Here is a 57,671-nt window from a genome sequence, read left to right as displayed (position 1 = left end):
CGATACCGTGTGGTAGACCCGTGCCTTCACCGTTCGCCCGGCCACGCGGGCGAGTTGCCAGAGCGGCTGGTGCATGTTGCGCACGGTCCAGAAGTAGTCCGTGAACGAGGGGTCCGTGCAGCGCTCGCGGTATTGCTGCTCGATGTACTGCCAGGCTTCGTGGCTGTACAGGAACTGCTCGGCGGAAAGGCGCCCGCCTTCGCCGAGCATCGAGAGCAATTCGACCATCATGGCGCCGATCTCCGGCTGGCGGTCACGATCGCGCAGCAGCTCGTGGAAGACGGCGGAGCGGGCGAAGGCCTCGCGGTCGCCGGGCACGGCGCGGTGATGCGGCTTCGCGTCGGCGAACGACGCCTCGTAGAGATAGTGGTCCTCGAAGTGCACGACATTGTCGGGCAGCGCATAGGAGACCTTCGTATAGTCCTCCCTGCGTCCGCCGATGAAGACGATGGCGAACCGCCGCTGCGGGTAGGCGCGGATCATCTCGTTGACCCAGCTCGATACGCCGCCGCGCACATAGGGGAAGGTGCCTTCCAGCAGCAGGCAGACGTCGGCTTCTTCGGCGCGGCGAGTAAGCGTTGTGTTCATCGTGTCCAGTAGTCGATCACGGGTTTGAGCGCCGGCGTGCCGGCATGCCGCGCCAGCTCGCCGACGATCGCGGCGGCTTCGGCATCGCGGCGTTGCCGGAACGCCGCCTCGGCGAGCCAGGGCAGGAGGCGCTCGCGCGGGAAGCTGAGCTCGCGCGCGCGTTCGAGCAGCGGCGTGGCTTCGTCGGCGCGGTCGCGGGCGAGCGCGAGGCGCGCGAGCAGCAGGCAGAGCGCGGCGTCGCGGTCGCCCTGCGCGAGCGCCTGCGCCTTGCGCGCATGCATTTCGGCCTCGGCGATTGCATGGTGATAGACGTCGCCCTGCGCGAGCCGCTGGTAGACGAGCTCGAAATGCAGTTCGGCGAGCTGGCGGTGCAGCGCCTGCTGTTCCGCTTCGGTGCCGGCGCGCGCGAGGGCGTCGCGGCACGTGAAAATCTGGTTCACGATTTCGTTTTCGGCCTGGTCGAGCATGCCGTAGGCGAGCAGGCGCAGGTCGTCGACGGGGTCGGCAAGCAGGTCGCGCAGCAGCGTGCCCGTGGTTCGCGTGGGCAACTGCTGGATCGAGACGAGCGCGGCGAGGCGGTCGCCCGTGGCCGCATGGCGGTTCGCGAGGCGCGCCTGCACGCGCGCGCCGGCGGCGTGCGAGACGCGCGAGACGAGATGGGAGACGAACTCGGGGCGCCCCACCACGTCGATCTCGCGCGAGATGCGCGCGATGGCGAGCTTCGTGCCGATGCGGCTCGCGAGCACTTCGAGCAGCCCGCCCACGCACGGCGCGAAGAAACACAGCGCCCAGAGATGGGCGAGGGCGGCGCGGCGCGGCTCCTGCTGCCCGGCGGGCATCATGCGGCGGAACAGGACCGCCTCGGCCGCCGCCGCCAGGGCCTGCAGCGCGAGAAAGCAGGCCAGCGGTTCGAAGCCCGCGAACGGGTGGAACGCGCTCCACAGCGCCGCGCCTTGCAGCAGCGCGGCAAACGGCAGTGCGAGGAGGATCGCGGCCGCGTCACTCATGGTTCGTTACCCGCTGCAGCAGTTCCGCGAGATTGGTCTTGCCCGAGGCGCCCGTGACGTGCAGCGTGTGCACGCCGATGCGCGCGCGATCGAAGTCGGTGTCGAACTGGTTGCGCAGGTTCGTCTCGATACGGGTGAGATAGCCCGCGACGCCGGTTGCATCGGCAAGCGGCATCAGGTTCACGAGCACCGAGCGCTTCGAGGTCTGCAGCGGCCAGGCGAGGTCCGCCGAGCGCCCGCGGCGCAGCACGTGCTCGAACAGCGAGTCGTGCTCTTCGTCGCGCGGGAACGACAGGGCCACCACGGACGATTCGATGCCGCTCCTCTGATGCAGTTGCACGAGGCGGCCGTATTCGAGGCCGAAATCGCTCGGGCAGCCGGGTACGGCGTCCATGAGGTCGTGCGTCGCGCGAGCGTATTCGAGGCCGTCGCCGTAATAGCCGAGCAGAACGAACAGCAGCTGCAGGTTGTCGTGGTTGAGCGAGAGGAACGGCATGCGCTCGACCACCAGCAGCGCGCGCGTTTCGCCGCTGGCCGAGATCAGCGGCGCGCACGCGATGTACTTGCTGCCGCTGCCGAGAATGTCGCCGGACTTCAGGTGCGCGAGCTGGCCGCTCGAGAGGGCGAGCGTGACGAGCGGATCGGCGGCGTCGAGTTCGAAGGGCTCGCCCACCGTCGCGAGCGGCCCGGCCACGAGCTTGCCGCCGCTCATCGCGTAGAGCGCCGCCACCTCGATCTGGCAGGCCCGCGCGACGAACTCGATGAGCCGCGCCGTGCCCGGCAGCCGGGTTGCCGCATCGGCGGCGTCGGCGGCATTGCCGCCCGAAAGCTGGCGCAGTTCGTTGATCGAGTCGCGCAGCGTGGTCGGGCGCGTGAGCAGGTCGCGCTCGAGCCGCTCGTGCGAGAGCCGCAGCAGGTAGTGGTTGTCGGTGAGCGCCGTGAGGCGTTCGTTGAGGTAGTCGTTGACCGAATTGGCACGGTCGGCCCGCACGTTCCAGGTGTCGGCGAAGTGGCCCGCGAGGATCACGAGCACCCCGCCGCCCACGAAGAACGGCGTGGGCCATGGCGTGCCGGCGGGATAGGCGAGTGTCCAGACCAGCGCCAGCAGCAGGCCCGAGGCGAGGCCGGCAATCACGCCGTAGCGCAGCGCGATGAGGGTCGGCACGAGCCACAGCCAGGGGAAGCCGCCTTTCAGCAGGAGCGGATCGGCGCGGTCGCAGAGCCAGGCGAGCGCGAGCGCCACGATCGTGATGATCGCGGTCTCGGCCCACGCGAAGCGCGAGCGCGTGACCGGCGCGAGCAGGTTGCGCAGCCAGCCGGGGTCGCTGTGGGGCCGCTCGTAGACGTGCCGCCGTCCACTGCCTTCGCGTGAGGCCGGATCGCGGCCGCTATTGGTCTGGATTTCCATCGCGATCTCGTTTGAGGCGGGTTCAGCCGTGCGCGGCCAGCGGCGCGAGCAGCTTGCCGACGAGGCTTTGCGCCGTGCTGCCGAGGCCCGAGCGGCTCCAGCCCGTGCGCGAGCCCGTCGCGCTCCAGACCACGCGGCCCGAGGGCAGCTCGCGCAGCTCGAACGAGAGCGTGACGACGGGTTCGCCGTCCACGCCCACCTTGTAGCGCCATTCCTCCACCGCGCCGGTCAGCACATATTTCGCGTGCTGGCCGCGGGCCCAGTCGAGGCCCTGTTCGAGGTTCGGCTGCGTGGAGGCGTCGAAGCTCGCGCCGTTGTCGGCGTTTGCCATCGTCGCCACGGTTGCGTAGCCGAGCGTGCGCAGCGTGTTCGCCGCCACGGCCTGGGCGGCGCGTCCCGCGTCGGGCGTTTCGGTGAAGTTCGCGAGCGGCAGCACGGCCACGCCGTTCGATGCCGCGAGGGCCGGCGCCGGCGTCGAATCGACGCTGGCGCATGCGCCCAGGGCCAGCATGCAGGCGGCGGCCAGCCCCAGCCCCCAGCTTCTGCGGATGCGCTCGATTGCATTCATGTCTGCTCTTCCTTTCCGGTTCGTTGAGTGTCGGGATCGGCACGCCCCGGGGGCGCACCGTCTTGCGTCGTGAAGTCAATACAGCCAGCGATAGCGCGCGCCGATCATCGTGAGCTGCGAGCCGGTCTGCGCGAGATGCTCGTGCTCGAAGTAAATCGCTGCATGGTCGCCGCCGAATACCGATCCCGCAATGCCGACATCGGCGTTCAGGCCCCAGCCCTGGACGGTGTCGTGCACGATGCCGAGGTCGAGATAGGGCCGCCAGGCGTGCGTGTAGCGCTCGGCGAGATCGTTGCCGAAGCCCACGTACGCGCCGAACTGCGTGTAGCTGTTCGGCATGAAGGTCGCGGCGGTGATCGGGCTCTCGTCGGCCGGCACGAGCCGCGCGAGCAGGGCGTCCGGCTGGCCGCTGTCGTTGTAGCCGCCGTGCGCGGCCACGAAGCGCAGCGTGTAGTCCGGGTACTCGGTGCGGATCTTGTAGTCCACTTCCGCCTGCTGAACGCCACCCGTGCCGATGAGATTGCGCGCCTGGCTGTAGAAGCGGTCGGCTTCGAGGCTCGCGTTGAACGACCAGCGCGGGTCGATCTGCCACAGAAGATTGCCCGTCACGAGATCCTTCATGCCGCCGACAAAGAGCGTCTGCGTTTCGTCCGCGTCCGCGTTGCGCGCGATCGAGCCCGACAGCGTGACGGGGGAGCCGTTGCCGGTCGACCCGTCGAGGCGGAACGTGTAGAACGAATCCATCCCGTCGCGCCGCCCGAAGCTGGCGTTCACGGTCGAATCGTTGGTCTGTCGGCGCAGGAAGAACGACGCCTGGCGGTCCACGGGATCGACGTTGACGAGCTGCGTCGTGTCGGCGGTGCGCTGCCAGCGCTGAATGCCGAGCAGGCCGATCAGGTAATGATCCGTGAGCTTGAGGCTGGCCGTGATGGTCTGCTGCACGTAATCGAGCGGGTGTTCGATATAGTTTTCGATCGAGGTGCCGATCGACTGGTCCCAGAACAGCGACGTCTCGACGAGGCGTTCGTGCAGCTGGTCGTCGTAAGGCGCGCCGTCGAGGCCTGCGAACGCATGCGCCTGCGCGGCGCCCTGGCGGTCGACGAAATTCTCGGCGTCGATGCGGCTGTAGAGCGTCGGCGCGGTGCTGCGCGAGTCGAGAATCTGCGTGACCTGCTGGGCGTCTTCCTCGGCCAGCGCGATCGTGAGCTGTTCGTTGCGCTGACTCGATAGATCGGTCGCATAGCGGCGCGAGAGCCAGCGTTTGGCCACGTCGTTGCGCTCGAGCGAGAGCGCCCACGCGACGGCGACGTCGCGCGCGACCGAGCGGCGGAGCTTGCGATACTGCGCGTCGCGCTCCTGCGGCGCGGGCAGCGCATCCACGCCGGCCGCGTTGCCGAGCAGGCTGTGCCCCGATGCATCGTCGGGCGCGCGGGTGTCGGAGGCGGTCAGCGCGGCGAGAAGATGGGCGGCGGTGTCGCCGTTCGCAAGCATCTGGGCCAGCATCGCGCGGCGCCCCTGCAGTTGCTCCTTCGCTTCCCATTCGTTGCGCGCGGGCATGGCGAGGGGCTTCGTGCCGGGCCTGGCGCCAGGCTTGCCCGCGCCCCCCGGGGTTTCGTGCAGCAGCGCGATCCAGACGCGCCGCCGCATCGACCACGCAAGCGCCGTATGCCCGGCCATTTCCTGCGCGTCGGCATAGGTGAGCAGCCACAGCGGATCGTTGCCGCTCGTGACGGCCTGCCGGCGCAGATAGGTGAGGGCGGCCTCCGGGCGGTTCAGCTGCATTTCGCCTGCGGCGTACGGTCCCCACAGCATTTCGTCGTCGAGCGAGCGGTCGCGCCAGCGGTTGAGCGCCGCGCGCAGTTCGTCCTCGGTGCCCGCGTCGACCACCATCCACAGATACGCGGCGATCGTATCCGCGTTCGTTCCCGGCATCGCGACGGCCCGGCGCAGGTCGGCGAGCGCGGCATCGAGGCGGCCGATCTGACGCTCGTACTCGGCGCGCGCGGCGAGGAAGCCCCCGTCACGTTCGGCGCTGGCAAGCTGACCGGGCGTAAGCGAGGCCAGCAGCGCGCCGGTCTCGTCGAGGGCGTGCGCGGCGAGGTAATAGTTGATCGCGTCGCGCAGCGGCTGGACCTCGCCCGTCTTGCGGAACTGACGCGTGGCGGTGCGCGCGGCGTCGATCGGGTAAGGCTCGTAGAAGAAGGTCATCGTGACGAGATCCTCCGGCTCGGTGCCGGGGTTCGTCAGCAGATGCCGGTAGGCGCGGTCGGTGTCCGCGTCGTCCTGCAGCAGGCGCGCAAGCTGGCCGTAGGTGCGCCAGTAGAGCGTGTCGGCATCGCTCGCATAGGGCTCGACGCGCTTGAGGGCGGCGAGCGCCTCCACGTAGCTGCCGCGCTGGTAGAGCAGGTTCGCGCTGCGCTCGGCGTATTCGGTGTTGCGCGGCGCCGTTTGCTGGAGCGTCTGGTAGGTCGCGAGCGCCTGGTCGTAGTTGCCGTTGCGCTGCGAGAGCCACGCGTAGCGGCGCAGCATTTCCTCGGTGCGTGCGCCGGTGGCGCGCGCCTTCAGGAACGCGAGGCCGTCGTTGGGGCGGCCGAGGCGCTCGTAGGCGGCCATCACGTCGTCGACGAGCTTGAGGTTGTCGGGCGCGGCATCCGACGCGTGCACGAGCGACTGCACGTAGGCGTCGTCGTCGTCCAGCATCGGCGCGATGCGCTGCACGTTGCGCCAGGCTTCCGGGTCGTCGGTCGCTTTCGCGTAGGCGAGCCACGACTGCAGCGCGGCCATCGGCTCGTTGTGCCATTCCTGCACTTGCGCGAGGCGCTTGCGCCACTCGGGCGCTGCGCCCGGGCGCTGCGCCTGCCTGGCCGCGATCGTTTCGGCATTCGCGAGATCGTTCGCTTCGAGAAAGGACTGATAGAGCGTGAGCGCGAGCTTGTCGTCCGCGGAGGGGGCGTTGGTTGCGCCCGCTGCACTCGCTGCGGCGGGCGCCGATGCCGCAATGCGCACGAGGCGCACCGGCTGCGCCGAAGCGCCGCCGGTTTCGACGAGGGGGCTGAACGGGCCGAGAGGGCCGAATGCGGCGCGCTTTGCACGCACGCGCTCGAAGCGCTCGATACCGGGCAGCCGCAGCCATTTCGCAGGCTGCGGCGCGCGGCCTGCGGGCGCCCGGGGGGCCGCATCCGCAGCCAGGTGCGCGGCGGCGAGGCGTATCGCGCCGGTTTCGGGCTCGCGCTGCGTGACGAACGGCATGAGCGCGCGCGCATAACGCTGGACGAGCTCGGGCCGATTCGCGGCCCGAGCCAGTTCGAGCATGACTTCGAGCGTCGCGCGGTCCCCGGAGAGGGCGCCCAGGTGCGCGCCGCCCTGCGCGAGCGCATCGTCGAGCAGGTTGCCGGCCTGCAGCGCGCGCACGGCGGCGATGAAGTTGCGCCGGGTGTCGTCGCGCGTCGTGGCCATGGCCTGCGCGGCGAAGTAGCCCGCTGCTGCCGCGCGATAGTCGCCCGTCGCCAGATAGAGGCTTGCGGCCTCGCGCTGCCAATGCTGGCGGTGCTCGGGGTCCACGGCGATGAGCCGCTCGTTGTAGCGCGCGGCGATGCCCGGCGCGTTCACGGCGAGGGCTTGCTTCGAGAGCCATTGCAGCTGGCTCGCATCCTGCGTTTCGGCGACCATCGCGCCGAGCAGCGCCCGGGTCCTGGCCGTGTGGGTGGCGCGCTCCGGCGAATCGGGCCTGGCCGCGAAGGTCTTGATCAGCTCGCAGCGCAGTTGCAGCGAGTCGGCCGCGCGGCGCAGTTGGGGCGTGCCGAGCGCGGCGAGCCGCGCGGCGATCACCTCGGCTTCGTCGAGGCGGCCGAGCCCGAGGTACTGCTCGCCCAGCGCTTTCAGATAGACCGGGTCCGTGGGCTCGCTGCGCAGCCACGCTTCGAGGTAGGCGGTGTTCAGCTCGTTCGGCGTCGTGTCTTCGACGACGCGCGAGCGCAAATGTGCCGCGCCGTAGACGCCGCTCAAGGCGGCCACGAGCGCGAGCGTCGTCGCGGCGAGTGCCAGCGGCGACGCAATGCGGGGCCGGTCATTGGCCACAGTTCACCTCGACCGGCTGGTAGGTCACCTCGACGCCCGGCACGGCTGGCGTGACGATGTGCAGCGTGTCGCCCTGGCGCTGCGTGGTGAGCGCGCGGCCGCCGCTGCTCGCCCGGCATTGCCCGGCGTGCGCCACGTCGATGAACGGCTGGTAGTAGCTGCCGAATTCGAAGCGCAGGCCGTGCGCGGTGCGCTCGAAATCGCGCACGAAGCCGTTGGCCTCGGCGAGGTAGGGCAGCGCGCCGTTCGGGTCGGGCTGCGCGAGCGTGAAGCGTGCGCTGCCGCCGTCGAAATGAATATAGGTGCCGTCGGGGCCCTGCGAGTAGCCGGTCACGCCGGAGGCGTCGGCAAGGCGCGGCACCTCGTTGCCGTTCCAGTGCAGCTCGCTCACGCTGCCGTTGCCGCGCACGAGCCAGCCGTCGCCATCGCGCGCAACCGCGAAGGTATGCCAGTCGAGCACGATGCGCTCGTAGTCGGTCACCTGCACGGGCAGCACCGGCTGCGCGAGCACGGTGCTCATGATCGTGTCGAGCGAGCGCAGCGAGGCGAGCTTGGTGCCGCTGTACATGTGGTAGTAGATGTCGATCGGCTTGAAGCGCAGCGGCTTGTCGGTCATCTCGAAGGTCTGCAGCACCTGGTCGAAACCGTAGAACGGGCCTTGCCAGTCGTTCGTATAGACGTTCTCGTCCTGGTTCGGCGCGAGCACCTGGTAGGCGCCGGGTCCCTTGTCGATGCCGATGGGCGCGATGTTCGTCCAGCTGTTGTTGCCGCGCGTGATGACGGTGTCGCCGCCGTTGAAGTTGTAGACGCCGGCATCGTAGGTGCGCTTCACCGCGACGGCGGGCGGCATGCAGTCGCCCGACCATTGCAGGACGAGCACCTTCTTGCCCGGCGGCGCGAGGCGCGTGTTGATGTACTTGATCGAGCCGAAGATCTCGCGGTCCAGATTGAAGTGGTAACCGGGAATGTTCAGCGAGAATGCGGAGTCCGAACCGCCGCGGTCGGTGCGCGAGCCGTCCTGGCCGTTCACCTCTTCCCAGATGAACGGGTGCGAGTAGGTGTGCGTGCCGATCTCGACGTAGGGCAGCGCGAACATCTTGCGCGCGATGGCTTCGAGGCGCGGCGAAATTGCCGGATACAGGCCGTCCGGGCCCACTTCGCCTTCGATGACCGAGAGCAGGGTCGGCACGGGGTAGCGTGTCCAGATGCGCTCGTAGAGCGCCTCGCCCGAGTAGTCGGGGCCGGGGAACTCGGCGCGCGAGGCGAAGCCGTCGCCGTCCACGTGGGTCATGAAGAGGCGTCGCCCGTTTTGCGTGGTGGTGCTCGGTCCCGGCAGCGCGGCAAGGCGCAGGGTCGCCTTCAGGAAGCTGATGGGCTGGATCACCCAGCGCTCCTGGTCGATGCCGCTCAGGGATACTTCGGTGTACTGATTCAATGCGAAGCCGCCCCACGGCATCACGCCGACAGCGTCTACGCGCGTGCCGTTCGCATCGATGCCGAGGAGCGAACGGCCCGAACCCTCGACGCGCACGGAGGGCAGGTCACGCGGGTCCGGCTTCGGCATCGTTTCGAAGCCGACCATGGGGTCCTGGGTGACGACGGACAGCGGCGCCGTTAACTGGCCGCTCACGGAGGCAAGGCCCGGGAGCTCGCTCGAATCGCCGGCGCTAAAGCCGAACTGGCCGAGAAAGGCGATCGGCACGTGCGCGCCGGTCACGCGCCGGATCCAGCGGCGCCAGGACATCTGATCGGCAACGTCGCCGTGCTCGATCCATACGACGACGCCGGCGTAGCGGTCGGGCGTCACGTTCGCCGGCAGCGAGCCCGAGATGTCCGCATACTGGACGTCGTAGCCCAGGTAATTGAGCGGCGTGGCGAGCACGCGCACGCCCGGTGTCAGGTCGAGCTGGTCTCCGGCCTCGCGGTCCTGCACGACCAGCACCTTGCGCGGCATCACCTCGATACGGCCGATTCCGACCACGTCCTGATCCGGATCCGTCACGTAGGCGTCGAGCCCGGCGGCCAGCGCCTGCTGGGCGGTGTGGCGCGCGCACGCCCGGTCGGTGGCGTCGCAGTATTCGAGCGTGACGACCGGCACGCCGGTCTCGCGCGTGAGCGCCTGGGCCGCTTCTAGCGCGCCTGCCGGGCCGGCGGCCGGCGTGGCGTCCGCCGTCGCACCGGCAGCAAGGGGCTCGGTGAAGAACGGGCCGGCGAGTACGGCGTAGACGTCTTTGGCGTGGGCGCGCGCCGCGTTCAGCGCGTCGGCGCCGCCGAGCACGATGGCGGCATCCGGGTGGGCCGCGCGAATCGCGTCGAGCGCGGCGATGGCTACGGGCGTATCGAGCACGAAGCCGCGGAAGCCGCGCTGCCAGAGCGGCGCGATTTCCTGTTCGACAAAGGTGTCGGCGCGCTCGCCGGGCTGCGCGGTCGTGCGCGCCACGTAGATCGTATGGGCGAGGGGGCGTGAAGAAGGATCGAAGCTGCGCGCCGGGTCGAGCACCACGGCGTCGAATGCCTGCAGCATGTCCATCGGCGGATCGTCGCCGTCGAACGTGGCGAGATTGACCTGGTGCGCAGAGACTGTCGCGGCGCCGACGGAGGGAGAGGGCGTCGAGATGGCTGAGCTGGCGGCCGTTGTGGTTGCCGCCGTTGCGGCGTCGGGAGGCAGCCCCCACGCCGCATGCGAGCACGCGCTGGCGGCGATGCACGCCGCCAGAACGCGTCTTATCCCAAAAATCCCCGGCAACCGGCCCGTGAGTCGCGCGCGCAGCGCGATCTTATGTACAAGACTTGCCAACTTTCCATACCCGGTAAGAATTTAGTCGGCGGAGAACACTTCAGCGCGCATAAATCGGTCAATGGAATTACTGAATTCCGACGAAGCGTGGCCCAGTGCGCGGTGCTGTTGACTCCCTCTTTAGGAGGCGCAAGGTAACATAAATCTCTAGAAAGTCAAAGGTTTGCCAAATGCATTTGCCGATTTTAACGTTTTACATGTTGTTCTAGATCGACATTGAGGTGGTTTTAAAAAACGAACGGTTGGACTTTCTTTGGGGCGAGGCCTTTGGAGGGCCGGTGCGCGGGGCGGTCAAGTCACGAAGATGACAGTTCGATGGGTTATGGAGCGGAAAATTTCCAGTAAATAAGTCTGGCCCTTTGCATGAGAAAAGCCTTGACAAAAATGGCGCCTCGGCCGGGTTATCAGTGCCGTGTTCGGGTTGCCCTCGTTTTCCATATAAAGGGTAAATCCTGATTTTGATCGCGTGGGTTGAATGCATTCACGTCCGGTGAAACCGTGAGACCTGTGACCGTTTTGCAGCCTGCGCTGAAGCGCAGGCGATGCACTGGAATTTTTTTGGAAAGCTTGCGGCACCGATTGGCGGAGGGACAGCGGAGATGAACGGCTACCAGCTAATGTTCTACACCGGGCAAAATCGCCGTCATGGCCATCAAATGGTCACGGAGCGGCTGCTGCACGGGGCGAAGCAGCTCGGCATACATGGCGCCACGGTCGTTGACTGCGCATCGGGTCGCCGCGGTGTGGCAATGCTTGCATCGATCGCCGCGACTGCGGTGATTCATGACCTGACGGTGGTAACGCGCAATGTCGATGACTTTGCTGGTACAGGTGCGCGCGTGCTAAACCCCTTCAAGGGGAGTGTCAGGGGCAGCTGGAAAGTGCATTACCTTCCTCCAGGCTTGACACCCGCTCCCCTACGCTGTCGCCTGGCGTTACCCGCCCCCACCACCCGCTCATCGGGCAAATCCTCGCAGACTCCAAAAAGCCGTTCCCGCACCCAGCGATGCCCCGCATCGTGATGCGTGCGTTCGTGCCACGCCGCGTATTTGCTGAAGCCCGGTATGTCGAGCGGCGGTTCGCACTGCACGAGGCCATCGGTATGCGCGGCCAGCCGGCTCGGCACCACCGCGATCAGGTCGCTCTGGCGCAGGATCTCGGGCAGCACGAGAAAGCTCGTCACCGAAAGGGCAACGCGCCGCTTGCGCCCGAGCCGGGCCAATGCTGCGTCGGTCACGCCCTCGAAGCTGCCGCCTGTATAGGAGACCAAAGCATGGTCCAGCGTGCAGAACCGGTCCAGCGTGAGCCGGCCTCTCACGGCGCCGGGATGATCCGCGCGCATGATGCAGACGTAGCGCTCGTCGAACAGGCGCCGCGCGTGCAGGTCCGCCGCCGCACTGTCCAGCGTAACCAGCGCCAGGTCGATTTCGCCGCGTTCCAGCTGCGTGTGCAGCCGCGTGTCCTGAACGGGCAGCACGGCAATGCGAATGCCGGGCGCCTCGCGCCGGAGCACCGAAAGAAAAGGCACGACGACCGCGCGCAGCGCGTAGTCGGTGGCGGCGAGGGGCAACACCATGTCGGCGGTGGCGGGATCGAACGCGGGCGGGCGCAGCAGGCCTTCGATTTCGTTCAGGATCTGCTTGACGGGGCCCGCCAGTTCCAGTGCGCGAGCGGTCGGCACGATGCCGCGCTGGGTGCGCACGAACAGGGGATCGGCAAAGCGCTCGCGCAGGCGCGTGAGCATGCCGCTCACGGCGGGCTGGGTCAGCGAAAGCCGCGCCGCTGCGCGTGTGACGCTGCGTTCGTCGAGCAGGGCATCCAGCGCCTTGAGGAGATTCAGGTCCATCGTCCTGATATCACTGTTCATGATGGCAAAAATAAATTATTGCGATTGGATTTATTCCAGCATAGCGCCGATCATGAGCGGTGTCATCAAGGAGCTGCCGAATGAAAATGAACGCAATCATCTGGCCCGAGGGCTACGTGCCGGGCTTTACCGACAATTACGCGTCGAACGAAGTGATCGTGGCGGGCCTGAGCGCGGCCGATGTCTGGCCGCTGCTGGGCACGCCGTCGCGCTGGCCCGCCTACTACGCAAATTCGGCCAATATCCGCTTTTACGACGGCAAGGGCCCCGAACTCGGAAACGGCGCACGTTTTTACTTCGAGACGTTCGGATTCCCGGTGGAGGCGCGGTGCAGCGAATACATTCCCCCGGCTGGCGGTCAGCCCGGCCGCGTGGCCTGGCACGGCTGGGTGGGCGAGGAAGGTACCGCGGCGCGTCTCGACGTGCACCATGCGTGGCTCGTGGAGGATCTCGACGGCGGTCGCGTGCGCATCCTCACGCAGGAGACGCAGAAGGGCAAGCCGGCGCAGGAATTGCGCGAGTCCAAACCGAACCCGATGATCAACGGTCACCAGGACTGGCTGGACGGCCTCGTCGCGGCGGCCCTTCAGGATAAGCAGTCGTGAAAGCCATCGTTGTCAAGGCACCGGGCGGTCTCGATCGCCTGGAGATTCGCGATCTGGCCGATCCGGGGCAGCCCGGCGCAGGCGAGATTCGCGTCGCGCTGCATGCCACGTCACTGAATTTCCACGACCTGCTGGTCGCCAACGGCAGCATTCCGACCGCCGACGGCCGCGTGCCGATGGCCGACGGTGCCGGCGTGGTGGAGGCCGTGGGCGCCGGCGTCACGGAGTTCCAGCCCGGCGATCATGTGGTGTCCTGCTTTTTTCCGCAGTGGCCGGCCGGTCCCGCGTTCGACGCCGTAGGCAGTTTTGCCGGCACGCCCGGCGACGGTATCGACGGCTACGCCGCGCAGTACGCGGTGCGGCCAGCCAGTGCCTTCACTCGCGCGCCGCGCGGTTGGAGCCACGCGGAAGCGGCGACGATCACCACCGCCGGGCTCACCGCCTGGCGCGCGCTGGTGGGCGACGCTCAGCTGAAGGCGGGCGATGTCGTGCTGACACTCGGTACAGGCGGCGTTTCGATCATGGCCTTGCAGATCGCGAAGGCGATGGGCGCGCAGGTCATCGTCACATCCTCGTCCGACGAGAAGCTCGATCGCGCTCGCGCACTGGGGGCCGACCACGGCATCAACTACCGCCAGCGCGCCGATTGGGGCAAGGCGGTGCGCGAACTGACCGGCGGGCATGGCGTGGATCACGTCATCGAGCCAGGCGGCCCGGGTACGCTGGCGCAGTCCATCCACGCGGTGCGCGTGGGCGGCCACATCTCGCTCATCGGCGTGCTGACCGGCCGGCAGGGCGAGGTTCCGACTTCGATGCTGATGGCGCGGCAAGCTCGCCTGCAGGGGCTTATCGTGGGTAGCCGCCGCCAGCAGCAGGAGTACGTTGCGGCACTGGAGCAGACCGGCGTGCGTCCGGTCATCGACCGCAGCTTCGCGCTGGAGCAACTGGCCGAGGCGTTCCGCTTCCAGGAAGGCGGCAATCATTTCGGCAAGATCGTGGCCGAATGGTGAGAGGGGTCCGGTTCGCCTTGCATCGAGGCGTCTCGGTCGAGTCTAATGCAACGTTGACAGCCCGAGGCAAGGAGAAACCGATGGACGAACGCGAGGTTATGCGCAACGCGGCGCCTGTTACCGACGTATTGCCGCAGCAGGTGTTGCAGGATCTCGACGGCGACCATCTCGAAGCGCGCCTCGGCGAGGCGATCCGCCTTTCGACGCTCGGTTCCGATGGCTGGCCGCATGCGGCGCAGTTGAGTGTCGGCGAGATGCTCGCCGTGGGGCCGGCCGAATTGCTCGTTGCGATCTGGCCGCAGTCGAACACGGCCCGGAATCTGCATCGCGATGGCCGGCTGACGCTGTCGCTCGTCCACGACGGCGCGCTGCTGGAAATACGCGGCCGCGCGAGCATCGTGGCGGAGCATCAGACGGCACTCGATCTCACGGTGTTCCGGGTGACGATCGAGGCAGTTCACGAGCATCGCGCGAAATACGCAGAGGTCCTAAGCGGCGTGATGTTCCGTCTGCACGAGCCGGAGAGGGTGCTCGCGCGGTGGCGCGAGCAGGTCGCGATGCTGCGCGGCTTCGCCTGAGCGCAACCTTGCCCATACCGCCGGCGCGGCGATTGCGAACTCTTTCATGCGGTATCGATTCTGTTTATGGGAGACCGTGCGCGCGAGCGGATCGTAAGCGCGTTCGTACTCCCTCGCCTCAAGATAAGACAAGCCTTGTCCCGCAAGGCGAAGCGCCCCGCGCGGTAGGCATCGGGCACGCCTCCAGGGCCCCCGGACGGCCCCCGCGGCTCCCCTGATTTCTGGTTAACCCCGCATAGCCGGACCACTGACCGGCTCCTTATCTTCATGTTCAATCTGTCGCGACGGCTCACCAGGGCGGCGCGAATGCCAAAGGATTGTTCATGATTATCGATATCCACGGTCACTACACGACGGCGCCCAAGGCGCTGGAGGCCTGGCGCAACCGCCAGATCGCAGGCATCGCCAACCCGGCCGACATGCCCCGGGCGTCCGAGCTGAAAATCAGCGACGACGAGTTGCGCGAATCGATCGAGCAGAACCAGCTGCGCCTCATGCGCGAACGCGGTCTCGATCTCACCGTGTTCAGCCCCCGCGCGAGTTTCATGGCGCATCACATCGGCGATTTCGAAGTGTCGAGCAGTTGGGCCGCGATCTGCAACGAACTGTGCTACCGCGTGAGCCAGCTGTTTCCGCAGCACTTCATTCCGGCCGCGATGCTGCCGCAGAGTCCCGGCGTGGACGTCGCCACCTGTATTCCCGAGCTCGTGAAATGCGTGGAGCAGTACGGCAACGTGGCGGTCAACCTGAATCCCGACCCGTCGGGCGGACACTGGACAAGCCCGCCGCTCTCCGACCGCTACTGGTACCCGCTCTACGAGAAGATGGTGGAGTACGACATTCCGGCGATGGTGCATGTGAGCACGAGCTGCAATGCATGCTTCCACACCACGGGCGCGCACTACCTGAACGCGGACACCACGGCGTTCATGCAATGCCTCACGTCGGACCTGTTCCGCGAGTTTCCCACGCTCAAGTTCGTGATCCCGCATGGCGGCGGTGCCGTGCCGTACCACTGGGGCCGCTTCCGCGGTCTTGCGCAGGAGCTGAAGAAGCCGCTGCTCGAAGAGCATCTGCTGAACAACCTCTTCTTCGATACCTGCGTCTATCACCAGCCGGGCATCGATCTGCTTACCAAAGTGATTCCCGTCGACAACATCCTGTTCGCGAGCGAGATGATCGGCGCCGTGCGCGGCATCGATCCGCAAACCGGCCACTATTTCGACGACACGAGGCGCTATATCGAGGCATCCGAAATGAATCCCGATCAGCGCTACAAGATTTACGAAGGCAACGCGCGGCGCGTGTATCCGCGCCTCGACGCCGCGCTCAAGGCACAAGGACGCTGACCATGTACGAACTCGGAGTCGTTTATCGCAACATCGCGCGCGCGGATAGCCGCGCGGCAGACGGGCTCGGCGCGCTCGGCAGCGCGACCGTGCATGAAGCCATGGGCCGCACGGGCCTCATGAAGCCGTACATGCGGCCCATCTATGCCGGCGCGCGCGCGTGGGGCACGGCGGTCACGGTGCTGCTGCATCCCGGCGACAACTGGATGCTGCACGTGGCGGCCGAACAGATCCGCCCTGGCGACGTCGTGGTGGCGGGCGTCACGGCGGATTGCACCGACGGCTACTTCGGCGATCTGCTCGCCACGAGCTTCAAGGCGCGCGGCGCGCGGGCGCTCGTCATCGACGGCGGCGTGCGCGACGTGAGCGTCTTGCAGCAAATGGATTTCCCGGTGTGGAGCAGGGCGATTTCGGCGAAAGGCACGATCAAGGCGACGCTCGGCTCGGTGAACATTCCGGTGGTCTGTGCGGGCGCGCTCGTGCACCCGGGCGACGTGATCGTGGCGGACAGCGACGGCGTGGCGGTCGTGCCCGCTGCGAAGGCGCCGGACACGCTGGACAAGGCCAGCGCGCGCGAGGCGCTGGAAGAGGAAAAGCGCGCGAAGCTGGCTTCGGGCGTGCTTGGCCTCGACATGTACAAGATGCGCGAGCCGCTCGAAAAGCTGGGCCTGCGCTACATCGACTGATGGCGGCAATCATGGCACGGCAGCCGGCGCTCATGGGTATTTCGTCGATGGCGACGCGCCTCGTTCTTGCGGACTTCGTCGAGGCCTGGCGCTCGCGATTGGCCGGCGATGAGGGAACGGTGCCGTACATCGAGTCGGTGGGCGGCGTGGAGGCGGCGCGCCGCGTAGCCGAAGGCGAGCCGTTCGATTTCGTGGTGCTCGCCGACGATGCGCTCGCGCGTCTTGGCGTGCAAGGGCACGTCGACCTCGGCACGCGGGTCGAGGTGGCGCGTTCGGGCGTGGCGATCGCGGTGCCGGCCGGCGCTGCGCTTCCCGGTCTGCACGATGAGGACGCCGTGCGTCGCGCGGTGCAGGAGGCGCGTCGCATCGGCTATTCGACGGGACCGAGCGGCGCGCATCTCGCGAAGCTGCTCGATCGCTGGGGCATGGCGCAGACCGTCACCGAACGCCTCGTGCAGGCGCCGCCGGGTGTGCCGGTGGCCGCGCTGCTCGCGCGCGGCGAAGTGGAACTGGGTTTTCAGCAGTTCAGCGAACTCGTCAACGTTCCGGGTGTGCAGATTGCCGGCGCATTGCCGGACGACATCCAGCTCGTGACGGTGTTCGCCGCCGCGTGTACCGCCGCGACTTCGCAGCGCCTGGCCGCGCAGGGCTTTCTCGACTTTGTCGCTGCACCGCCAGGCGACGAGATCCGGCAACGCCACGGCATGGAAGCACCTGTGCGTGGACACGGATAGGACTGCCATGGATTCGGGTCTGGATTGAAGAAGGTATGCCGCTTCGGCGGCGGATCTCACTACAAAGAGAGAGGAGACAACAGATGTCGACCAGCAAGACGATTGATATCAAGGCGTTCATCGACGAACGTCCCATTTCGGCCTGGCAGTGGCTATTGGTGGCGCTGTGCTTTCTTGCCGTGACCGCCGACGGGATGGACGTGGCCATCATGGGCTTCGTGGCGCCTTCCGTCATTCACGAGTGGGCCATCTCGCGGCCGGCGTTCGGGCTCGTCATGAGCGCCGCGCCTATCGGCCTCGTGATCGGCGCGCTGACCGCGGGCCCGGCGTCGGACCGCATCGGCCGCAAGTGGGTGCTCGTGGCTTCCGTGTTTCTGTTCGGTGTCTTTACGATTCTCACGGCCTTCACGCAGTCGCCGGCATCGATGGCGCTGCTGCGGATTCTGAGCGGCATCGGTCTGGGCGCAGCCATGCCCAACTCGACGACGCTGCTCTCGGAGTACTCACCGCAACGCAAGCGCGCGCTCCTCATCACGATCATGTTCACGGGCTTCAATCTGGGGTCGGCGCTGATCGGCTTTGCCGCCGGCTGGCTGATTCCGGCGCACGGCTGGCGTGCCGTGCTGATTTTCGGCGGCGCCGTGCCGCTTGCGCTCGTGCCGCTGCAGATCTGGCTTTTGCCCGAATCGGCACGCCTTCTCGCCGTGCGCGGCGCTTCGTCGGCACGCATTGGCGCGGTGCTCAGCCGGGTCACGGGGGCGCGCTTTCACGGCGACGAGACCTTCGTTTCGACCGAGCCGCCGCTGCCCACTCGCAAGCCTATCGGCGTGCTGTTCTCGCACGGCTACGGGGTAATGACGATCGCCCTGTGGGTGACGTATTTCATGGGACTACTGGTTATCTATCTGCTGACCGGCTGGCTGCCGACGCTGATCAAGGACGCGGGTCTTTCCATGACCGTGGCGGCCAACGTGACGGCCATGTTCCAGATTGGCGGGACGATCGGTGCCGTGCTCGTGGGCTGGATCATGGACAAGGTGCGCCCCGCGCGGGTCATCAGCGTCGCGTACGTGGGCGGCGGGATCTGCGTGCTGGTGCTGGGCGCGATGGGCGCGCTGTCCTCGTCGCTCGCGCTGCTCGTGTTCGCCGCGGGCTTCTGCATGAGCGGCGCGCAAACAGGCCTCAACGCCTATGCGCCGGGCCGCTACCCGACGGTCGCGCGCGCGACGGGCGTGAGCTGGATGCTGGGCATGGGCCGCTTCGGCAGCATTTTCGGCTCCGCCATTGGCGGCGCGCTGTTGGGACTCGGCTGGCAATTCGGCGCCGTTCTCGGGATGCTTGCCGTGCCGGCGGTTCTGGCCGCCATAGGCATACTCGTTTCGCAACGCACGGTGAGCACGGAGCCGGCGGCGCAAATGCGCGCCGCGCAGTGAGGGTTGTGGCTGGGGCGCCAAGCGATGCTAAGGGCTGCTACGCGAGGGTGCTACGTGCGGGTGCGCGCCCTGCGGCGTTTGCGTTCCGGCTGCTCCGGCACGCTGGCCCGGTCGCTCAACAGGTCGATCACCTTGCGGCGCAGCCAGATGCTGGCCTGATCCTGTTCGCTGCTGCGATGCCAGTACAGGTGCCATTCGAGCCGTGGCAGCCCGAATGGCAATTCCAGAATTCGCGCGTCATGCCGTTGCAGAAGCTGGATCGGCGCGGTCAGCGCGAGATCGGTGCGCAGGGCCACGAGCGGCGCCACCATGTAGTGCTGCACGCGCATCTGGATGCGCCGCGCCTTGCCGAGCTTCTTCAGCTCCGCATCCACGAACCCGCTTCCCTGGCGGCGGCTCGACACCTGAATGTGGCCGAGCGCCAGATAGTCGTCGAGGCTCAGCGTGTCGCCCGCGAACGGGTGGTCGTGGCGCAGCAGGCACGCATAGCGGTCGCTCCCTAGCGGCATGGTATGCAACTGCGGGTCGTCGATGAGCGGCACGTCGATCGCAAAGTCGATCTTGCCGGTCGCAAGCGCCGCGGACAGTTCGCTGCGCGGTGTGAAATAGCACTCCAGGCTCATGCCAGGCGCCTGCTGCTGAAGCAGTTCGCCAAGCGCGGGCAGCAGGATCGCTTCCGTCAAATCCGGCATGCTCAGACGAAAGGTGCGCTCCGAGGTGGCCGGAACAAAAACGTCGCCTTCGGTCGCACTCGCTTCCAGCAATTGCAATGCTTCGCGCACGCGGCCGATGATGTTTTCGGTGAGCGGCGTGGGCACCATGCCGGATGGCGTGCTCACGAAGAGCGGATCATTGAACGCCTTGCGCATGCGGGCCAGCGCATTGCTGACCGCCGGCTGGGTGATGAAGAGCGCCTCTGCGGCGCGGGTCAGATTGCGCTTTTCGTAGATCGACTCGAATACGACGAACAGGTTCAAGTCCCGCTTCGGTGAACGCATCGCACTGCCTCCGTTTGCCCACCATCATAAACGAGAGGCGTCGTGGCGATGCGTTCGGCCGCGTCTTTCTGGTCGTTCAATCCCGCGGCGGGATGTTCAGGTACGCCGCCGTCGAGCCGAGCTCCGCTTTGCTTGCGCCAATCTCCATGCGAGCAATGGCCTGCAAGTGGACTTCGTCGGGGCCGTCGGCGAAGCGCAGTGCGCGGCCCCAGGTCCAGTGGTCGGCGAGCGGCGTGTCGGGGCTCAGGCCCATGGCGCCGAACACCTGCATCGCGCGGTCGCAGACCGTGGTGTGGATCTGCGGGATCAGCGCCTTGATCATCGAAATTTCTTTACGCGCCGCTTTCGCGCCCACTTCGTCGAGGAGCCACGCCGTTTTCAGCACGAGCAGCCGCGCCTGTTCGATCTCGATGCGCGACTTCGCAATCCATTCGCCCACCGTGCCATGCTGGTGCAGGTACTTGCCGAACGCCTTGCGCTCCTGAGCGCGCTCGATCATCAGTTCGAGCGCCAGTTCCGCCGCGCCGATCGAGCGCATGCAGTGGTGAATGCGCCCCGGCCCGAGCCGCGCCTGCGCGAGCGCGAAGCCGCTGCCTTCTTCGCCCAGCAGGTTCGACGCCGGCACGCGAACGTTCCTGAACGTCACCTCGCAATGGCCTTCCGGTGAAACGTGATTCATGACCGGAATATTGCGCACGATCGTCACACCCGGCGTGTTCACCGGAACGAGGATCATGCTCTGCTGGCGATGGCTCTCCGCATCGGGATCGGTCTTGCCCATGACGATGAAGAGCTTGCAGTTCGGGTGCGCCGCGTTCGTGATGAACCACTTGCGGCCGTCGATCACGTAGTCGTCGCCGTCGCGCCGGATCGACGTCGTGATGTTCGTGGCGTCGGAAGAGGGCACGTCGGGCTCGGTCATCGCGAAGGCCGAACGGATCGTGCCTTCCAGCAGCGGCACGAGCCACTGCTCGCGCTGCGCGGGCGTCGCGAACATGTGCAGCAGCTCCATGTTGCCGGTGTCGGGCGCGTTGCAGTTGAACACTTCGGGCGCCCAGGAGATTCGGCCCATGACTTCGGCCAGCGGGGCATATTCGAGGTTCGTGAGGCGCGTGCCTGGTTCGTCGTCCTTCAGGTGCGGCAGGAAGAGGTTCCACAGGCCCTCGGCTTTGGCGATGGCCTTGAGGTCTTCCATGAACGATACGGGGTAGTGCCCCGCATGCACCTCTTCCAGCCATTGCTGGTGGCGCGGCACGATATGTTCGTCCATGAAGCTGCGCACGCGGCGCAGCAGGTCTTCAACTTTGGGGCTATAAGCGAAATTCATTTCGGGTTCCTTCCGTACGGAGTGCTAGATCGTCAGGCCGCCATCGACGACGATGCATTCGCCGTTGGTGTAGCTCGACGCGTCGGAGACGAGATAGAGCACGGTGCCGGCCATTTCGCGCGGTTCGCCGTGGCGGCGCAGCGGGATTTCGTTGATCCAGCGGTCGTAGAGCGCCTTGTTCTCGAACAGTGCGCCGGCGAACTTCGTCTTCGTGAGACCGGGCAGCAGCGCATTCACACGGATACCGAACGGTCCGCACTCCTTTGCGAACGCTTTGGTCATGTTGACGACCGCGGCTTTCGTGATCGAGTAGATGCCCTGCATGTCGCCGGGTTGCAGCGCGTTGACCGAGGCCGTATTGACGATGGCGCCGCCGCCCTGCGCCTTCATCATCTTGCCGGCTTCCGCCGACATGAAGAAGTAGCCGCGCACGTTCACTTCAACGGTCTTGTTGTAGGAGGCGAGGTCGGTATCGAGGATATGGCCGAAATAGGGGTTGGCCGCCGCGTTGTTGACGAGAATGTCGAGGCGGCCATGCCTTTCGCGGATATGGGCGAAGATGGCCGCGATGTCGTCCATGCGGCCGACGTGGCATGCGAAGGCTTCGGCGCTCTTGCCGTTTGCGCGCAGGCTTGCGGCAACCGCTTCGCAGTCGTCGAGCTTGCGGCTCGAGACGATCACATGAGCGCCTTGTTCGGCCAGCAGCGTTGCGATGGCTTCGCCGATACCGCGACTGGCGCCGGTCACGAGGGCGATTTTGCCCGTGAGGTCAAAGAGGTTCGTGCTCAATGTCGTTTCCCTGGTTCGGGTTGAATGGCTTGGTGTGTCAGGCGAGCAGGTCCGCGGCGAGCCTGGCGAGCGGCTCGACCATCCCGCCCACCTCGTGAGCATCGGCGCTCGAAGCGTTGCCCTGCATGGCGCGCGCCTTTACGCCCTGGGCAATCGAGGCAAGCCGGAAGAAACTGAACGCCAGATAGAAGTTCCAGTGGGCGATGCCGGGCAAGCCGCGTAGTTCGCAGTACTGCGCGACGATCTCGTCTTCTTCGGGGATGCCGAGCGCGGCACGATCCTGACCGAGCAGTCCGGTGATGTGCCCCTTCGAAGGCAAACGCAGGCACATGCAAAAGTAAGCAAGATCCGCAAGCGGATTGCCCAGCGTCGAGAGTTCCCAGTCGAGCACCGCCTGCACGCGCGGCGCGTCGTTGGCGAAGACGAGATTGTCGATGCGAAAGTCTCCATGCACGAGGGTAGGGTGCGGGTCGTCGGGAGGGCAATGCGCCGGCAGCCAGTCGATCAGCGCTTCCATCGAAGCAAGGCGCTCCGTCTCGGCGGCCCGGTATTGCCGCGTCCAGAGCTCGATCTGACGCTGGAAATAGTTGCCGGGGCGCCCATAATCGGCGAGACCGACGGCGTGAATATCGACGTTGTGAAGCGCGGCGAGCGTTGCCACGATAGACGCGTAGTAGTCGCGCCGCGTATCCCGGTCGACCTCGGGAAGCGCCGGATTCCAGAAGATGCGCCCCGCTTCGTAGCTCATCAGATAGAACATGCTGCCGATCACCGTGCGGTCCTCGCACAGATGCACGGCCTGGGCGACCGGCACCGGCGTCGGCGCGAGCGCTTCTAACACACGGAATTCACGGTCGACGGCATGCGCCGACTTGAGCAACTCGCCAGGCGGCTGGCGGCGCAGCACATAACGGCCGCTGGGCGTGTCGAGCAGAAAGGTCGGGTTGGACTGGCCGCCCGCGAACTTCGTCGCGCGCACCGGGCCGCGAAAGCCGGCGAGGTGCTGCTGCAGATACTGCGTGAGCCGCTCGACATCGAGCGGAAGGCTGGCGTGTTCGCTGGTCATAGGCTTCGATGCGGAATTTCACTGCATGTCGGGTGAACGACGGGGAATCAACCGTAGGTCTGGAACTCGCGGCGTTGCGGCTCGTCGAGATGCGAGACGACATTGAAGCCCGAAGTGATTGCCAGCACGCGCTGGGCCTCGCCCCGCTGGATCGTCGCGCGCGCGTCGGCCACGCGTTGCTGGAAGGCTTGCCACGTTTCGGGCACGCGTTCGTCGAGCGCGCCTTCGGTCCATAAATGGAGGACCTGACGCAAGGCCTTGAAGAAGTCGCGCGGATTGCCGTTGACGGATTCGGCGAGCCCGCGGTGTTCGTCGCCGAGGGCGCGAAAGAGCGCGTGGAAATCGTATTCGTCCAGCCCCGGATGAATCTCGCGTTCCGCGGGCAGGCCGGGCAGCGCGCGCCGGATCGCATCGAGCGTTTGCGCGTGGCGTCGCAGCGTGCCGCAGACGATCCGGTCGAAGCGAATGCCGTTGCGGGCAAAGTGCTCGCCAAGCCAGACGCATTGCTGCTCGCCTGTGGTCGAAAGCTGATCGTAGTTGTCGGTGCCGAGCGACGCCTGCCCGTGCCGCACCAGATAGAGTTCCGCCATCGCAAAGTCCGCCGGGAAGAGGATGAAGCCAGCATAGCGACGGCACGGGTATTGATGAAGTTTATTTTTTTAATACGCAGGCATTCATGCTGGTGATGGCGGCGGTTGCGAACTCGACGAGATCAGATCAGGCCGGTAAACGTTATATGACGAGAAATGGTTTGTCAGGCACGGCGGCTGCCCGCAATATCGGGGGTACGAATCCCTTACTACCTATTGCAAGGCCGATGCTTGCCGCATCGTTCGTTCATCATGGATCTTCTGGTTTTCAAGCTCGTTGTTACGCCGCTGTTGCTGTTGGCCGCAAGTCTTGCCGTTCGCCGCTGGGGCGAAGCGGTGGGCGGATTGCTGGTGGGCCTGCCGCTCACTTCGGGGCCGATCTCCGTGTTTCTGGCGCTGGAGCATGGGCCCGCCTTTGCGGCCCAGGCCACGGCCGGGTCGCTGGTCGCAACGGCTGCGCAAGCGGCCTTTTGCTTTGCCTATTGCCGGCTGGCGACCCGGGGATGGCCCGTGGCTCTTGCCGGCGCCAGCGCGACGTTTGCCGCCGTGGCCATCCTTCTGCAACGCAGTGCGTTGCCGGAAACCGGCCTGTTCCTGGTTGCCGTTCTTGCCGCGGCCCTCGCGCTCAGTCTCATGCCCCGCAAGGTAGCCCAAAGCGGCCGGCTCGATCCGCCGTGGTGGGACTTGCCCTCGCGGATGGTGCTCATTGCGACGCTCGTGGTCAGCGTGACGATGATTGCGCCTTATGTCGGTCCTGAAGCGAGCGGTGTGCTCGCGTCGTTCCCGTTCATGGCCATCATTCTTGCCGTGTTCGCACACCGGATGATCGGTCATGCACCCGCGCAGCAATTGATGCGCGGCATGGTGGCGGGGCTGCTGGGGTTCGCTGCGTTTTTCTATGTGCTGAGCCTCGCGCTGCCGCGCGTGAATCTGCCGGTTGCTTACGGCAGCGCGATTCTGTGCACGCTCGCGATTCAGGCGGTTTCGTTTTACCGGATGCGGGTTCCGGTTACTTTGCCTGCGGATTGATCGGGAGCGAAAGCCGCCAGCGTTTTCCCCGGGCAACGGTCAGAATTGCCCGATCACCTGGAACCCCAGCGTCACCCGCGCGGTATCGAACCCGTCCGGCTTGTAGATCGGCGTGCCCGCGAAAAGATCCCAGGAGAGCGTGCCGATATGGATGGGCAGACCGCCCCGGATGCCGATGACCGCTCCCGCCAGTTGCGTTCCCACCAGCACTTCCGTCCCCGGGCCGAAAACATGGCCGTAATCGACGCCCGCGTAGAGCGACTGCCCCGTCTGTCCGATCGGCATTTGCAGTTCGTTGCGCCAGTAGAAACCGCGCCCGGCGGCGAGCATCTGTTCGCCGTCGAAGCCGCGCACGGTGTAGCGCCCGCCGATGCTCAGATCGTCGATGTAGAACAGCGTGTCGCCCGTGTACTGGCCGTGCACGGTCGCAACGTAGCGCAGCGGCTGGCTCCCGACCGCGAACGGCACCGAGAGATTCGCGTCGAGCGTCGCCATGTGGAAGCGGTACGTGGCCATCTGCGGTGTGCCATCGCCCGCGTCCGGGTCGGGCGTTGCCCCGAGTCCCCCGATGCCCTGGCGGTACGCGAGCGTGCCATCGAATTGAGCGGCGCCGAAATAGTGCCGGTCGGTCACGCCGCCTTCAATGAACGTGTTGTTGCGGTCCTGTTGCGGAATCGTCGTGTCCGCGATAAAGCTCGCGCCCCAGCGCTTGATCAACTGGAATTCGAGGCCGAGTACGTCGTTCTGGCTGCGGCTGATGACCCGCTGGATTTTCAGGGCTGCTGTCTGCGCGTTGCCGCTCGACACGAAGGTCTGGTTCGCGCCCGCGATCTGCTGGTAGTACGTGTTCGTGTTGCCGTAGAGCGTGGCCGTCCAGTAGCCCCAGGGGATCGAATACGAACCGTTGAAGCCGTGCGAGCCCAGGCCGTGATCGGCGAATTCGAGGTCCTGGTTCGCACCGACCGAGAAGATATCGTTCAAGCCGAGCGGATTGTCGATGCCGAGCGATACGTTGCCCTGGAGTTTGCCGGTGGCGCGCTGGCCCGAGTTGTCGACCGAGGCCACGAACGTCCAGGGCTTCGAGCGCTTCACGGTGATGTCGACATCGCTTTCGCCGGGCACGGTGCCGGGTACGATCTGCATGGTGGCATCCTGGCTCGCGGGGCGCTTCATCTGCTCCAGGCCCTGTTCAAGATCGCGCAACTGGAGCACGTCGCCGTCGCGCGCAGGAAATGCGCTCTTCCAGGTTCCGCGCGTGGAGGGGTCTACAAACTCCAGATGACGGATGACGCCGGGGATGAGGGAGAATTTCAGCGCGCCTTTAGACAGGTCCTGCGGTGCGAGCAGGACGCGCGTGGTGACGTAGCCGCGGCTCAGGATTTCGCGCTGCAGATCTTTTGTGAGTACGTCGAGGCCCTGTTTGCCGATGCATTGCCCCCGGTAGTGCTGCAACCAGTCGTGCAGGAATGCGAACCGGTCCATGGGCAAGGCTGATGCGCCTTTCGTGCGCTGCGCCTCGGGCAGCGTATCGGGCACCTCGACGGTGAACGTATCAATGCGGAAGCACGGCGTCTCGGCGGGCAGCACCGGCCATGTTCCTGCTGCAGGCGCTTCCGAGAGGACAGCGGGTGTGGCGACGGTCGCCGCGCGCTGCTGTGCGTCGCGCTGCTGCTGGATCTGCTGGTTTTGCAGCGCGTTTGCGCGGGCCGCAGCGGCAACATCAGGTGGGGTCTCTTGTGCGTGGGGCGCGAGCGGTATCAGGGCTGCGAGCGGCAACGCCGCCAGCCTCTTTTTTACATTCATCAATGATTGGAATCCTTAATGCAGCTTGCGAGGTACTTCCTTTTCGATTAACCCTTCTTGAGTCTCGCAATTAGGTTATTGCACGCCTCTGGCGCAAAGGTTTTCGCCCACTCCTCGGTTTGAGCGAATTCGCCTCGAAGCTTTTCCAACGCGTCAGCCGACCAGAGTGATTGCTGTTGGCGCAGTGGAAGATGATCCGTCTCAGATCTAATCAGCACGAATTTTTCGAAGTCGGTATCCCGTTCTGGGATACCGAGCAGGCGCCGATCAATATTAAGTACCTGTGCGGCCCCTTCGAAATATGAAAGCCGACCATCTAGCATCGAAAACAACAGATCCAGAAAATGCTGACGCGCTTGAGTTGCACTATCGTTCATACTTTTCACTTTCCGGTAACGATGGTTTTGGGTTCTACAATTTCACCCGTTACGGCATTCTTATAGGCATGAATTTCGTATTGGGTTCCATCAGCCGCTGTATAACTCGAACTTGTAACTTTACTCCAATCGCTCGGATTGCCCCCATACTCAGCCACCAAACGAGGCGCATCACGTAGAGTGGTATTTGAACCGTTGCCAGCGACCGTCGTAACTGCACCCGTTAGCTCTGAAAGTTGCTGCTGACTCGCCAAGGACTTGTTCAAGTTCAGACCATTGGTGACGTTAGTAGCACCATCGGCGGTGGCAATTTCACTTGTCGCTCTACCGACCGCTGAAGAAATTGCATCGCTCTCGCCGCCCGTAAGCACTCCCATTGCGGCGTCGCCGATAGAACCAATAGCTAGTGCCACTCCCATGCCGTAATTACCAAGCGCAAACGCTGTTTGCGCTTGGTCGGCCATCTTATGACCAGGAACAAGGTCCAGAGCCGCCTGGCCGAACTCCGAGGCGTACTGTTCCACCTTGTCGAGCGCTTGGCTACCGGTCCCCCCCGTGCCATTGGCATTCGTCTGATTGCGGTTATAGAGGTCCGCATTCGACGCCGTGAACGCACCCGCGCTACCACCGACGAGCGCGCCGCTGAGACCCGCCAGCACGTTCGACACGGTGTTGCCGACCGTCATGGAACCCGTCGCGCCACCAATCGAATCCGCCACGCTGTTCAGCTTGCCTGCCAGCGCTGACGATACGCCCGCGCCCGCAGCCCCGGCAGCCGCCGTGCCGAAGCCGCCACCGCCCAGACCGCCAATCAGTGCGCCGCCCGCGATGTGCGCGAGGACACGATCCGTACCGCCTTCGGCCCATGCGTCGGCCGTTGCGGAATCGCCAGCATCCTTCGCTGCCTGTTCCTTCGAATTCGCATAGGCGCCGATACCCTGCGCCACGACCTGGCCCGCTGCCTGCGCCGCCTGCATCGTATCGGCCTGCTGGTTGAGCAGGGTGTTCACATCGGGCGTATTCGCAACGGTGCCGTTGGTGTTGGTCGTGTCGCGGCTCAGGTTCGCCACGTCCTGCGTCTGCGCGCCGGGATTCGTGACGTTGATCGTGCCCGCACTGATCGCGCTACGTGTCGTCGCGCTCTGGTCCCCGTTGGCGTCCTGCGACATCATCGGCGCGATACTACCGGTGCCGCTCACTGAGCCTGGACCAATCGCCGTGCCCGTATTACCGAAGCCAGCGCCGGCACTGATCCCGTTGCTCGTCGCGTCGTAGTGGCTCTGGTTCTGGATATCGCTGTACGTCAGCGTGCCCGTCGTCAGGCTGTTCCTCGAGGCGTCGGACGTGCTGGAGATAACCGCACCCGTCAAGCCCGTATTGCCCTTGACGCCGATGTCGAAGCCGCCGCTGCCCGCCGCAATGCCGGCCTGCTCGTTGACCTGCGCGTAGTTGCCGTCGGCGTGCCCGTTCTGCGCGCTGCCGCTGATGCTGCCGCCGGCCTCGCTGATACTGAACCCGCCGCCCGCGCTGCTCTGGTGCGCTGCGCTCGTCGTCGTGTCCTGCACGCTCGCGATATTGAGGTTGCCGCCCACGGCCGCCGTCACCTGGTTGCCCGCCACCTGGGAGCCGGTGATGTTCGTGTCGCCGCCGCTCAGGATCGTGACGCTGTTCGTCCCTGTAACGTGCGAGGCATTCTGCGTCGCCGCATCGCTGTTCGCGTCGCCGTGCGCGTTCTGCATCGAGGCCGACACCCCGAAGCCGTTCGTGGTGAGGGACACGCCCACGCTCGCCCCGGACGACGAATTCGAACTGCGCGTCGAATCGGTGTTCGTCGTATTCACGATGTTGACCTGGTTCGCCGCGGCCAGCACGACATCGCTGGCACTCACGTTCGAACCGGCAATCGTCACATTGCCGCTGCCCGCCGTGCCGTTGCCCGTCGCAACGAAGGTGGTCGTGCCGCCCGCCTGCACGTTCGAACCCACCTGCGTCGTCTGGTTCTCCGACGACTGGCTCTGGCTGTGGCTTGAGCCGACACTGACCTGCACGCCGATGCTCGGCGCGCCCGCCGCCTGGGAAACCCCGGTCGTCGCCATCTGGTACGCGCCGTAGCTCGCCAGCGCCGCATCGCCGCCTGCCGCGATCGCGTGCAACGCATCCGCACGTCCATTGCTGCTGCCGCTCGCGAGCGACTGACCCTGCTGGTACGCACCATTGATCGCATCGCCCACGCTGCCGCCCAGGCCAATCGCCAGGCCGCTGCTGCCTGTCTGCTGCGACTGGCTCGTGTTGCCCGTATTGGTCGCCGAATTGATCGTAACGTTCGCCGCGGTGCCCGTGATGTTCTTCGCGGCGATCAGGTCGCTGCCAGTTACGGTCAGGTTGTTGCCCGCGCTAACCGAGACGCTGCCGTCCAGCGAGCCGACCATGCTCGCATTGTTCGTCACACTCGACTCCTGGTCGGTCGTGGCGAGTTTGTTCGTGCCGACCGTCACCGACAGCCCGCTCGTGCCGAGACCCGTATGCGTTTCCTTCTGGCTGCCCGAGGACTGCATCGTGTCCTGCGACGTGGTGATGTTCACGTTGTTCGCCGCACTGAGCGCCACGTTGTTCGTGCCGACAACCGTGCTGCCCGTCACGTTGATATCGTGACCGCTGCTGATCGACAGGGCATCCGCCGAGACCGTGCTACCCTGGGACTGTGTGATGGTCGTGTCGCGCGAGCTGGCCTCCTGCATGCCGCTCACCATGTTGCTGTGGCTGTGCTGCTCCTGCGAGTTGTCCACCTGCGTTGCGGTCGCCGCGCCGATGTTCACGTCGTTGGCGGCTGCGAGCGTCGCCGTGCCCTGGGCGAGGTTGATCGTGCTCCCGGTCACGTTGATATTGTTGCCCGATGCGACGGTCAGCGAATTACCGGCATTGAGCGTCGTGCCGGTCAACGTCTGGCTGGAAACGTGCGAGGTCTGCGCGTAGCTGCCGTGGGAATCGCTGCCCGAGTCGTTGCTGTCGACCGTCGACGTGGTTGTGGCCGCCTGGAACGTCGCGTCACCCTTTGCCGCGAGAACGCCGCCACCGGCCAGGTTGATGTTTGCTCCGGTCGCCGTCAGGTTGTTTTCGACGCCAATTTCAGACACCCCGCCCACGTTCATGGTACTGCCCGTCGCGCTGTTGATGTCCGTATTCGACACGCCGTTCGCGCGCTCGACCACCTTGTGCTCGCCGGTCTGCACCGTGCCGATATCCCAGTTGCCGCCCACGGCCATGCCGAGATTGCCGCCGACATTGAGATTACTGCCGTTCTGCCCGAAGTTGCCGCCCGTGACGATCGAGGCGTTGCCCGCCACGTCCAGGTTCGCGATGGGGCCGAGCGTCGTGTTCACGCGCGTCGCGCCCGTAGCGCTAACCTGGTTCAGCGTATTCGTCGCCGTGTTGAGGATCAGGTTGCCGCCCGTGTTCAGCGCAAGGCTGCCCGCGCTCACGTTCGCCGAGGTGAAGTCGATGTCGCCTGTCGTGTTCAGCGACATCAGGCCACCGCTTTTCAGCGCGCCGAACGCGTCGCTGATCTGCTGGCCGCTGATCGAAAGCGTATTGCCGGCCTGCACCGTGCCGCTGTTCGTGAAGGTCTGCGCGTTCTGCAGGTCGATGTCCGTCGCCCCGATCAGCGGCCCCTGTACGTTCTGCTGGCTGGCCTGCGCGAGATAGACGACCGGCACGAGCACGGACTGTCCGTCCACGACTTCCGTCTGCATGATGATCACATTCGACGTAAGCGCGGCCACCTGGGCGGCCGACAGGCCCATGCCGAGCGGCAGGTTCAGCGACTGCGCGAGCGACGCGCCCGAGGCCATCAGCGCCTCATACATCGACTGCGTGTTGGTGTAGGGGCCGAGCACCGCCTTGCCGGTGAGCGACGTGATCTGGTTCTGCACGAGCTGCTGCTCGTAGAGGCCGTCGCCCAGGCGCTTTTCGGTGGTCTGCGGGTTGTACCCCAGCAGGTTCAGGTAGTAGTTGCTGGAGAGAAACGAATTCGTGCTCGTGAAGGCCGGATTGGTCTCGATGAGGTACGGCGCCCCTGGCGTGGTATCCAGATGGAAGAGGCCGCCCTGCGGAATGGTCAGATTGTCCAGCACGTTCTGCGCCGTGGCGCTCGCGATAGCCGGATCGACCGTGCCCCCGCCGCCCTTGACCGGGCCGGTGCCGGCGCTCGTGCCGCCTGCCGCGCCGCTGAGCGTCCCGATACCGACGGCCAGCGACGTGCCCGGTGCGAGATTCATCGACGGAATCCCGGCATTGCCGGCCGTGTTGTCGATGTTGACGCCCGTGCCGGTGATCGTGCCGCCAGCCACGAAGCTCGATTCGTAGGACGGCAGGGCGTAGGTGCGGATATCGGCCGGCGCTGCCTGGTTGTACCCCCCCGGATTGGGCGTGACGAACCCGGCATTGCCGAACGGCAGTTGCCAGTTGTATTCGCTGTTGTCGTAGTTGTCGTAGTGATACTCGCCCGAATACGTGACCTGCACACCGGGCGCAAGCTGGCCCTGCCAGCTGTTCTGGTCGAGCGTGGCCGGCATGGCGATGTTGCCGACCGCCGCCACCGCGCTCCAGTAGTTCTGGAACAGCCCCACCGACGACGCATTGAGGTTTCCGCCGGAGATGATCTGCGACTGCGGGCTGATGGCCGTGATCAGGTTCGCGAGCGCTACGCCCGTATAGGTCGTGTACTGGTAGGTGCTGTTCCACTGGCCCCCATGCGGCGGATCGGTGGGCACGCCGCCGATCATCGACGGATCGCCCGTGGAACCCATCACCTGCGGATTGCCGGGGCCGCATGCGGCCATGTAGGTGGCGGTACACCCGGACAGGCTGATGCCGAGCTGCTGGATGATCGACGAGCTGGCATCGAGCGCCACGCTGTAGGAGCCCGAGGTCGTCATCACGCGCCGCGTGTTCGTCACCTGGTTCGCGTAGAGCGCCATGTCGGCCGAGGACTGGATCAGCGCCGAGACGTTGTCGATCAGGTTCGCGTTCGTGTAACTGCCGTCCGCATTCTTTCCGCCCGCCAGCACGACACTGCCGAGTCCAAAGATCGCGGTGGTTGCCTGCGTGTCGGTCGCCGTGACGTTGTCGACGTTCTCGATGTCGGGCGCGAGCAGCTCGAGCGTGCCGCTGCTGTCCGACGCGCCGATCAGCGCGCTCGGGCCACTGTTCGACAGGGTGCTGGTCGCATTGAGCGAGACGCTGCCGCCCACCATCGCGCCCGTGTTCGTGAGGGTACTGGAGTGCGTTTCGAGCGTGCCGCCCGCCATCATGGCGCCGCTGTTGACGATATCGCCTGCATTGACGCCCAGGTTGTTCGCGGCTTCCACGATGGCGCCGTTGGTGAAGGTGCCCGGCAGCGTGAAGGTGAGGTTGTGGCCCGCGTCGAACTGCTGGTCGGGCGTGGTCGTGAAGTCGCCCTGCAGGTTTACCGACACGTCATTGCTGGCGGAATAGATGCCGCCGCCGGACAGCGTACTGGCCGACAGGGTCAGGTCGTGCGTGGCCCCCATCTGGCCGTTCGTGTTCGTGATGGTGCCGGTTGCCGTGATGACAGCATCGCCCTGCGAACCCGGCAGCGTGCCCATCTGGCTGCTGGTGTTGTCGATGTCGCCCGCCTGCACCCCGAGGCTCGCGCCGCTCACCTGGCCGCCCTGGGTGTTCTGGATATCCGACGCACCCATCGACACCGCGCCGTTGCCCGTCACGACGCCCGCCGCGTTGACGATCTGGCTGCCGCCCTGTATCGACGTATTACCCGTACCCAGGTTGCTCACGACGCCCTGGGTGTTGTCGATGCTGGTTGCCTGCACCGAGAGCGTCGGGGCATCCGCCGTGCTGGTGCCCGCCTGGACACTTCCCCCGACGTTGGTAAGGGCCCCGCCGGTCGTGAGGTCGAGCGAGCCGAACGAGCGCATCAGACCGGCAGTGTTGTTGATCCCGTTCAGGACGGCAACCGTCATGCCCTGCTGCGCGGCGAACGTGCCACTGCCGTTGTTGAAAGCGCCCATCTGCGCGTTGATGGTGCCCGCGCTGATGACCTTGCCGCCGACATTCGAGAACGAGCCCGACCCATTACCCGGATCGAGCGTGAAGAGGCCAGTCCCCGCGTGCAGGATCGAACCACCATCGTTGTCGACGGAAGCGGGGGACAGCGTGAAATTCGTGCTGTTGGTCTGGAACGTGCCGCCAGCTGAGTTATCGAACAGGTTCGTGACGTTGAAGGCCATTGGCCCCGTTCCGTACTGCGTGACCGTGCCGCCCTCGTTGATGAGGTCGGTCGCGGAGACCTGGAGCTGGTTCGCGGCCACACTGCCGCCGTTGTTGTCGGCCGTGCCGCTCACGTCCAGCGTGAGGTCCGGGGCTTCGATACTGCCGCCGTTGCGGTTTGACAGGGAACCGGTCGTAATGGTGGCGCTGGTGTTCGCGCTCGTGGTCCCGCCATCGTTGACGAAGGTGCCGCTGGCGAGACCCAGCCCTGCGCCCGACAGCAGTTTGCCATCGGTATTGTTCGCTTCGCCGCTCACGTTCGCCGCGAGCCCCGCCTTGCCTTCGATGTCGCCCGAGGTATTGTTGAGCGACCCGGCCTGCAGCACGACCTGCCCGTTGCTCACCATCCGGCCGTTGACATCCGAGACGGACCCCGACCCGTTACCCGGATCGAGCGTGAAGGTGCCAGTGCCCGCGTGCAGGATCGAGCCGCCGTCGTTGTCGATGGTCGCGGGCGAAAGTGCAAGGTCCGTACTGTTGGTCTGGAACGTGCCGCCTGCGGAGTTATCAAACAGGCCGCTGACATTGACCGCCATCGGCCCCGTACCCGTTTGCGTGACCGTGCCCGCGTGATTGACGAAGTTCGTCGCGTTCAGCGTCAGTTGCGCGGCCTGCGTGCTGCCGGAACTGTTGTCGAGGGTCGTCGCGCTGATCGTTGCCGCCTGCGCTGAAACGTTACCGCTGGCGTTCTTGAACTGCGAACCGGCGTTGAGGGTCGCGTTCTGCCCGGCCTCCATCGCACCACCGGAATTATCGACGGATTGAGCCGAGACCTGGAGACTCGTCTGCGCGGTGACATCGCCCTGGTTGACCACCGTGCCACCCTGCAGCGACACCGCGCCGTTACCGCCAATGTCGCCGCCCGCGCCATTGACCAGTTGCCCCGTCGCGCTGAGCGTGAGGCCGTCGCCGTTGAGCGAGAGGAGCTTGCCGGCCGTGTTGTCCACCGATCCCGCGCTGATGGATTCCTGGCCCTGGGCCTGGGCGATACCCCCGGTATTGTCGAACGCGCCGCCGGTCACAATGCCGAGCGTCGTGCCGGCCGTCATCTGGCCCGCCGCGTTCGTGACAGCGCCCGCCACAATCTGCGTGGACGTGCCACTGGACAGCTTGCCCCCGCTGTTGTCGAACGTGCCCGCAGCATTGGCCGTGATCGACGTACCCGCGCCCGTGGTCGCATTGACCAGACTCAGGTTGCCGCCGGTAGCCGTGAGGGCGAGCGCTGTGCCCGCGCCGGTCTGCGCATTCGAGAGGTCGAGCGCGACGCCGTAGAGCGTGATCATCCCGGCGGCGACGTTCTGGCCGTTCGCCGATAGCAGACCCGCCGCCGATATCAAGAGGTTGCCGCTCGGACCGGTCGTGCCGTCGCCGTTGATGCCTGCGCCAAATACGCCGGTCGAGGCGACACTGCCCGCGTTGACCGACGTGTTCTGCTGTGCCGCAATGGTCGCGCTGTTCACCAGCGCCCCGGGCGTGCTGAGGCTGGTATTCTGCTGCGAGTAGACCGTGCCGGTGTTCTGGATACTGGCAGCGTTGATCGTCGTGTTGCCGCTCGCATTCATGCGGCCCGACTGCACGAGTTGCCCCGCGCTCGTGAGCGTGAGGTCCCCCGCCTGCGCCGCGATAGTTCCGGCATTGGCGACCCCGACACCGTTCTCCGTGCCCACCAGGATTATGCTGTTCGCATACATGCCGCCGAGCTGCGATACGTCGAGGGAGACCCCCGGCGCGGGGCCGCTGCCCGCGATGGGCGTGGGCGTCAGACTCGCATAGTCGATGCTGTTGGCGCCCGTGGTGACGTTCAGCCTGTTTGCGTAGACCGCCGCATCGTTGAGCTCGACGGCACGCGCCAGCAGGTCCACTTCATCAATATTCGAGGCGTTCAGGCCCGCGCCCTGGACTGTAATCGTGCCCTGGGTAACGCTGAAACCGTTCAGGTTGCCGCTGCCGTCGATGAGCGGATTGCCCGTCGTCAGGATTCCGCGAGCCGTATTGATAAAACCCCCGCCGTCCACCACCAGGCCCGAACTGTTGGCGATCACCACATCGGCTTTCTGGCCGGCCACCTCCACGTAGCCGGCCAGGCGCGAGGGGTTGTTGCTGTTGACCTGGTTGACGATGATCTTCGCGGACTGGCCGGGCGAGAGATTCGGATTGCCCGATATCTGCCCGGCGAGCCGTGTGTTCGTGTTCGTGGGGGAGTTGTTCAAAATCGCGCCACCCGATCCGACATCGAACTGCGAATAGGTATTGAGCGAGACGCCCGCCCCCGAGGGCTTCTGCACGTTCACCTGCGGCAGACCGTTGGCCGTATTGATCACGTTCGGCGCATGCGCACCGGACGGCACGATCTGCGCCCCGGCCATCAAAGGTGCGAGGCCAAAGACCGCCAGCGCGGCAAAGGCCACATGACGCATGGCGAACAGTGTGAAGGACCGGCGTGCGACCGATGGGCCGTTTTCGTCCTGGCCTGACTTGCCCTGCGCGATGGCCGTTTCTGAAACGGCGACAAGCATTCCCCGCAGCTTGCTGAACACAAGCCGGTAACAACGGCTATTCATTTTTTGTTTGTACCTGTGATGCCGGGTGAAGTCCTGCCGCTTTGCAGGATGTTTCCCGGCTACGTCACTCGACACCGGCGACGGCATCGCTGAAAGCGCGTTTCATGCGCGCAGGCATGCTCACCCAATCCCAAATTAACGACTGTCAAGCATTGCCAGGCGTCGGCATCGAAACCACGCTTCGTTAAATTTTCATGGAGTCTTTGCTGGTTAAACCGGCTTCGACTGACTTCGTCACTGCGGATGCGCACCAGGCGCACCAGGATTTGGTGCGCCACCGCGTCCCGTCGGTGTATAGGTGCCGCCTGCCGGCGTGCCGGGGCTCGGGTAGTTCGAATCGCGGCGCTGCCCGGTCGTGCCACGGGGCGCCGATGCGCCCTGGTCGCCGTGCTGCGGCGCCGCCGCTTCGTCGTGACTGTGGCTGGCGGGTGGAGCATCGGTCTGCGACCATGCAGGCGTCGCGGCCGCGCCCAATACCGAAGCGATCAGTATGGCTAAAGACGTTGCTAAAAGCGCTTTCATCTCGTGTCCTCTGGGCGCGCGGCGTGCTAACGGTGCGTCTGATGCGAGCGTGCCGCCCGCGTTTGCGCGGCTTTTTTCGCCGCGGCCGAGCGGCTGCTGGCCGGCCGGCGCTCCGCGGCGCTTTTTGCCTGCTTCGCCATGGCCTTTCCCGAGGCGCCTGCCGTACCTTCGCGCTTCAGCACGGCCGTGGTGGTGCGCGAGCGTTTGGTCTTCGATTCGGAGCTGGCGCCGGCCTGCTTCCTGCCTTGGCCCGCGGCCGTATCCTTCGCGGCCTTTCTGCGCGTCGCTTCGCTGGTCTTGCCTTTCGCCGGCGGCTTCAGATCGACGCCGGCCCGGCGTGCCTCGGAAAGGCCGATCGCCACCGCCTGTTTCGCGGAGCGCACGCCGTGCTTGCCGGCCCGCACGCGTTCGACTTCTTCCTTGACGAATTCTCCAGCCTGCGTGCTGGCCGACTTGCCGGCTCGCTTGTCGGCGCGCGCACGCTCGATGGTCTTTTGCTCGGGCATTTTCGTTCTCCCAGGTGAGTGTCGTGACACCTGCCGTTTGCGCAATAGCCGTACCGCGTGCGCGACGTCGGGCGTCGCTAACGCGTCGTGGCCTGCGAAAGCGGGGCGCCGCCGGCCTCCCAGCCGCCGCCCAGCGCCTTGTAGAGCGAGACGAGATCGGTGCAGACCTGCAGTTGCGCTTGTTGCGCGTCGCGCTGCGCCTTGCTCGTGTCGCGCGCCGCATCGAGCACGTCGATGAACGAGGCGAGCCCCTTGCGATAGCTGTCGCGTGCGAGGTCGAGCGCGTGTTGCTGAGCTGTCGCGCTCGCGTCGAGCGAGGCCGTGCGGGCTTCGTCCGTGCGATAGACGGCCAGCGCGTTGTTCACGTCGCGCAGCGCCACGAGCACCGTCTCGCGGTAGTCGAGTGCGGCCTGCACTTGCTGAAGCTTCGAAAGCCGCCGATTCGCCACGAGCGCGCCGCCCTGGAACACGGGCAGCGAGACGCTCGGCCCCCAGGACCAGAAGAGGCTCGCCCAGTGGGCGAGATCGTGCGGGTTCGTCGCGCGCGTGCCCACCTCGCCGGAGAGTTTGATGTCGGGATAGAACTGCGCAACGGCCACGCCCCCGTTCGCGGCGGCGGCGTGCAGCGAGGCTTCGGCGCGGCGGATATCGGGGCGGCGGCGCGCGCTCGACGTCGAGCTGGCTCTCGAGGCCGTGTGTCGCGCTGTCATGCGCCAGCCCGACGATCTGCTGCTGCTGGTCCACGATCGCGAGCGCGACGGCGCGCAAGGCCTGCGCACCCCGCAACTGCAGATAGGTCTCGGCGACCTCGGCTTCGAGCGAGACCTGCGCGTCGCGCAGCGACCCGGTGTTCGGCGAGCGTGGACCTGTGATCGACTACTGGGTGGCACAGGAGCGGGCGCGTTCGTGATGGCGCATCTTTGATGAGCGCGGCGGAAAAAAAGCGGCCCGGCGCATGCACAGCGCCGGGCTCCGGAAACCACGCGCGCCAGCCGGCGGCACGCGTGGAATGGCAATGCGTCGATGCGATGGGGGGCGTGCGGTCAGCGCTTCGTTTCGGGCGCGTCCGGGTCGTCGGGCAGTGCGCGCATGTCTAGCACGGCGGGATCGTCCCAGTAGGGCTGGGTGCCGTAGTATTCGTGCAGCGTCGTGGCCCAGCTCAAATCGGCCATGGTGGGCCACTGGTCCTTGTCGAATCCCGGGGCTTCCTTCACGCGCTCGGCCGAGACATTGAGCAAAAAGCACTTGCGGCTCGTGTCGAGCGTGAGCGCGCTCCACGGTATCGCGAGAAGCTTGTTGCCGATGCCGAGAAAGCCGCCGCTCGCCATCACGGCATAGGCCACGCGGCCGCCCTGCACGTCGAGCATGATCTCCTTGATCTTGCCGACTTCTTCACCGTCCGAACTCATTACGCGGTCGCTGTCCAGCGTGCTGGCCGCCATGACGTCCGGTCCCGGTCCGGCGGCCGTGGCACTGCCTTTGCCGACGATGCGTGCGCCGGTCCCGGTTGGCGTCGAGGTTTGAGAGGTGAGAGGCATGGGGGGCTCCTTTGCGGTTGGGTGAACGGCATTCCATCAGCAGCAATGCGCGCGCCTGAGTCGAAGCGAGCGCGCTTATCGATGGATGGACTCGCGCAGGCGCGTCACTTCGGGCGCGTCCACCGGTTTTGCTTCGTTGCCCCAGGCGCCGCGCACGAAGCTGACGACCTGGGCGATTTCCGTGTCGCTGAGCTGGTTGCGAAAACCCGGCATGCTGCGCGCCGGCGCTCCGTTGTCGAGGGGCGGACTCGCGCTGCCTTCGATCACGACGCGCAGCGCCGTCGTTGCGTCGCGCGAGAGCGCGAGCGCGCTGCCGGCGAGCGCCGGCGCCTTGCCGGGCGTGCCCGCACCGTCGGCGCCGTGGCATTTCGCGCAGAAGGCCAGATAGACGCCGGCGCCGGGCTGCTCCGGAACCCCCGTTCGCAGCACCCGGGCCGTCGTGGCGCGCGCCGTGACCGTGGCGTCGAAGGCGCCGCTCGTCTCGCGCGCGGGCAGCGACTTCAGGTAGACGGCAATGGCCTGCAGATCGTCGTCGCTCAGAGAGCGGGTGCTTTCGCCGACCACGGGCGCCATGGCGCCGAAAGCGAAAGCGCGGGCGTCGTGGCGGCCCCGCAGGAAGGCGGCAATGTCGTTCGCGCTCCAGCGCCCGAGGCCGCTGCCCGCGTCGCCGGTCAGGTTCGGTGCGAACCAGTGGTCGTTGGTGGCGCCCGTGAGATAGCGCGGGCTGCTTTCGTCGTAGCCGAGCTCGTTATAGGCGGGGCCGCGCGGCGTATGGCAGGCGCCGCAATGGCCAAGACCCTGCACGAGGTACGCGCCGCGATTCCACGCCGCGGATTGCCCCGGCCGCGCGACGAATGTGCTGCCGCGCGCGAACGCCAGGCGCCACAGCACCATGGCCCAACGCTGGTTGAACGGGAACGGCAGGCGCGTTTCGGGCACGGTACGCGCGGAGGGCGCGACGCCGTACATGAAGTACTGGTAGAGCGCGGCCACGTCGGCGGTCTGGAGCCTGGCGAAGGACGGATAAGGCATGGCCGGATAGAGATGCCGGCCGTTGGGCGCTTCTCCGCGCTGCAGGGCCGCGGCGAACTGTGCGGGCATATAGCGGCCTATGCCGTGCTCCGGGTCCGGCGTGATGTTGCTCGCGTAGATCGAGCCGAAGGGCGAGTTCAGCGGCATGCCGCCCGCGAACGGCGTATGGTCTGCCGCGTTGTGGCATGCGGCGCAGTCGCCCGCTTTGGCGAGGTACGCGCCGCGCGCGATCAGCGCGGCGTCCGGCGCGGGCCGCCGGGCTTCGGCGCCGGACGTTGCCTCGCGATGGCATCCCGCGAGCGCGCAGGCCAGTGCCAGTGCCGCGAACGGCATCGAGGCCGCGCGGTGCAGGTGTGCGGCGCCGGCGTAGCGAGAGGAAGCGGTCGGCATCATTGGAAAGGCGCGCATAGACGGTCGATCGGCATGACCAGCAGCACGCTCGCGGTGAAGGCAAGACCGAAGGTGAAGGCGGCCGCCGTGGTGACGCTGCACCAGGCCACGAAACGGATCGCGTCGCCGCGCCGGGGCGCGAGCGAGACGATCCGGCGCCACGCGCGTCCTGCGGCGATCGCGAGCGCGAGGCAGATCCCGAACGCGAGCGCCGATGCGATGGTCACGAGCCGTTCGATCTCGCCCCACGGCAGGGCGTTGTGCTGGCTGATGCCGCCCGAACAGGACGACGAGACGAGCATCACGCTCGTGAGCAGATGCAGTACCCAGATAAGCGGCACGCCGAAGAGCGCGGTCCAGACGATCACGCGCTGCAGGCGGGTGGGACCCTCGGGGGCAGGGGGAGTGGGCGAACTCATCACCGACCTCTCAGCCAGTAGGGGGAAATATAGAGCACGGAGAAGATCACGAGCCAGATGGCGTCCACGAAGTGCCAGTACAGCCCGCCGATCGTGATTGCCGTGTCGCGGCGCGCGTCGAAATAGCCTCTCGCGATCCAGACCGCGAGGCAGGCCAGCACGATCACGCCTGCGACGACGTGCGCCATGTGAAACCCCGTGATCATGAAATAAAGCGAGCCGTACAGGTGTGAAGAAAGCCCGTAGGGGTGGGCATGCCATTCGGAGAGCTGAATACCGACGAAAACACAGCCGAGCACGACGGCCGTCGTCATGGCCGCGAATGCGGCGCGCGCGCGGGCGCGCCGCACGAAAAGGCCGGCGAGCCATACGAACACGCTGCTTGCGAGCAGGATCACGGTATTGATGCCGCTGATGCCGATTTTCGGCAAGGCCTCGGGCGGCCAGAGGCGGCCGCTTTGCGAAGCGAGATACAGGTACGAGAACACCATATAGCCGAACAGCGCCGCCTCGGTGACAACGAGGGTCAGCACGCCCCACCAGCCTCCCGCGTGCTCGCCCGCGCTGCCCACCGGCAGGGCGAGCGTGGCGTCGACGCCCGAGTCGGCGGGGGCGTCGGGCACGGCGTCCGCGGCGATGAGGGTGTCGAGCGTCGGCGAAGACGGGGTGTTCGCCTCGGTGGCGGGCCGCGCGGACGCCGGCAGCGCGGGCTCGCGTTGCCCGAGGGCGCGCCGCGGCCGGAGCCAGGCGACGAGCGCGGCGATGCAGCCCAGCGCGGCGAGCGCCGTGAACGCGGTCGAGTGCGCAAGCATGCCGACGAAGACGAGCGTGGCCGCGACGCCGAGCGCGAAGGGCGCATACGAATCGTCAGGCATCTTGAGGATCACGTCGGGCTCGCCGGTGAGCGCGCTCACGCCGAGCGCCTCGCGGCCGCGGTGCAGCAGATAGCCAGGACGCGCCACGTGCGCATCGTTCGCCCACAGCGGATCGCGCGAGCGCACGGAAGGCAGGATAGCGAAGTTATACGGCGGAGGCGGCGACGGCACGGACCATTCGAGCCCGGCCGCCCGCCACGGGTTGGGCCCGGCCAGGACGCCGCGCCGCGCGCTCACGAAAACATTCGCGATGAAGAGAAGGATGCCGACGCCGAACACGCATGAGCCGATCGTGGTGATCAGGTTCGCGGTGTCCCAGCCCATGCCTTCGGGGTAGGTGTAGACACGCCGCGGCATGCCGAGCAGCCCGGAGATATGCATGGGAAAGAAGCCGACATTGAAGCTCACGAAGAGAAGCCAGAAGATCCAGCGGCTCGCCCGTTCGTCGAGCATGCGGCCCGTGAACTTCGGAAACCAGTAGACGACGCCGCCCAGCACCGGGAACACGTTGATGCCGAGCAGCACGTAGTGCAGATGCGCGACCACGAAGTAAGTATCGGTGAGCTGCCAGTCGAGCGGCACGGCGGCCGTCATCACGCCCGAAACGCCGCCCACCGTGAACATCAGCACGAAGCCGGCGAAGTAAAGAAACGGAGAACTGAATACCGGCCTGCCGGTCCAGATCGTGGCGATCCACGCGAACACGGCCACGGCGCTCGGCACCGAAATCAGCATGCTGGCCGCGCCGAAGAACGCCAGCGCGAGCGGCGAGATGCCGGTCGCGAACATGTGATGGATCCAGACGTCGAAGCCGATCAGCATGGTCGCCACCGTCGAAAGCGCCACCGCGCCATAAGCCGCGATCGGGCGGCGGCAGAACGTGGGCAGCGCCTCGGAAACGATGCCCATTGCCGGGAGCACGACCACGTAGACCCACGGGTGGGCGAACATCCAGAAGAGGTGTTGCCAGAGCAACGGGCGCCCGTCGGCGGCGACGTCGAAGAAGTGCGCGCCGTACTCGCGATCGAGCCACAGCATGAAGAACGCGAGGCTCACCGCGGGCACGGCGAGCAGATTGGCGCACGAGGCCGTTAGCGTTCCCCATACGAGAATGGGCAGCCGCGCGATGGACATGCCGGTTGCGCGCATGCGCAACAGCGTGACGACGAAGTTGGCGGCGCCGACCGTGGTGGATATGCCGAGCAGGATCATGCCGAGCGCGTAGACGTCGATGTTCGGGCCGGGATCGTAGCCGCCCGAGGCGAGCGGCACGTAATCGAACCAGCCCGCGTTCGGCGCTTCGCCGCGCGGGAAGCTGCCGTAGAGGAAGAGGCCGGCGGCGAGGAAGAGCCAGTAGGAGAGCGCGTTCAGACGCGGGAAGGCCATGTCGCGCGAGCCCAGTACGAGCGGCCACAGGTAGTTCGAGAAGCCGCTCAGCACGGGCAGCGCGTAGAGAAAGATCATCGTGACGCCGTGCATCGTGAAGAGCTGGTCGTATTGCGCAGGCGCGAGCAGCGTCTCGTTCGGGCGCGCGAGCTGCAGGCGCATGAGCAGCGCTTCCGCGCCGCCCAGCAACAGGAACGCGAATGCCGTCACGAGATAGCGCAGGCCGATCGTCTTGTGGTCGACGGTGCACAGCCAGCCGCGCCAGCCGGGGCGCGTCTCCCAGATCGCTTCGAGACGTTCCGTCACCTCGTCGGCCAGCGGCGCGATGCCGATCTCGGGCACGCGCGCGTAATGAATGGCATGCGGAGTGGCATGCGGCGCGGCGCCGTCGTGGCCCGGTTTGCGGGCGGCGGCCGATTCGGCGGAGGCGGGGAGCTCGCTCATTGCAGCGTGGCGAGCCAGCTCGCGAGGGCGCGGGAATCGTCGGGCGAAAGGGCGATATCGGGCATCAGCGACTCCGGTTTGATCTGCTGGGCGTGAGCGATCCAGTTGCTGAGATTCGCGGGCGTGTTCGCGAGCGTGCCCGCGGCAATCAGCCGGCGCGACTGGAGATGGGTGAGGTCGGGCGCCTGCGCGCCGCGCGCTTCGGTGCCGCGTATCGTGTGGCACGCCGCGCAGCGCCCGGCGAACACCTGCGCGCCGCGCAGCGCGTCGCCGCCGGCGGGGGGCGACGCCGGGCGGCTTTCGCTGGCCAGCCAGCGTGCGTAGTCGCCGGGGGGCTGCGCGACGACTTCGAACGCCATATGAGCGTGCTGCGGGCCGCAGAACTGCGTGCACTGGCCGCGCCAGATGCCGGGTTGGTCGGCCTCGATCCACTGGTGATTCGTCTGGCCCGGAATGGTCTGCGTCTTGCCGGCGAGCGCCGGCACCCAAAAGGCATGGATGACGTCGGCGCTGTTCAGGCGGACGAGCACCGGCGTTCCCGTGGGGATGTGAATTTCGTTGGCCGTGTCGAAGGTTTCGCCTGAAGGCGTCGTGTAGGTCACTTTCCACCACCAGTCGCATGCCGTGACCGTCAGCGCGACGGCGGGCGTGCCGGGCGGGTCGGCCACGGCCGCGAGCACGCGCAGCATGGCCACCATGGCGCCCAGCAGGAGCACGGCGGAGACGGCCGTGCCGGCCAGCACGAACGTGTTCGCGGTGCGCTCGCCGTCGTCGCCCGACGGGCCCCGGCGTCGCACGATGGCGAGCGCGAGCAGCACCGCGATCGCGACGCACACGAACGCGCAAAGCGCGCCGAGCGCCCAGCCGAGCGTGCGCACGGGCGCCGCCGCCGGCCCCGCGCTGTGCAGGTAGTAGGCGAGCGGCGTGGACGCATGGCAGGGCGAGGCCGCCGCGCCGGCGCATGAGGCGACGGCGGCGGCCGCTGCGGCTTTGCACGAGATAGCGGTGCGCGGTTTCATCGACGGCTCCACGTGCCGGATCGCGAGTGCCTGCGCAGGCGGCGTGCCCATGCGCCGGCGAGCCGGCCCCGCGCGCGGCACGACGCTTGCGCGACGACGCCGTCCCCCTCCTGTGGCGCAAGACGCAAGACCATGCTCCGCGAACCTGCCCGGCCCGGCCGGCATCGGCACCTGAATCGGCTACTGAATCGGCCATTGAGCCGCACGGACGCACAGGCGGGCGGCCCTTCCGGCCCGCTCGTGCTGGGCGCGCTAGGCGTGGTGTTCGGCGATATCGGCACGAGCCCGATCTATGCCTTGCGCGAGGCCTCCGTGATCACGCGCTCCACCGCCGAGCCCATCGTCATGGGCGTGCTTTCGATGGTGCTGTGGGCCGTGTTCATCGTCGTGGTGCTCAAGTACGCCTGCTTCGTCATGCGTGCCGACAACGAAGGCGAAGGCGGCATCGTCGCCTTGACGGCGCTCGTGCGCTCCGGGTTCGGACGCGTGGACCGCCAGGTGCCGCGCGCGCTGCTGATCGCGGGCTTCGTGGGCGCGGCCATGTTCTACGGCGACTCGATGGTGACGCCAGCGATTTCCGTGCTTTCCGCCGTCGAGGGCTTGAGCGAGATCGATCGCGGTTTCCAGCCCGCCGTCGTGCCGCTCTCCGTGGCGATCCTCGTCGCGCTGTTCTGGTTCCAGCGCCGCGGCAGCGCGGTCGTGGGGCGCACGTTCGGGCCCATCATGGCGCTGTGGTTCCTGAGTCTCGGCGCGGTGGGCGTCGGCCACATCGTGGAGCATCCGCAGATTCTGCGCGCCGTCTCGCCGCTCTGGGCGCTGCGGCTGGCGGCGCAGCATCCGGGCCTCGCGTTCGGCGTGCTCGCCGCCGTGATTCTCGCGCTGACGGGCGCCGAAGCGCTTTACGCCGATATCGGCCACTTCGGCCGGCGCGCCATCCGCGTGGCGACCTTCGCCGTCGTGCTGCCGGCCATCGTGCTCGGCTACTTCGGCCAGGCCGCGACGATCCTCTACGAACCCGGCGCCGCCAGCCAGCCCTTTTTCCGCTCGGTTCCGCACTGGGCGCTGATTCCTGCTGTCGGCATCGCCATGCTCGCCACCATCATTGCTTCGCAGGCCGTGATATCGGGGGCGTTCTCGATGACGAGCCAGGCTGTGGAACTCGGTTTCCTGCCGCGCGTGCGGGCGGTCGAAACTTCGCGGACCCGGCGCGGCCAGGTCTACGTGCCCGCCGTCAATGCGGGGCTGCTCGCGGCCGTGGTGTTTCTCGTGCTGTTCTTCCGCAGCTCGGAGCGGCTCACCGACGCATACGGCCTCGCCGTCGCCTGCACCATGGTGACGACCTCCGTGCTGATGTTCGCGGTTTGCCGCACGGTATGGCGCTGGTCGAAGCTTGCGACGGCCTGCGCCTGCACGCCGTTTCTCGCGCTCGATTGCCTGCTGCTGGCGGCGAACCTGCCGAAGATTCCGACCGGCGGCTGGTTTCCCGTCTCGGTCGGGGCGCTGCTCTTCGTGACCATGGCGACGTGGCGGCGCGGGCGCGACCTCGCCGCGCACCATGTCTCGAACGGCGAGCGGCTGGACGGCTTCCTGCGTGGGCTGTGCGAAAACGCAGGCAGCCGCGAAAGCGCTCTCGCCCGCGTGCCGGGCACGGCGGTGTATCCCGGCAGCCTGCCCGGCATGGCGCCCGCCGCGCTGATGAGCAACGTGGCGCACAACCACGTGCTGCATCGGACGGTGATCGTGTTCGCCAATGTCGCGGAGTCCGCGCCGCGCGCCGACGAAGCCACACGTGTCGAAACGCGCGATCTCGGCAACGGCTGCTACGAAGTCATTTCTCATCACGGCTTCACCGAACGGCCCGACCTGCCGCGGCTGCTCGGTTCGCTCGAGGGGCGGCTGGGCGGCTGGCGGTACGAAGCCGCGCAGACCACCTTTTATCTGCCGCGCGACGAAGTGGTGGGCAGCCACCTGAATCACGGCGGCCATCGCTTCAGCGGCTGGCGGCAGCGTCTTTTCGCGTTCATGTCGTATCACTCCGCCACGAGCGCCGAGTATTACGGCCTGCCGGCCGAGCACGTGGTCGAACTGGGCGTGCAGGTGGCGCTCTGAGCGCGTCACGGGTGCGTCGCTTGCTGTCCTCCTGGGCGTAACTCAACCTTGGGGGAGAAGGCTATGGCGACCACTGTGAGCGATTTCATCGTAGAGCGTCTGCATCAATGGGGCGTGCGCCGCATCTACGGCTATCCGGGCGACGGCATCAACGGCATGTTCGGCGCCCTGCAGCGCGGCGGCGGCAAGATTGCGTTCGTGCAGGCGCGCCACGAAGAAATGGCGGCCTTCATGGCGAGCGCGCATGCGAAGTTCTCCGGCGAGCTGGGCGTGTGCATCGCCACCTCGGGGCCCGGCGCTTCGCATCTGCTCACGGGCCTCTATGACGCGCGGCTCGATCATATGCCCGTGCTCGCCATCGCCGGGCAGCAGGCGCGCGCGGCGTTGGGCGCGCACTATCAGCAGGAGCTCGATCTCGCGGCGATGTTCAAGGACGTGGCTGGCGCTTTCGTCCAGCAGGCGAGCGTGCCCGCGCAGGTGCGGCACGTGGTGGACCGCGCCGTGCGCATTGCGCTGTCGCGCCGCACGGTGGCCGCCATCATCCTCCCGAACGATCTTCAGGAGCTGGAGTACGAGCCGCCGGGCCGCAAGCACGGCACCGCGCACTCGGGCGTGGGCTATGCAGTGCCCGAAGTGGTGCCGCGCGGCGAGGATCTCGAACGCGCGGCCGCCGTGCTCAACGCCGGCCACCGCGTGGCGATGCTGGTGGGCGCGGGCGCGATGAACGCCGCCGACGAGGTGATCGCGGTGGCGGAGCGGCTGGGCGCGGGCGTGGCGAAGGCGCTGCTCGGCAAGGCCGCGGTGCCCGACGATCTGCCGTGGGTTACGGGCTCGATCGGCATGCTCGGCACGAAGCCCACCGACGAAATGATGCAGGCATGCGACACGCTGTTGATGGTGGGCTCGGGCTTCCCGTATTCAGAATTCCTGCCGAAGGAGGGGGAGGCGCGCGGCGTGCAGATCGACATCGACGCCGGCATGCTGAGCCTGCGTTATCCGATGGAAGTCAATCTCGTGGGCGACAGCGCGGCGACCTTGCGCGCGCTCCTGCCGCTTCTCGAACAGAAGCACGCGCATAGCTGGCGCGATCGCATCGTGCACGCGAACGGGCGCTGGCAACGCGTGCTCGAAGAGCGCGCACACGCGGAGACGGGCGGCGCCGTGAATCCGCAGCGTGTTTTCACGGAGCTTTCGCCGCGGCTGCCCGATGACTCCATCGTCACGAGCGATTCGGGGTCCTGTGCAAACTGGTACGCGCGCGATCTGAAGATCCGGCGCGGCATGATGTGTTCACTCTCGGGCGGGCTGGCCTCCATGGGCGCGGCCGTGCCTTATGCGATCGCCGCGAAGTTCGCGCACCCGCGCCGGCCCGTGTTCGCGCTCGTGGGCGACGGCGCCATGCAGATGAACAACATGGCCGAGCTGATCACCGTTGCGAAGTACTGGAAAGAATGGAGCGATCACCGCTGGATCTGCATGGTGCTCAACAACGAGGACCTGAATCAGGTGACCTGGGAGCAGCGCGTGATGGAGGGCGACCCGAAATTCGATGCGTCGCAGCGCATTCCGAACGTACCGTATCACCGCTTCGCGGAACTGCTTGGGCTCGCCGGGATCTACGTGGACGACGCCGCGCGTGTGGGCGACGCATGGGATGCGGCACTGGCGACTACGCGGCCGGTCTTGCTCGAGGTTAAGACGGATCCTGAGGTGCCGCCGCTGCCGCCGCATATCACGCTTGAACAGGCGCGGCACTTCGCGCGCACGCTGATGGAGGGCGATCCGGAGGAGAAGGGGGTGATTGCCAATACGGCGCGGCAGGTTATGGCTACTGTGTTGCCAGGTAAGAAGGGTTGATTTGGTGGTGGTTCTTTTTTTTGGGTCTTTTCTTGTATTCGTGGTGGTGTGCCTGGGTTGCCCCTGTGCGGGGCGGCACCTGCTTTCTTTGCCGCGGCAAAGAAAGCAACTGTATTGAAGGTCAAGGGACAATGCCTCCAAAGATCATGTTTTCGGGGGATTCCAGGGGATGGCATCGCGCATCATGGCGTTGATCTGAGGGTTAGCCCTTTGAGCGCTCGCGCAGGAGGTCGAGCAGGCTGGTCCACGGCTCGACCAGCAGGGCGTGGCGCATCCCGTTGATCGACAGCACGATGGGAACGACGTCGGAGGGAGCCGGTTCGGCATGCTCGTGCGGCGCGGAACGGGAAACGGTGTGCATGATGACCTCGCTTCGGACTTCGGATGATGAACGACAGAACGGGGCGCGCAGTGTCGTGGCATGCGCGAGGTGCAGCAACTCGCTTGCCTGCCAGGCGGTTTCATGCCTGCATGGCGTCGTGGCACCGCATGCCCGCGGGAATCTTCACGACGGATGCGGTCCGTGCTCCCGGAGCTCGGGTTCGAAATAGACCCAGCGCGCCGCCGGAAACTCGCGCTGCAGGGCCGTTTCGATCAGGTCGATGGTGCGCACGAGCTCGTCCGCATCGGGCTGGGCTTTGAGCTGCGCCTGGACGGCCACCACGAGGCTCTCCGACCAGCGCAGCACGATGAAGCTCACAATGCGCTCGATCTCGGGGCGCGCTTCGAGCCAGCCGCGCATGGCCCGGCGCACCTCGGCGCGAGCCGCTTCGCCGACGATCAGCGACTTGATTTTCCGCAGCGAGAACACGGCGGCCGCCGTCATCACGCAGCCCACGCCTACGCTGCCGAGCGCGTCGAAGCCGGACCAGCCGGTGAGCGCCGAGAGCGACGTGCCGGCGAGCGAGACGAGTACGCCCGCGAGCGCCGAGGTGTCCTCGCCGATCGAGAGCATCACTTCGAGCTGGCCGGTTTCGCGAAACCAGCGCCACAGACCGCCCGCGCGGCGCTTGCGGTCGATCGAGCGAACCGACGCGCGCAGGGCGCTGCCCTCGATCGCGGCCGAAACAAGCAGCACGCCAATGGCGACGCCCGCATGATCGAACCCCGTGCGATGCCAGAGCCGCCACGCGCCAATGCCGATCGAAACGAGACCCCCCACGACGAAGAACTGGACGGCGACGAGCATGGCGTAGAAGTGCGTCTCGCGTTCGAAGCCGAGCGGATGCTGTTCGTCGGCGGGGCCATGGGCGGCGCGCCGGCCGGCCATCAGCAGGATCTGGTTCAGGCAGTCGGCGCTCGAATGGGCTGCCTCGGCGAGCGTTGCGCCCGAATTGGTCCACAGCGCGGCGGCGAACTTGCAGAGCATGACGGCGATGTTCGAGGCGAGCGCGTAGCGAACGGCGCGGGGAGCGGTTTCGGTCATGGGCAGGCGCGAGCGGGGCGAGACGTTCGCCCCTTTCGACGGCGCGCAGGCAAGCGGCGTGCCGCGGCGTTGCCGTGCTGCCCGGCATATCGCTTGCGCGAGAGGTGCCGTGCAAACCGGAGAGCCCCCATGTCGAACAGCCATCGTTCCCCCAGCAAAGCGCCCGCCCAGGACGAGAAGTCCGCGAGCCTCGAACCGTTTCGCGCGCACGCGCAAGGCGAGGCCCTGCGCACGAATCAGGGCGTGAAGATCGCCGACAACCAGAACACGTTGCGTGCCGGCGTGCGAGGTCCGTCGTTGCTCGAAGACTTCATCATGCGCGAAAAGATCACGCACTTCGACCACGAACGCATTCCCGAGCGCATCGTGCACGCGCGCGGCGCGGCGGCACATGGCATTTTTCAGGTGTACGAATCGCAGGCGAAGCTCACGCGGGCGGCCTTTCTGCAGGATCCCGCCAGGACCACGCCGGTCTACGTGCGCTTTTCGACGGTGCAGGGCCCGCGCGGCTCGGCCGACACGGTGCGCGACGTGCGCGGCTTCGCGACGAAGTTTTACACGCAGGAGGGTAATTTCGACCTGGTGGGCAACAACATGCCGGTGTTCTTCATTCAGGATGCGATCAAGTTCCCCGACTTCGTTCATGCGGTGAAGCCCGAGGCGCCCAACGAAATGCCGACGGGCGGAACCGCGCACGATACCTTCTGGGACTTCGTTTCGCTCGTGCCGGAAAGCGCGCATATGGTGCTCTGGGCGATGTCCGACCGCGCCATACCGAAGAGCTTTCGCACGATGGAAGGCTTCGGCGTGCACACCTTCAGGCTGATCGACGCCGAGGGCCGGTCGCGCTTCGTGAAGTGGCACTGGCGGCCCGTGCTGGGCTCGTACTCGCTCATCTGGGACGAGGCGCAGAAGATCGCGGGCAAGGATCCCGACTTTCACCGGCGCGATCTTCGGGAGGCGATCGAGCGCGGCGATTATCCGGAGTACGAACTGGGGCTGCAGATCGTCGAGGAAGCGGACGAGCACAAGTTCGGCTTCGACCTGCTCGATCCGACCAAGCTGATTCCCGAGGAGCTCGTGCCCGTGAAGATCGTCGGCAAGATGACGCTCAATCGCAACCCGGACAACTTTTTCGCCGAAACCGAGCAGGTAGCGTTTCACCCCGGGCATATCGTGCCCGGCATCGACTTCACGAACGATCCCTTGCTGCAGGGGCGGCTCTTCTCTTACACGGACACGCAGATCAGCCGGCTGGGCGGCCCGAACTTTCACGAGATTCCGGTCAACCGGCCTGTCTGTCCGTTCCAGAACAACCAGCGCGACGCCATGCACCGGCAGACCATCAACGTCGGGCAGCAATCGTACGAACCCAATTCGGTCGGCAACGGCTGGCCGAAGGAATCCGCGCCTGCCGACGGCGGCTTCGAGAGCTACGAAGAACGCATGGACGGCGTCAAGATCCGCGCACGCAGCCAGTCTTTCGCCGACCACTTCTCGCAGGCGACGATGTTCTACCAGAGCATGTCCGAGCCCGAAAGGGCGCACATCATCTCGGCCTACTCGTTCGAACTCGGCAAGGTGACCCAGGCCCGCATACGCGAGCGCACGGTGAACGAAATTCTCGCGAATATCGACGCGCGGCTCGCGGCGAGCGTGGCCGAAGCGCTTGGCCTGCCGAAGCCGAAACCGGGCAACCGGCCGGGCAAGCCGCAGCCCGCGTCGTCGCCCGCGCTGAGCCTGCCCAACCGTGTGAAGCCGGGCATCCGGACGCGCAAGATCGCACTGCTGAGCGCTGCGGGCGGCGACGAGGCCTTGCTGGGCAAACTGCGCGACGCCTTCGCGAAAGAGGGCGCCACGGCAGTGGTGATTGCGCCTACGCTCGCGCCGATCGGCTCGATCATGCCCGACGCAACCCTGGCGGGCATGCCTTCGGTGATGGTGGATGCGGTGTTCGTCGCGGACGGCGCGGAAGCGGCGAAGTTGCTCGCCCAGTCCGGGGATGCGCGCCACTTCGTGCTGGAGGCGTTCAAGCATTTGAAGGCCATTGGCGCCGTGGGCGCGGGACGCGACCTGCTGAGCGCGGCGCAACTGCCGGACCGCGCCGACGGCGTGGCGGTGGGCGACGCGGCCCAACTGGCGGCCGTGCTGAAGGACTTTATCGACGCCGCCGGACAGCACCGCGTATGGAGCCGCGCCGCGCTCGCCGGATCGGTGCCGGCCTGAGGCGGGCGCTTTTGATCCGGGCGCTTGACCCAGGCACAGCGCGCCGTTTCAGGGCTTGCGTCCGAAGGCCTCGCGCAGCTTGCCCTTGGCTCGCTCGAGCGTTTCGCGCTGCGATTTCGGCAGGTTACGGCCGGCGCGATTGATATAGAAGTTCAGCATCGACATGGCCGACTGGAACGGCGTGCCCTTGCGCCGGCGGCTATGTTCCGAGGAGACCTTGAGCGAGCGCGCGATGGCCTCGGGGTCGTCCAGCTTGAAGACGCCCGAATCGAGATCCATGGCGTCGCTGGTTTCGGCTACGTGTTGCGACCACTTCTGGCCGGAGCCGCGGCGCGCCGGACTGGCGGCGCCTTTTTCCGCACTGGCGCGGGCGTGGCGCTGGCGGGCGGGGCGGCCATTGCGCGGCCGCGTGGAGGCATGATGGGCATGGTGGGTAGTCGTCATGATGTGCCTGGGCGGTCGGGAGAAATGAAGCTCTCCTAAGGTCGAGAAGTTCAAGGTGCAGATCACCCGCAACGCATCGACCATTCCCGGCCCCGTCTTTGTTGCGCTGTTCTCGGGCACGGCTGATGCGGCCTGTCATTCCTGGGCGACTTCATGACCCCGTGCGGCGCGCCGTGCCGGGTGCCGCCGAAACCACCCCATCTCCTGAGGAGAGTGCCATGGATTCCGACAAGCAGAATCCGCCCGAAGTGCCCGCCACGCCCTCGCATGGCGCTGAAACCATGCCGGCCGAAACCCGGCCGCCGCAGCCCGACGAAAAGTCCGACGCAAAGCCCGACGCAAAGCCCGACGCAAAGCCCGCGCGCGGTTTTCCCGGTTCGTTCGATCAGCCCGAGCCGCGGCCGGAGGTGATGCCGGCCGAGGGCGGCACGCATCCCGAGCAGACTGCCGAAGTGCCGCTTGGCATGCACGGGCACCCGGAGCCGCCCGGCGCGCGCGGGCACAACAGCCCGGCAATACGGAGAAAGCCCGGCGATAAATGTACGCAATGAGGTCCGCCACGACGCACCCAGCAAGCTCGCGTACCCGCCGCACGCAGCCCTGTTGCGCGATGCGTTGAGGACTGCGCATCATGCCGGAAGAGACCCTGTGGTTTTTGCTGGTCGGCGTGCTGCTGATGTTCATGGCGCTTGCGCGCGGACCGATCGCGCGCCTGCCGCTCACGGGGGCCATGATCTACCTCGCGGTGGGCGTGCTCGTGGGACCGTCGGGCTTCGGGCTCGTGCATGCGGATCTCGCGGGCAACGCGCGCGTGCTTGCCATCATCGCGGAAGCGGGCCTCGTGATATCGCTGTTCTCGGTCGGCATGCACTTGCGCTTGCGGCTGCGTGATCGGCTCTGGCATCTGCCGCTGCGGCTCGGCATCGTGGCGATGGCGTTGAGCGCGGCGCTGCTGGCCGCGATGGCCTGGGCCATGGGCGAGCCGCCCGGCGTGGCGCTCTTCCTCGCCGCCACCCTCGCGCCTACCGATCCCGTGCTCGCCAACGAACTGCGCGTGCGCGAAGCGGGCGACGACGAGCCGCTGCGTTTCGCGCTTTCGGGCGAAGGCGGCCTGAACGACGGCGCGGCATTGCCGTTCGCGCTCGCGGGCCTCGCGTTGTGCGGCCTGCCCATCACGGGGATGCGGCATGCGGGCGAAGCCGCCGTGTCGCTCGTCTGGGGCATGGCAGGGGCACTGGCGATCGGCGCATGGCTGGCTACGCTGTGCACGAAGTTCATCCTCTATTTGCGCACCCGCTATGGCGAGGCCGTGGGTCTCGACGGGCTCATCGCCATCGGGCTCATGTCGGTGACCTATGGCGTGGCGTTGCTGCTGCATGCGTATGCGTTCGTTGCCGTGTTTGCGGCCGGCGTGGCGCTGCGGCGCGAGGAGCTGCGCGCGACCGGCGCGCGGCGGCCGGCCGAAGCGCTCGACACCGTGCAGCACGGCAAGCGCAGCGAGGTCGCGAAAGACCCCGGGCGCGCGCACGCATGGCTTGCCGAGAACATGACGGGCTTCACGCTGGAAATCGAGCACATCGCCGAGTTTTCGCTGATGCTGCTGATCGGCTGCACGGTCTCCGCGCATTGGCGCGAGATGCTGCAATGGCGGCCCGTGCTCTACGCGCTCGCGCTGATCTTCGTGGCGCGGCCCATCGCGGTGGCGCTCGCGATGGCCGGCTCGAATGCCGACGGCCAGCAGCGGCGCCTGATGGCGTGGATGGGCATACGCGGCGTTGGCGCGTTCTATTACGCCGTGTGGGGCATCGATCGCGCGGGCGATCTGTTGCGCCCGGTGCTGCCCGTCGCGCTCGATGCCATCGTGATTTCCGTCGTGCTGCATGGGGCCACGGCGAATTACGTGCTGGGCCGCTATTTCCGCGGCAGGGAGCAAGCGTCGGCCGCGGCGGGCCGCTGAGTGCGGCGAAGCACCGTTGCAACGCTGACGTGTAACGACTGCAACGGTTCGCTGCAACGCCCGTCTGCCGAGGGCAATCGTTCGACGTAACGCGTGCGGGGTAGTGCGTGTGTCCGGGCTTTCACGGAGCCTGCCGCCGGGCCGCACGCGTGGTCAGCTCATGCGCCGCTGCGAGATGTCCTCCAGCGTATTGGCCACGCTCTGGCGCTGTTTGCCGTCGCAGCGCGTGGCGATATCGGCGAGCGAAAGCGTACCCACCAGCTCGCGCGCGCGGTTGACGACCGGCACGCGGCGCACCTGCGCCTCGCCCATGCGGCGCTGCACGACTTCGAGGTCGTCGTCCTCGTAGCAGCACTGCACGCCGGAACTCGCCACGCGCGCCACCGGCTCCATCGGCTCGTAGCCGGCGGTCAGGGCACGCACGGCGAGATCGCGGTCGGTGACCATGCCAACCACCTGATCGCCGTCGCAGACCGGCAGCGCGCCAATGTCGTGCCGGCGCATGAGTTGCGCGGCGTGCCGGATCGTGGATTCGGGTGACACGCGCACGACGTTGCGCGACATGATTTCGTACACCTGGGTCATGGGTTTCTCCTCTCTCTCGTGGAAGCGCAGAAGCGCGGAAAGCTAGAAGCATCAGCCGTTCCGCATCTCGCGCATTTTGCCTTACGCGGCGTTAGTGACAGGCACGGTAGTTGCGTGGCTTACCCGCGCGTTCGCGCGGGCTGGCAAGGCCACGCCGCCACCAGGAGGGCTCGATGGAACGTTTCAGCGACAAAGTTGTGATCGTGACCGGCGCCGGTTCGGGCATCGGCGCCGCCACCGCACGCCGCTTCGCCACGGCGGACGCCGCCGTGGTGCTCGCGGGCCGCACGCCCGCGAAGCTGCGCCACGTGGCCGCCGACCTGCCGGAAAGCCGCGTGCTCGTTCATCCCGCGGACGTGAGCGACGCGGGCGAGGTGCTGGCGCTGATCGACGCGGCCATCACGCGTTTCGGCCGCATCGACGTGCTCGTCAACAACGCGGGCATTGCCTCGATGGGCGCGATCGACGAAGCGCCGCTCGAAGACTGGGACCGCGTCATGGCCACGAACGTGAGCGGCGTGCTCTACTGCATGCGCGCGGCGGCGCCGTTTATCAAGGCGACGAAGGGCTGTATCGTCAATGTGTCTTCGGTATCGGGCCTGGGCGGCGACTGGGGCATGAGTTTTTACAACGCGGCCAAGGGGGCGGTGACGAATCTCACGCGGGCGGCGGCGCTCGATTTCGCGCCGGCGGGCGTGCGCGTGAACGCGGTATGCCCCTCGCTCACGCGCTCCGATCTCACCGAAGATCTGCTCGACGACGAAGTTCTGATGGAGCGCTTTCGCGAGCGCATTCCGCTTGGGCGCCATGCCGAGCCGGAAGAGGTTGCGGCCTTGATCGCCTTTCTCGCGAGCGATGAGGCGCGCTTCATCACGGGCGCGAACATTCCCGTGGACGGCGGGCTGAGCGCTTCGAACGGACAGCCGCGCTTTGCCTGAGCGCATGCGTCGAAGGTACGGGAATTGCTGAGCGGGCGCGGACCGAACCATGGGCCGCCCCGCGCCCCCCACAAGATGATTTCAAAAGCCACCGTTCTGGCTCTTCTTGGCGCCGCCTGCCTTGGCGCGGGCTGCGCGCACATTGGCCCGGACCACCTGCGCGCCGACCAGGTGGACTACGCACGCGCACTCGGCGACGCCAAAAAGCGGCAGATTCTCGCCACGATCGTAGGGCTGCGCTATGGGGACGCCCCGGCTTTCCTCACGGTCAGCTCGGTCATCGCCGCCTATCAGTTCGATTCGACCGCGGGCGCAACGGGTAATCTTGGTTCGGGTGCCGAACCGAATTACGCCCTTGCAACAGGCAGCGTCTCGTATGGCAATCACCCCACGTTCACGTTCACGCCAACGACCGGCGAAGCCTATGCTTCCGCCTATATCCGGCCGCTCGCGCCGGAACTCGTGTTGCCGCTTGCCGAAGGCGGCATCCCGATCGATCTGCTGCTGCGCATGACGGCGCAATCCATCGGCGGCTTGCAGAACGGCAGCGCGCTGGGCGGCGAGAACAGCGCCGGCGCTCCCGGCTTCTTCGAGCTGCTGCGCGTGTTCAGGCGCCTGCAACTGGCGGGCGAGCTGAACCTGGAGTCTCGCAGCGACAAAGGCAAGACGAGCGTGTGGCTCGCGATCGGCGCCGAGGAGAGCGCCCGCACGCCCGAAGTGGCCGCCGACCTGACGCGCGTGCGCGAGCTGCTGCACCTCTCCGCGGCCACGCGCACCTACGAGATCGTCTACGGGCCGTCCTCCGCAGGCGGGGCGCGCATTCCGATGGTGACGCGCTCCGTGCTCGGCATCCTGACGGACCTCGGGGCGCAGGTGGAGGTGCCCGACGCGCAGGTCAGCAACGGGTCGACGAAGGCGACCGTCGGCCTCATCGGCGGCGAAACGCGGCCGACCATCATCGTCCATGCCGGCAGGAGGCCGGACACGGATCCGTATGTCGCCGTCGATTACGACGGTACGGCCTATTGGGTCGATCGCGACGATTTCGACTCGAAATACGCGTTCACGGTGCTGCAGAACCTGATGGCGCTGGCGGAATCCGATACGAGCGCGAAGGCGCCGGTGCTGACCATTCCGGCCAATTAGGAATCCGGCCACCATGACGCGGCACATTGAGGACTACGCACTGCTGGCCGACGGCCGCTGCGCGGCCCTGCTGGGGCGCGATGGATCGATCGACTGGTTGTGCTGGCCCCGGTTCGACAGTCCGCCGCTGTTTGCCGCCTTGCTGGGCGAACCCGCGGACGGGCACTGGTCCTTGCGTCCCGTTCACGCGGTCGGGCGCGGCGCTACCAGGCCGACACGCTGATTGTCGAAACCGACTTCCACTGCGCGGGCGGCAGCGTTTGCGTGATCGACTTTCTCGCGACCGGCACACCGGCGCCGTGCCTCGTGCGCGTCGTCGAATGTCGAGGCGGGACCGTCGAGATGCAGATGCGAATGCAGCCGGGCAGCGTGGCGGGCGAGGTCCGCATCACGCGTGCGCAGCCGCCGGTGGCGATCCGCGCATGTCCGGCACGATCGATGCCATCCGCCGGGAACATGCCGATGGCGGCCTGATACGGCGCGTTTGCGGAGACATGGACGGGTTTCGCGACGAAGGCGCCTTCCTTGCCTGCTTGTGCTGGCTGGCGGACTGCCTGTATCTGCGCGGCGACCGCTGCGAGGCGCGCAGCCAGTTCGAACGCGTGCTCGCGACGGCGAACGACGTCGGGCTCTTTGCTGAGGAGTGCGACGTGGCGAACGGGCGGCTGATGGGCAACTTTCCGCTGGCCCTGACACACATGGCTGTGGTCAAGACGGCATTGCTGCTGACGGGGACCACACGCGGGCATCGCCGCAAGTCGGCCGCCCGCGCGCGGACCTGAGCGCGCGGGCGCCAGTCCTGCCGCGTGGCATTATTCGTCGCCGTGCGGGTTGCCCGGAGCATCGCGTTCGAGACTGATGAGCACGTCCGTGCGTTCGCCGTGGCGGCTCTCCACGACCACATAGCCCCGCACGACCACGCGATAGCCCGGTAACGCCGCGATATGCGGCACGGCGCGCACGGTGCGGCTGTCGAAGCCGCCCAGCCCGTCGGCCGCCACGGCGACGTGATTTTCCATCGTCGCATTGGAGGTGACGATGTTGTCGTGCCGTTCTGTGATATCGCGACGCGCTTCGAGCGTCTTGCCGTCGGCATCGACGGAACTGTTGCTGGCCGCTGTCCCTGCCACTTCGACCGTGAGGATTCTGCGGCTGGCGATAGAGAGAGGATCCGACGACGCGAACTCCGCCGGCTGGTCGGCATCGGCCTCCGGCGGGGTGTTGGGCTTGCGATCGGGATGCTGCATGTTGGCCTCCGTGAGGTGGATGACCTCGGTGCGCATCGCGCGTTCCAGCTCT

Annotated in this window: 44 protein-coding genes and 2 pseudogenes (1 of these 46 running past the window's edge); 18 read left to right on the top strand and 28 right to left on the bottom strand. The window is 66.7% G+C overall.

The window, feature by feature from the left end; genetic code table 11:
• From pelF to BAC01S_RS31770, 6 genes are all read right to left on the bottom strand, one after another.
• Positions 1-588: the 5' end (the start) of a GT4 family glycosyltransferase PelF gene (gene pelF / locus BAC01S_RS31780; RefSeq protein ID WP_043202709.1), read on the bottom strand. It extends 1,068 nt beyond the left edge of the window; 588 of the gene's 1,656 nt are visible here — the first part of the coding sequence; its start codon is at positions 586-588; its stop codon lies off the left edge, out of view.
• Positions 585-1,595, bottom strand: coding sequence for a hypothetical protein (locus BAC01S_RS18615; protein ID WP_027796130.1), 1,011 nt, complete (start codon positions 1,593-1,595; stop codon positions 585-587). Before BAC01S_RS18615 ends, pelF begins: the two co-directional genes overlap by 4 nt.
• A complete protein-coding gene (locus tag BAC01S_RS31775) occupies positions 1,588-3,003 on the bottom strand; it encodes a PelD GGDEF domain-containing protein (protein WP_043202707.1) in 1,416 nt (471 codons plus the stop codon). Before BAC01S_RS31775 ends, BAC01S_RS18615 begins: the two co-directional genes overlap by 8 nt.
• Positions 3,004-3,025: 22 nt before the next feature.
• Positions 3,026-3,571 (bottom strand): hypothetical protein, encoded by a 546-nt coding sequence (locus BAC01S_RS18605; protein WP_027796129.1) that lies wholly within the window; start codon positions 3,569-3,571, stop codon positions 3,026-3,028.
• Between the two features lie 75 nt (positions 3,572-3,646).
• Complete coding sequence (locus BAC01S_RS18600) at positions 3,647-7,648, bottom strand: tetratricopeptide repeat protein (protein WP_027796128.1); 4,002 nt, start codon at positions 7,646-7,648, stop codon at positions 3,647-3,649.
• Complete coding sequence (locus BAC01S_RS31770) at positions 7,638-10,178, bottom strand: polysaccharide deacetylase family protein (protein WP_245616616.1); 2,541 nt, start codon at positions 10,176-10,178, stop codon at positions 7,638-7,640. The genes BAC01S_RS18600 and BAC01S_RS31770 overlap by 11 nt, the downstream gene beginning before the upstream one ends.
• An 809-nt stretch (positions 10,179-10,987) precedes the next feature.
• On the opposite strand from BAC01S_RS31770, the pseudogene BAC01S_RS35820 reads away from it, so the two are divergent.
• Positions 10,988-11,299, top strand: a pseudogene (locus tag BAC01S_RS35820) (DUF190 domain-containing protein); the annotation flags it as partial.
• Between the two features lie 32 nt (positions 11,300-11,331).
• Here BAC01S_RS35820 and BAC01S_RS31765 read toward each other — a convergent pair.
• Entirely contained in the window at positions 11,332-12,312 is a 981-nt protein-coding gene (locus BAC01S_RS31765; protein WP_084168655.1) for a LysR family transcriptional regulator, read from the bottom strand.
• 80 nt (positions 12,313-12,392) lie between these two features.
• Between BAC01S_RS31765 and BAC01S_RS18585 the strand changes: the two genes are divergently transcribed.
• From BAC01S_RS18585 to BAC01S_RS18555, 7 genes are all read left to right on the top strand, one after another.
• Positions 12,393-12,917, top strand: a complete 525-nt coding sequence (locus tag BAC01S_RS18585; RefSeq protein ID WP_407667940.1) for an SRPBCC family protein — start codon at positions 12,393-12,395, stop codon at positions 12,915-12,917.
• Positions 12,914-13,927 carry a zinc-dependent alcohol dehydrogenase family protein gene (locus BAC01S_RS18580; RefSeq protein WP_027796126.1) on the top strand — a complete coding sequence of 338 codons (1,014 nt, stop codon included), beginning with the start codon at positions 12,914-12,916 and terminating at the stop codon, positions 13,925-13,927. Before BAC01S_RS18585 ends, BAC01S_RS18580 begins: the two co-directional genes overlap by 4 nt.
• 80 nt (positions 13,928-14,007) lie before the next feature.
• The gene (locus tag BAC01S_RS18575; protein ID WP_218001714.1) at positions 14,008-14,505 is read left to right on the top strand and encodes a pyridoxamine 5'-phosphate oxidase family protein; all 498 of its coding nucleotides are present in this window, start codon (positions 14,008-14,010) and stop codon (positions 14,503-14,505) included.
• 323 nt (positions 14,506-14,828) lie between these two features.
• On the top strand, positions 14,829-15,854 hold the full coding sequence (locus BAC01S_RS18570; RefSeq protein WP_027796124.1) for an amidohydrolase family protein: 1,026 nt from the start codon (positions 14,829-14,831) through the stop codon (positions 15,852-15,854).
• A gap of 2 nt (positions 15,855-15,856) precedes the next feature.
• A complete protein-coding gene (gene ligK / locus BAC01S_RS18565) occupies positions 15,857-16,540 on the top strand; it encodes a 4-carboxy-4-hydroxy-2-oxoadipate aldolase/oxaloacetate decarboxylase (protein ID WP_027796123.1) in 684 nt (227 codons plus the stop codon).
• Positions 16,541-16,551: 11 nt separating this feature from the next.
• Positions 16,552-17,274, top strand: a complete 723-nt coding sequence (locus tag BAC01S_RS18560) for a substrate-binding domain-containing protein (RefSeq protein WP_027796122.1) — start codon at positions 16,552-16,554, stop codon at positions 17,272-17,274.
• An 83-nt stretch (positions 17,275-17,357) separates the two neighbouring features.
• Positions 17,358-18,707 carry an MFS transporter gene (locus BAC01S_RS18555; RefSeq protein WP_027796121.1) on the top strand — a complete coding sequence of 450 codons (1,350 nt, stop codon included), beginning with the start codon at positions 17,358-17,360 and terminating at the stop codon, positions 18,705-18,707.
• A gap of 50 nt (positions 18,708-18,757) precedes the next feature.
• Here BAC01S_RS18555 and BAC01S_RS31760 read toward each other — a convergent pair whose 3' ends face one another.
• The 5 genes from BAC01S_RS31760 to BAC01S_RS31755 form a co-directional block, all read right to left on the bottom strand.
• Entirely contained in the window at positions 18,758-19,705 is a 948-nt protein-coding gene (locus tag BAC01S_RS31760) for a LysR family transcriptional regulator (protein WP_043202703.1), read from the bottom strand.
• 76 nt (positions 19,706-19,781) lie between these two features.
• On the bottom strand, positions 19,782-21,032 hold the full coding sequence (locus BAC01S_RS18545; RefSeq protein ID WP_027796120.1) for an acyl-CoA dehydrogenase family protein: 1,251 nt from the start codon (positions 21,030-21,032) through the stop codon (positions 19,782-19,784).
• A gap of 24 nt (positions 21,033-21,056) precedes the next feature.
• On the bottom strand, positions 21,057-21,821 hold the full coding sequence (locus BAC01S_RS18540) for an SDR family oxidoreductase (protein WP_027796119.1): 765 nt from the start codon (positions 21,819-21,821) through the stop codon (positions 21,057-21,059).
• Between the two features lie 37 nt (positions 21,822-21,858).
• A complete protein-coding gene (locus BAC01S_RS18535) occupies positions 21,859-22,887 on the bottom strand; it encodes a phosphotransferase (RefSeq protein WP_027796118.1) in 1,029 nt (342 codons plus the stop codon).
• 47 nt (positions 22,888-22,934) lie between these two features.
• Positions 22,935-23,477: a histidine phosphatase family protein gene (locus BAC01S_RS31755; RefSeq protein WP_084168654.1), complete on the bottom strand. Its 543-nt coding sequence runs from the start codon at positions 23,475-23,477 to the stop codon at positions 22,935-22,937.
• A gap of 351 nt (positions 23,478-23,828) precedes the next feature.
• Between BAC01S_RS31755 and BAC01S_RS18525 the strand changes: the two genes are divergently transcribed.
• A complete protein-coding gene (locus BAC01S_RS18525) occupies positions 23,829-24,506 on the top strand; it encodes a hypothetical protein (RefSeq protein ID WP_245616619.1) in 678 nt (225 codons plus the stop codon).
• A 39-nt stretch (positions 24,507-24,545) separates the two neighbouring features.
• On the opposite strand, the gene BAC01S_RS18520 is transcribed toward BAC01S_RS18525, so the two are convergent.
• From BAC01S_RS18520 to BAC01S_RS18470, 11 genes and pseudogenes are all read right to left on the bottom strand, one after another.
• Positions 24,546-26,309, bottom strand: coding sequence for a ShlB/FhaC/HecB family hemolysin secretion/activation protein (locus tag BAC01S_RS18520; protein WP_027796116.1), 1,764 nt, complete (start codon positions 26,307-26,309; stop codon positions 24,546-24,548).
• A gap of 47 nt (positions 26,310-26,356) precedes the next feature.
• Positions 26,357-26,686 (bottom strand): hypothetical protein, encoded by a 330-nt coding sequence (locus BAC01S_RS33975; protein ID WP_084168653.1) that lies wholly within the window; start codon positions 26,684-26,686, stop codon positions 26,357-26,359.
• 5 nt (positions 26,687-26,691) lie between these two features.
• Complete coding sequence (locus tag BAC01S_RS35385; RefSeq protein WP_169740135.1) at positions 26,692-35,553, bottom strand: two-partner secretion domain-containing protein; 8,862 nt, start codon at positions 35,551-35,553, stop codon at positions 26,692-26,694.
• A gap of 234 nt (positions 35,554-35,787) precedes the next feature.
• A complete protein-coding gene (locus BAC01S_RS34730; RefSeq protein ID WP_156954456.1) occupies positions 35,788-36,075 on the bottom strand; it encodes a hypothetical protein in 288 nt (95 codons plus the stop codon).
• A 26-nt stretch (positions 36,076-36,101) separates the two neighbouring features.
• Positions 36,102-36,581, bottom strand: a complete 480-nt coding sequence (locus tag BAC01S_RS18505) for a DUF6496 domain-containing protein (protein WP_027796115.1) — start codon at positions 36,579-36,581, stop codon at positions 36,102-36,104.
• A gap of 77 nt (positions 36,582-36,658) precedes the next feature.
• Positions 36,659-37,415: pseudogene (locus BAC01S_RS18500) on the bottom strand (TolC family protein); the annotation flags it as partial.
• 209 nt (positions 37,416-37,624) lie between these two features.
• Complete coding sequence (locus BAC01S_RS18490) at positions 37,625-38,119, bottom strand: PRC-barrel domain-containing protein (protein ID WP_043202700.1); 495 nt, start codon at positions 38,117-38,119, stop codon at positions 37,625-37,627.
• Positions 38,120-38,194: 75 nt separating this feature from the next.
• Positions 38,195-39,559 carry a c-type cytochrome gene (locus BAC01S_RS18485; protein ID WP_084168651.1) on the bottom strand — a complete coding sequence of 455 codons (1,365 nt, stop codon included), beginning with the start codon at positions 39,557-39,559 and terminating at the stop codon, positions 38,195-38,197.
• Positions 39,541-39,960: a hypothetical protein gene (locus BAC01S_RS18480; protein ID WP_156954455.1), complete on the bottom strand. Its 420-nt coding sequence runs from the start codon at positions 39,958-39,960 to the stop codon at positions 39,541-39,543. The genes BAC01S_RS18485 and BAC01S_RS18480 overlap by 19 nt, the downstream gene beginning before the upstream one ends.
• Positions 39,960-42,665: a cytochrome c oxidase subunit I gene (ctaD, locus tag BAC01S_RS18475; RefSeq protein ID WP_084168650.1), complete on the bottom strand. Its 2,706-nt coding sequence runs from the start codon at positions 42,663-42,665 to the stop codon at positions 39,960-39,962. Before ctaD ends, BAC01S_RS18480 begins: the two co-directional genes overlap by 1 nt.
• Complete coding sequence (locus BAC01S_RS18470) at positions 42,662-43,684, bottom strand: cytochrome c oxidase subunit II (protein ID WP_027796108.1); 1,023 nt, start codon at positions 43,682-43,684, stop codon at positions 42,662-42,664. Before BAC01S_RS18470 ends, ctaD begins: the two co-directional genes overlap by 4 nt.
• 195 nt (positions 43,685-43,879) lie before the next feature.
• Here BAC01S_RS18470 and BAC01S_RS18465 point away from each other — a divergent pair, with 195 nt between their 5' ends.
• Complete coding sequence (locus BAC01S_RS18465; RefSeq protein ID WP_027796107.1) at positions 43,880-45,793, top strand: potassium transporter Kup; 1,914 nt, start codon at positions 43,880-43,882, stop codon at positions 45,791-45,793.
• 63 nt (positions 45,794-45,856) lie between these two features.
• Positions 45,857-47,650, top strand: a complete 1,794-nt coding sequence (locus tag BAC01S_RS18460; RefSeq protein ID WP_043202698.1) for a thiamine pyrophosphate-requiring protein — start codon at positions 45,857-45,859, stop codon at positions 47,648-47,650.
• Between the two features lie 202 nt (positions 47,651-47,852).
• Here the strand turns inward: BAC01S_RS18460 and BAC01S_RS34725 are convergent, their stop codons facing one another.
• The gene (locus BAC01S_RS34725) at positions 47,853-48,011 is read right to left on the bottom strand and encodes a hypothetical protein (RefSeq protein WP_156954454.1); all 159 of its coding nucleotides are present in this window, start codon (positions 48,009-48,011) and stop codon (positions 47,853-47,855) included.
• Between the two features lie 144 nt (positions 48,012-48,155).
• Positions 48,156-49,076 (bottom strand): cation diffusion facilitator family transporter, encoded by a 921-nt coding sequence (locus BAC01S_RS18450; protein ID WP_027796105.1) that lies wholly within the window; start codon positions 49,074-49,076, stop codon positions 48,156-48,158.
• 129 nt (positions 49,077-49,205) lie between these two features.
• On the opposite strand from BAC01S_RS18450, the gene katE reads away from it, so the two are divergent.
• Positions 49,206-51,302 carry a catalase HPII gene (gene katE, locus BAC01S_RS18445; RefSeq protein WP_027796104.1) on the top strand — a complete coding sequence of 699 codons (2,097 nt, stop codon included), beginning with the start codon at positions 49,206-49,208 and terminating at the stop codon, positions 51,300-51,302.
• Between the two features lie 48 nt (positions 51,303-51,350).
• Here the strand turns inward: katE and BAC01S_RS18440 are convergent, their stop codons facing one another.
• Entirely contained in the window at positions 51,351-51,746 is a 396-nt protein-coding gene (locus BAC01S_RS18440; protein ID WP_027796103.1) for a DUF3175 domain-containing protein, read from the bottom strand.
• 218 nt (positions 51,747-51,964) lie between these two features.
• On the opposite strand from BAC01S_RS18440, the gene BAC01S_RS18435 reads away from it, so the two are divergent.
• A complete protein-coding gene (locus BAC01S_RS18435; RefSeq protein ID WP_027796102.1) occupies positions 51,965-52,297 on the top strand; it encodes a hypothetical protein in 333 nt (110 codons plus the stop codon).
• Between the two features lie 80 nt (positions 52,298-52,377).
• A complete protein-coding gene (locus tag BAC01S_RS18430; RefSeq protein WP_027796101.1) occupies positions 52,378-53,703 on the top strand; it encodes a cation:proton antiporter domain-containing protein in 1,326 nt (441 codons plus the stop codon).
• Positions 53,704-53,856: 153 nt separating this feature from the next.
• Here the strand turns inward: BAC01S_RS18430 and BAC01S_RS18425 are convergent, their stop codons facing one another.
• A complete protein-coding gene (locus BAC01S_RS18425; RefSeq protein WP_027796100.1) occupies positions 53,857-54,288 on the bottom strand; it encodes a CBS domain-containing protein in 432 nt (143 codons plus the stop codon).
• A gap of 173 nt (positions 54,289-54,461) precedes the next feature.
• On the opposite strand from BAC01S_RS18425, the gene BAC01S_RS18420 reads away from it, so the two are divergent.
• The 4 genes from BAC01S_RS18420 (at position 54,462) to BAC01S_RS18400 (ending at position 57,154) form a co-directional block, all read left to right on the top strand.
• A complete protein-coding gene (locus tag BAC01S_RS18420; RefSeq protein ID WP_027796099.1) occupies positions 54,462-55,226 on the top strand; it encodes an SDR family NAD(P)-dependent oxidoreductase in 765 nt (254 codons plus the stop codon).
• A 75-nt stretch (positions 55,227-55,301) separates the two neighbouring features.
• Entirely contained in the window at positions 55,302-56,372 is a 1,071-nt protein-coding gene (locus tag BAC01S_RS18415; protein WP_027796098.1) for a hypothetical protein, read from the top strand.
• A 13-nt stretch (positions 56,373-56,385) separates the two neighbouring features.
• A complete protein-coding gene (locus BAC01S_RS18410; RefSeq protein WP_027796097.1) occupies positions 56,386-56,595 on the top strand; it encodes a trehalase-like domain-containing protein in 210 nt (69 codons plus the stop codon).
• Positions 56,596-56,794: 199 nt separating this feature from the next.
• On the top strand, positions 56,795-57,154 hold the full coding sequence (locus tag BAC01S_RS18400) for a glycoside hydrolase family 15 protein (protein WP_156954453.1): 360 nt from the start codon (positions 56,795-56,797) through the stop codon (positions 57,152-57,154).
• A 30-nt stretch (positions 57,155-57,184) separates the two neighbouring features.
• On the opposite strand, the gene BAC01S_RS31745 is transcribed toward BAC01S_RS18400, so the two are convergent.
• Positions 57,185-57,655: a DUF3005 domain-containing protein gene (locus tag BAC01S_RS31745; RefSeq protein WP_052408777.1), complete on the bottom strand. Its 471-nt coding sequence runs from the start codon at positions 57,653-57,655 to the stop codon at positions 57,185-57,187.
• Between the last annotated feature and the right edge of the window lie 16 nt (positions 57,656-57,671).

Origin of the sequence: Paraburkholderia acidipaludis NBRC 101816 (assembly GCF_000684975.1) — a bacterium.
Taxonomy (GTDB): domain Bacteria; phylum Pseudomonadota; class Gammaproteobacteria; order Burkholderiales; family Burkholderiaceae; genus Paraburkholderia; species Paraburkholderia acidipaludis.
Note: the sequence above shows the minus strand (reverse complement) of the source record. Positions and strands in the feature narration are given on the sequence as shown.

What these genes read in the sequence shown, in the direction of transcription:
- BAC01S_RS18615 (WP_027796130.1), bottom strand. Translation starts at nt 1,595, where the DNA reads ATGAGTGACGCGGCCGCGATCCTCCTCGCACTGCCGTTTGCCGCGCTG.
- BAC01S_RS31775 (WP_043202707.1), bottom strand. Translation starts at nt 3,003, where the DNA reads ATGGAAATCCAGACCAATAGCGGCCGCGATCCGGCCTCACGCGAAGGC.
- BAC01S_RS18605 (WP_027796129.1), bottom strand. Translation starts at nt 3,571, where the DNA reads ATGAATGCAATCGAGCGCATCCGCAGAAGCTGGGGGCTGGGGCTGGCC.
- BAC01S_RS31770 (WP_245616616.1), bottom strand. Translation starts at nt 10,178, where the DNA reads ATGGACATGCTGCAGGCATTCGACGCCGTGGTGCTCGACCCGGCGCGC.
- BAC01S_RS31765 (WP_084168655.1), bottom strand. Translation starts at nt 12,312, where the DNA reads ATGAACAGTGATATCAGGACGATGGACCTGAATCTCCTCAAGGCGCTG.
- BAC01S_RS18585 (WP_407667940.1), top strand. Translation starts at nt 12,393, where the DNA reads ATGAAAATGAACGCAATCATCTGGCCCGAGGGCTACGTGCCGGGCTTT.
- BAC01S_RS18575 (WP_218001714.1), top strand. Translation starts at nt 14,008, where the DNA reads ATGGACGAACGCGAGGTTATGCGCAACGCGGCGCCTGTTACCGACGTA.
- BAC01S_RS18570 (WP_027796124.1), top strand. Translation starts at nt 14,829, where the DNA reads ATGATTATCGATATCCACGGTCACTACACGACGGCGCCCAAGGCGCTG.
- ligK (WP_027796123.1), top strand. Translation starts at nt 15,857, where the DNA reads ATGTACGAACTCGGAGTCGTTTATCGCAACATCGCGCGCGCGGATAGC.
- BAC01S_RS18560 (WP_027796122.1), top strand. Translation starts at nt 16,552, where the DNA reads ATGGCACGGCAGCCGGCGCTCATGGGTATTTCGTCGATGGCGACGCGC.
- BAC01S_RS18555 (WP_027796121.1), top strand. Translation starts at nt 17,358, where the DNA reads ATGTCGACCAGCAAGACGATTGATATCAAGGCGTTCATCGACGAACGT.
- BAC01S_RS31760 (WP_043202703.1), bottom strand. Translation starts at nt 19,705, where the DNA reads ATGCGTTCACCGAAGCGGGACTTGAACCTGTTCGTCGTATTCGAGTCG.
- BAC01S_RS18545 (WP_027796120.1), bottom strand. Translation starts at nt 21,032, where the DNA reads ATGAATTTCGCTTATAGCCCCAAAGTTGAAGACCTGCTGCGCCGCGTG.
- BAC01S_RS18535 (WP_027796118.1), bottom strand. Translation starts at nt 22,887, where the DNA reads ATGACCAGCGAACACGCCAGCCTTCCGCTCGATGTCGAGCGGCTCACG.
- BAC01S_RS31755 (WP_084168654.1), bottom strand. Translation starts at nt 23,477, where the DNA reads ATGGCGGAACTCTATCTGGTGCGGCACGGGCAGGCGTCGCTCGGCACC.
- BAC01S_RS18520 (WP_027796116.1), bottom strand. Translation starts at nt 26,309, where the DNA reads ATGAATGTAAAAAAGAGGCTGGCGGCGTTGCCGCTCGCAGCCCTGATA.
- BAC01S_RS33975 (WP_084168653.1), bottom strand. Translation starts at nt 26,686, where the DNA reads ATGAACGATAGTGCAACTCAAGCGCGTCAGCATTTTCTGGATCTGTTG.
- BAC01S_RS35385 (WP_169740135.1), bottom strand. Translation starts at nt 35,553, where the DNA reads ATGAATAGCCGTTGTTACCGGCTTGTGTTCAGCAAGCTGCGGGGAATG.
- BAC01S_RS34730 (WP_156954456.1), bottom strand. Translation starts at nt 36,075, where the DNA reads ATGAAAGCGCTTTTAGCAACGTCTTTAGCCATACTGATCGCTTCGGTA.
- BAC01S_RS18505 (WP_027796115.1), bottom strand. Translation starts at nt 36,581, where the DNA reads ATGCCCGAGCAAAAGACCATCGAGCGTGCGCGCGCCGACAAGCGAGCC.
- BAC01S_RS18490 (WP_043202700.1), bottom strand. Translation starts at nt 38,119, where the DNA reads ATGCCTCTCACCTCTCAAACCTCGACGCCAACCGGGACCGGCGCACGC.
- BAC01S_RS18485 (WP_084168651.1), bottom strand. Translation starts at nt 39,559, where the DNA reads ATGCGCGCCTTTCCAATGATGCCGACCGCTTCCTCTCGCTACGCCGGC.
- BAC01S_RS18480 (WP_156954455.1), bottom strand. Translation starts at nt 39,960, where the DNA reads ATGAGTTCGCCCACTCCCCCTGCCCCCGAGGGTCCCACCCGCCTGCAG.
- ctaD (WP_084168650.1), bottom strand. Translation starts at nt 42,665, where the DNA reads ATGAGCGAGCTCCCCGCCTCCGCCGAATCGGCCGCCGCCCGCAAACCG.
- BAC01S_RS18470 (WP_027796108.1), bottom strand. Translation starts at nt 43,684, where the DNA reads ATGAAACCGCGCACCGCTATCTCGTGCAAAGCCGCAGCGGCCGCCGCC.
- BAC01S_RS18460 (WP_043202698.1), top strand. Translation starts at nt 45,857, where the DNA reads ATGGCGACCACTGTGAGCGATTTCATCGTAGAGCGTCTGCATCAATGG.
- BAC01S_RS34725 (WP_156954454.1), bottom strand. Translation starts at nt 48,011, where the DNA reads ATGCACACCGTTTCCCGTTCCGCGCCGCACGAGCATGCCGAACCGGCT.
- BAC01S_RS18450 (WP_027796105.1), bottom strand. Translation starts at nt 49,076, where the DNA reads ATGACCGAAACCGCTCCCCGCGCCGTTCGCTACGCGCTCGCCTCGAAC.
- katE (WP_027796104.1), top strand. Translation starts at nt 49,206, where the DNA reads ATGTCGAACAGCCATCGTTCCCCCAGCAAAGCGCCCGCCCAGGACGAG.
- BAC01S_RS18440 (WP_027796103.1), bottom strand. Translation starts at nt 51,746, where the DNA reads ATGACGACTACCCACCATGCCCATCATGCCTCCACGCGGCCGCGCAAT.
- BAC01S_RS18435 (WP_027796102.1), top strand. Translation starts at nt 51,965, where the DNA reads ATGGATTCCGACAAGCAGAATCCGCCCGAAGTGCCCGCCACGCCCTCG.
- BAC01S_RS18430 (WP_027796101.1), top strand. Translation starts at nt 52,378, where the DNA reads ATGCCGGAAGAGACCCTGTGGTTTTTGCTGGTCGGCGTGCTGCTGATG.
- BAC01S_RS18425 (WP_027796100.1), bottom strand. Translation starts at nt 54,288, where the DNA reads ATGACCCAGGTGTACGAAATCATGTCGCGCAACGTCGTGCGCGTGTCA.
- BAC01S_RS18420 (WP_027796099.1), top strand. Translation starts at nt 54,462, where the DNA reads ATGGAACGTTTCAGCGACAAAGTTGTGATCGTGACCGGCGCCGGTTCG.
- BAC01S_RS18415 (WP_027796098.1), top strand. Translation starts at nt 55,302, where the DNA reads ATGATTTCAAAAGCCACCGTTCTGGCTCTTCTTGGCGCCGCCTGCCTT.
- BAC01S_RS18410 (WP_027796097.1), top strand. Translation starts at nt 56,386, where the DNA reads ATGACGCGGCACATTGAGGACTACGCACTGCTGGCCGACGGCCGCTGC.
- BAC01S_RS18400 (WP_156954453.1), top strand. Translation starts at nt 56,795, where the DNA reads ATGTCCGGCACGATCGATGCCATCCGCCGGGAACATGCCGATGGCGGC.
- BAC01S_RS31745 (WP_052408777.1), bottom strand. Translation starts at nt 57,655, where the DNA reads ATGCGCACCGAGGTCATCCACCTCACGGAGGCCAACATGCAGCATCCC.